Source organism: Bradyrhizobium sp. Kon69, from assembly GCF_055807515.1.
Map to the genome: position 1 here is coordinate 1 of NZ_JBVVOS010000036.1, position 56,377 is coordinate 56,377.

Consider the following 56,377-nt stretch of genomic DNA (forward strand, 5'->3'; position numbering starts at 1 on the left):
CTCGGCCTGCCCAAGCCCGAGGACGGCAAGATCCCGATGGCGGTCGGCGTCGACCTGCGCGGTGAATCCTATGGCCTCCTGATCGACCAGATCGGCGAAGTGCTGCGGCTTGCCGAGGACGGCATGGAAGAAAACCCCGTCAATCTCGACCCCCGCATGGCCAAGCTCGCCGGCGGCGTCCACCGTCTCGACGGCCAGCTCATGGTCGTCCTCGACGTCGACCGCGTCCTCGAGCTCAAGACCGAAGTGCAAATGGCTGCGTGAGCCCCGAAAACATCGAAGCCGGAGAACCGAAATGAAGACGTGTTTGGTGGTCGATGATTCCAGCGTCGTGCGCAAGATCGCACGCCGGATCCTGGAAGGCCTGGAATTCGAAGTCACGGAGGCCGAGGACGGCTCCAAGGCGCTCGAGGTCTGTCAGCACAAGCTGCCCGACGCTGTGCTGCTGGACTGGAACATGCCGGTGATGGACGGCTTCGAGTTCATGGGCCACATGCGCCGACTGCCCGGCGGCGACCAGCCCAAGGTCGTGTTCTGCACGACCGAAAACAACGTGGCTCATATCGCTCAGGCGCTCAGCGGCGGCGCCAACGAGTACATCATGAAGCCCTTCGATAAAGACATCATCGCCGACAAATTCGCTGAAGTCGGCTTGATCCCGGTCGGACAAGCCATGGTCTGAGTTATCTGGCGGAGTGTTCCGGCCAGAGTGTTCCCAGTACAGCTTCCGAGAGGCCTATCAGTGACCCCGACCGAGTATGAGTATCTGCGTAAGTTCCTAAGGGATCATTCCGGGCTCGATCTGTCCGCAGACAAGCAATATCTGATTGAAAGCCGGCTGTTGCCGCTGGCGCGCAAGGCCGGGATCTCCGGCATCGGCGAGCTCGTGCAGAAGCTGCAAGGCGCTGGCTCGGGCGCGCTCGTCACCAGCGTGGTCGAGGCGATGACCACCAATGAGACCTTCTTCTTTCGCGACAAGGTCCCGTTCGATCATTTCCGTGAGACCATCATGCCGGAGATCATCAAGGCGCGCGCCGGCCGCCGCAGCGTGCGCATCTGGTGCGCCGCCGGCTCGACCGGGCAGGAGCCCTACTCGCTGGCGATGAGCCTGAAGGAGATGGGGGCGGCCCTGACCGGCTGGCGCGTCGAGATCATCGCGACCGACCTGTCGCAGGAGGTGCTCGAGAAGGCCAAGGCCGGCATCTACAGCCAGTTCGAAGTGCAGCGTGGCTTGCCGATCCAGATGCTGATGAAATATTTCAAGCAGACCGGCGAGACCTGGCAGATCAATCCCGAACTGCGGGCGATGATCCAGCACCGGCAGCTCAATCTGCTGCACGATTTCGCTCAGCTCGGCACCTTCGACGTCATCTTCTGCCGCAACGTGCTGATCTATTTCGACCAGGACACCAAGATCAACATCTTCAACCGCCTGGCTCGCCAGATCGAGGGAGACGGCTTCCTGGTGCTGGGCGCCGCCGAAACGGTGGTCGGACTGACCGACACGTTCAAGCCGATTCCGGAGAAGCGCGGTCTCTACAAGCCGAACGACCCGCGTGCCGCGGCCGCCAAGCCGGCTCTTGCCGGCGCCGCGCCGCGCGTAGCGGTCATGGCAGGACGATAGACATGGCCGAGGATGGCAAGGGCGTGGAACGCGTGACGTTCAGTCGCGGCTATGATGTCTGCATCATGGCCATCGACGGCACTTGGCGCCGTGACTGCAAGCTCAACGCGATCTCCGACACCGACGCCATCCTGACGGTGGAAGGCTCGATTCAGGGCCTGAACCTCAAAGAGTTCTTCCTGCTGCTGTCGTCCACCGGCCTTGCCTACCGCCGCTGCGAACTGGTGCGCGTCAACGGCGTCGAAATGGACATCCAATTCCTGCGTGGCAAGAACCGGAAGAAGCGGGCCGCCGGTGGCCGTGACGAGGCGGCGTGATCTTCACCTGGTCTCGTCGCCGTTTTCCGCGAGGTTGGTTCACATTTGCTGAAACAACCGACTGAATTTGCCGTCGCGGCTTTACGTCGCCTCAGCGCGAACCGTGTATCCATTGCCGGTCTCAATCTCAGGATACCGCAATGCCCAGAAGCTCATTCTCACCTCTCCCGTCAAACCTGCCCGACGGCGCCGAGCGGCGTGCACTTCAGCTTCTGGTGGTCGATGACGACGCCACGCAGCGCAGCCTGATCACGGTCGCGGCCAAGCAGGCCGGCCACGAAGTCACCGTGGCGCCGTCCGTGGCCGAAGCGATCGAAAAGCTCCGCGCCGCGCGCTTCGACTGCGTGACACTCGATCTCGTGCTGGAGGATGGCGACGGTGTCGACGTGCTGGGCGAGATGGCGAAGGCGAAATTTGGCGGCGCCGTGATCGTCATCAGCGGCATGGACGGCAAGCGCCGCAGCGCCGCCCGCAGCTTCGCCCGTTCCGTCGGGATCGAGCTCCAGAGCCTGCCCAAGCCGCTGGATCTCGCCGCGTTGCGCATCAGCCTCGCCAATCTTGGCAAGACCGCGATGGGCCTGCCGGCGATCCACACCTGGGGTGGTGTCGCCACCGACGCGATCGTGGAGCGGCACCGCGCCTGAGCCGCCATGCGATGAAGGAATGCGGTCGCCGCGTCGCAGCGATCGCCATCTACACCGTACTGCCGGCCTCCGACAGGCGTTCCAGGGCGTGGCCAAGGCCGGCCCGGCAGGCGTCGAGCGCGGCGATCACCGTGGATACCGCGGTGTGACATCGTCGAGCACGAAGACGTCGGCGGAACCTTCCGGATCGCTCCCGTGTTCTTGATCCATGGCTGTGGCGGTCCGGCGCATGCTGGTCTCGATCTGCGAGATCAGCATGCGAAGGTCAGCCGCAATCAGCTCACGGCTCTCGACCTCGGGCATTGCCACGAGAGGCGGCATAGCGGCCAAATTAGCATGGATATTCTCCGTCCCCTGCAATTAGGCGCCTCGCCGCTACTTGTGCGTTAAGTCCATGTCCCGTACAAATACGGTGGGCCGAATCCGCGCCGAACGCCATAACGGTTGGGGCGGACGCGAGTCCTTCATGCCAACCGGATGTGTGGCACATGGCCGAACAAAGCTCTCGCGGTGAAATCTTCGTGGTCGACGACGACGCTGCCGTTCGCGACACCTTGTCGATGGTGTTGAAGGCGGCGGGCTATGAGGTGATCTGTTTTGCGGACGGTGCAGCATTGCTCTCCGTCGCGCGAAGCCGCACACCTGCAGCGGTCCTGCTCGACGTGCACATTCCCGGAAAATCGGGCCTCGATATTCTCAATGAGCTGCACGGCGAGGACTATCCGGCACCGATCTTCATGATCTCCGGACAGGGCGATATCGCGATGGCGGTGGGAGCCATCAAGAGCGGCGCGCTCGACTTCATCGAGAAGCCGTTCCGCGGCAGCGAGATCGTCGGCCGGCTCGACGAGGCGATCGGTGCCTATGCACGCAGGCAGTCGGAGAACGCGGCGCCGAAGTTCGGCTCGCTGCATTTCCCCGGGCGCGAGCCGTTGACGCGCAGGGAGCGGGAGGTGCTCGAGCAGTTTGCCGCCGGCGCCTCCAACAAGGAGGCCGGCCGCACGCTCGGCATCAGCCCGCGCACCATCGAGGACCATCGCGCCAACATCATGAAGAAGCTCGGTGCGCGCAATGCCGCCGATCTGATCCGGATCGTAATGACCGCGGCCCAGCGCGCGTCGTAAATTCCGTGGGTGACATTTCGTAGCCCGGATGAGCGAAGCGACATCCGGGACTTGGCTCGGAGTGTTCCCGGGTATCGCTTCGCTCACCCGGGCTACGGGTTCTCACCCAGCCCGATGCGCTATCAACTGCTCAGCGCCTTGCGGATGGTCCGGGCCAGATCCGATTTGCGATAGGGCTTCGCCAGCAGCAGAACGCCCGAATCCAGCCGGCCGTGATGGATGATCGCGTTCTCGGTATAGCCGGACGTGTAGAGCACCCGGAGATCGGGACGCGTTCTCTGCAGTTCGTCGGCGAGCTGCCGTCCGTTCATCTTGCCGGGCATGATGACGTCGGTGAACAGGAGGTCGAACGGCTTTCCGGCGGCGACGATTGCGAGCGCCTCCGCGGCGTTCGCAGCCTGCAAGGTGACGTAACCGAGCGAATGCAGCTGCGCCAGCACGTAGTCGCGCACCAGCCGGTCGTCCTCGACCACGAGGATCGTCTCGTGTCCGCCCTCAATGCTCGCCGGCGTCACGCTGTCGCCGACCAACGTCGGCGTCTTGCCGGGCGGCAGATACATCTTGATCGTGGTGCCGTGGTCTTCCTCGCTGTAGATCTTGATATGGCCCGCGGACTGCTTGATGAAGCCGTAGACCATCGAAAGCCCGAGTCCGGTGCCCTTGCCCGGTCCCTTCGACGTGAAGAAGGGGTCGAACACCCTGGCCAGCATGTTGGCGGGAATTCCGCTGCCGGTGTCGCTCACGGCAATCATCACGTAGTGACCCGGCGGGACGTCGTTGACGCTGGCATAGACCTCGTCGAGATAGGCCGCACCCGTCTCCACGATCAGCTTGCCGCCACCGGGCATGGCATCGCGGGCATTGAGCGCGAGGTTGAGGATCGCGGTGGTGAGCTGGCTGGGATCGACGATCGCGACGCAGTTCTCGTCCTCAAACACCGATTCGATGTGGATCTGCTCGCCCAGCGTCGGCCGCAACAGTTTCGCGGTGTCGATGATCAGCGCGTTGACGTCGATTTCGCGCGGCTGGAGCGGCTGCTTGCGCGCAAACGCCAGCAGGTGCTGCGTCAGCTCGGCGCCACGCCCGGCGGCCTCGTCGATCATCTTCGTGATCGCGGCGAGCTCCGGCTCCTTGGCCACCGCGTCGGCCAGGATCTCGATCGTCCCGGTGATGACGGTGAGGATGTTGTTGAAGTCGTGCGCCACGCCGCCGGTGAGCTGGCCGACCGCCTCCATCTTCTCGGCCTGGCGGATGCGCTCGTCGGCCGCGATCTTGTCGGTCAGGTCGCGGTAAAACGAGTTGAAGAGAACGCCTTCGCGTCTCCGGAGCGCCGTGACGCTGAGCTCGGCCCTGAATTCCTTGCCGTCGCGCCGCCGTACCAAAAGTTCGCGCCGTGGATTGGCCAGCGATTGCTGCTCGGACTCGAGAAAGAGCTTCAGTCTGGCCCTGACGCTTTCGCGCTCACTGGGGGCGACGAAAAGCTCGATCGCATTCTTGCCGATTGCTTCCTCACGCGTCCATCCGAAGAGCTTCTCGGCTTGCGAGTTCCAACTCAGGATGGCACCGGCCTGGTCGGTCTGGGTGAAAGCGTCGAGCGAGGTCTCGACGATGTTGCGCGCAAGCTGTTCGCTCTCCCGCAAGGACTCCTGTGCAAGCCTCGCCTCCGTCATGTCGCGGCCGACAAAGAAGTAGCGCTGGGCATGGTCGGACCAGCTGCCGAGCCAGGAGAGCCACACCTCGCGACCGTCCTTGTGGAAGCAGCGGGTGTCGGCAAGCTTCAGCCGCTCGCCGCGCCTGAGCGCGCGCATCTCGTCGCGCGACTGGTCGAGATGGCCGGGATGAATGAAATCGGCGCCGCTGCGGCCGATCATCTGTTCCGGCCGGTAGCCGATAATGGCCTCGCTGCTCGGACTGATCTGCGCGATGTGGCCGCGCGCGTCCATCACCATGATCAGATCCTGAGAGGTCTCGAAGATCTGCCGCCGTTCCTCGAGCTGCTGCTGCAGCGCCCGCTCGGCCCGCCGCGCCTCGGTCAGACTGCGCGCGGTGCCGGAGGCGCCGATGATCTCGCCCGACGGGCCCCTGATCGGCGACAGGCTGAGTGAGATTTCGACCGGCGCGCCATCCTTGCGCAGGCGCACCGTCTCGAAGCGTTCGATCGCTTCACCTCGGGCGAGCCGCTGCAAATAGTCCTTGCCTTGCTCGCGTCGGTCGGGCGGGACGATGATCGAGGTGGATTTCCCGATCGCCTCATCCGCCGAATAGCCGTAGAGGCGTTCGGCGGCGGCATTCCAGCCGGTGATGACGGCGTCGAGCGATTGCATCACGATCGCGTCGTCGGAGGATTCGACGGCGGCGCTGAACAAGCGCTCGCGCGCTTCATGATGGCTTCGCGCGGCCTCGGTGCGGCGATGCTCCTCGATCTCGCGTTCAAGAGCGGCTGTCTTCGCTCTCGTTTCTTCGACCATCTGGGCAAATGCCCGCGCCAGCACGCCTGTCTCTCCGCTCGCATCGACGGGAATATCGGCGCGCCGTCCGCTGCCGATCGCCTCCACCGCTGCGGTCAAACGCCCGATCGGCCGCGTCAATGAGCGCGCCAGCAGCACCGCGAGCAAGGCTGCGGCAAGGACGGCAAGCAGCCCCACCAGCGAGGAGGTTTTTTGAATGGCCGCCGGAACGCGGCTGAACACGGATGCGGGGGCCGTCTCGATGATAGCCAACCACTCCTTGCCGGCCAGCAGCGCCGGTGCGATCGCCGCTCCGCTCGGCCGGCCAGACCGGTCGCTCGTAAGCTGCGTGGATCCTTGCGGCTGGCCGGCCCGGGCTGCAAAGAAAGGAAAGTCCGGGCGCCAATCGTTGGCGTTGCCATGCAACGTACCGAATTCCCGCGCGCGATCCGGATGAACCAGATAGTCGCCACGCGAATTCACGACATAGATGTCTCCTCCTGCGCTCGCGGTCGAACGAACGCGGTCGAGCGCGGGACGCATGTCGATATTGGCGATGATGATGCCGAACGGCTTGCTATCGGGCGTGAACAGCGGCGTCGCGACGCGCAACGTCGGAATGTGAGGGTCCGTGGTTCCTCCCTGCCGGGTGGCGAGATCGATGGGCGAAACATAGATGTCGCCCGGCGCCAGTCGAATCGTCTCCTGGAAGTAGGTTCGTTCGCTCTTGCGTTCGAGTTCGCCGTTGGGAACAATCCGTGCTGCTCCGTTCGGGCCGGCGCGATCGACGCGGACCAGTTCGCGCTGGTCGTCGTCAAGGCCGATGATTCGAAATTGCCCGTAGCTCGGTTTCGCGTCGATCTCGGCTGCGAACCGCGTTGCGATACGCTCGCGCCAGGTTTGCTCCGAAACGCCGTCGACTGCATCGATGCCTCCACCGATATGGGCGCGGATCAGGCCATTGATGGCAGCGGCGGAGCGATAACCGAGCAGATCGCCACGGGCGCCGGCAACGTAGGATTCAAGATGGGTGGCCAGCAGGCTCGACTGGGCTTCAATCCGTTCCAGGACCCGCGGAATGACGGCCTGGGTGATATTGCGATAGCCGAGCCAGCCGACTGCGGCCACGGTGACCGCCACCAGCAGGATCATCGCGATTGCGAGCCGCGTAGCGAGGGTCATGGCGAAATTTGCACCGCGTCCTGAATGGCGCCCGTGTTCGGTTGGAACAGAATGAAGGTTCTTGTCATCGGCGGCCGGTGCTGACATCCGGATTCCTCACCGATGCCGTCCGAGCCGCGTCCAGGCAGCCGGCGACCGCGGCGAGCAGCGCGTCGGCCCGGAACGGCTTCTGCAGGCTCGCCACCGCGCCAAGCTTGGTCGCCATCTTGAGAAAGTCGGGCTCCGCATGGGCATCCGGCGCGAACGAACGGCCGGAAATGACGACGATCGGAATGGCCGGCTGCAGCGCCCGGATGTGACGCATCGTCTCCAGGCCGTCCATGCCGGGCATGAAGATGTCGAGAAACAGCAGGTCGAACTCGCCGGCTTCGAACAGCGCAAGTCCCTTGTGGCCGTCTCCGGCGACGGTGACGTGATGACCGGCCCTCTCCAGGAGCAGCCGGATCGTCATCTGCACGGCCGGGTCGTCATCCACGATCAGGATGTTGGCCACGTCTGGTATCCTCCCGGGCCGGATGGGGTTTCCCAGCGACCGCAAATCAAACCATCAACTCTGAAATTGTTGCGCGGATTGCATCCGGCCTGCAAGCACTTCGCCATCGATCCGACGATTGCTCGCGAAAGGCGAATCGGTTGCGTCAACTTATGCACGTTGACGTGCACAAGTGCTCGCGACGACCGCGCGCCATAGGCTTAGTCGGTCAAATATTCCGGATGGTAGCTCCGGATCGTATCGAGCTCGCTCAGCGTGCCCGACAGGTGCTTGCGCAAATGCTGTTGCGCAGCATCGGCGTCGTCGGCTTCGATCGCGCGCGTGATCAGCTTGTGGTGGCGCACAATGTTCTGGGCCTTGCCGGGTGAGGGCAGATGCAGCCGGCGCAGCCGGTCGATATGTCCGCTGCGGCTGCGCACCAGCGTCCAGAGTTCCTGCTTGCCGGCCGCGGCATAAAGCTGCGCGTGAAAATCATTGTCGCCGGCGATGAAGCTCTCGAAGTCTCCGGCCTTGGCGAATTGCTGCTGGAGCGCGATCGTATGGTCGAGGCGTATGACCAGAGCGTCGTCATGTTGCTCCGCGAGCAGCCGGACGATTTCGAGCTCCAGTGCCTGGCGCAGGAAATGAGCCTGCTCGGCCCGACCGACGTCGACCCGGCTGACGACGGTGGCGTGCTGCGGAAACACGTCGACCAGACCTTCTTCCTCCAGCCGCATCAGGGCGTCGCGGATCGGCGTCGAGCTGACGCCGAATTGTGCGGCGAGATCCGTGCGCGACAGCGGCGAGCCCGGCGGCAGCTCGAGCGCGAGAATGGCGTTGCGCATGCGCTCGAACACTTGCGGTGCGGCCTGCCGAGCCCGGTCGAGCCGCGTACCGGGGCGGGCAGCGCCGCGGGATGCGGGTTGGGCTGTTTCCATGCGAAGGGCTCCGGCCGGCCTTGCCTTTGATACACTAATGCATTAGTGCATCAGTAAGATCGCTCGTCAATGGCGACCGGAGGAAACGAACAACAATGATCAAGCAATTGCAGTGTGGCCTCACGGCCATCGCCCTGATCGCCGCCACGGCGCTGACGGTTTCGTCCGCGAACGCGCAGCAAAAATCCGAGATCTCGCTGTCGCGCCAGCCCGGCATTTTCTACATGCCGAGCCACATCATGGAAAAGCAGAAGCTGATCGAGAAGCACGCAGCCCAGCTCGGGGTGGCCGGTGTCACGACCAAATGGGTCACCTTCTCCGGCGGCGGTGCGCAGACCGATGCGCTGCTCGCGGGCGGCGTCGACATCCTCAACACCGGCACCGGCAATCTTTTGTTGCTGTGGGACCGCACCCGCGGCGGCGTCAAGGGCATCGTCGCGACCTCGGCGCAGCCGATGACGCTGATCAGCCGCGACGCCAACATCAAGTCGATCAGGGATTTCGGCCCCGGCGACAAGATCGCCGTGCCGACGGTGAGAGTCTCGACCCAGGCGATCGTGCTCCAGATCGCCGCCGCCGAGGCTTTTGGTGCCGACCAATGGTCGAAGCTGGACGTTAACACGGTGCAACTCGGCCATCCCGACGCCTATGCGGCGCTGTCCAATTCCAAGCACGAGGTGCACACCCATTTCTCGATCCCGCCGTTCACCTTCCTCGAGCTGAAGAACGTGCCCGGTGCGCATGTCGTGCTGTCGTCGCCTGACGTGATGGGCGGCCCGCTCAGCCAGGCGCAGTTCTTCACCACCACGAAGTTCGCCGATGCCAACCCGAAAATCATCCAGGCCGTGCGCGATGCGACCAAGGAAGCGCAGGATCTGATCCGCAGCGACACCAGACAGGCGGTCGAGATCTACAAGGAGATCACCGGCGACAAGACCTCGGTGGAAGAGCTGCTCGATCTGCTCAAGGAGCCCGGCATGATGGAGTGGAATCTCGAACCGCAGGGCACGATGAAATTCGCCGCGCATCTGTTCAAGACCGGTACCCTGAAGACCCAGCCCAAGGCCTGGACCGATTACTATCTCCCCGTCGCCCACGACCTGAAGGGCAACTGATGGCGCTGCTCGACGTCAGCTCCGTGACGCTGCGCTACAAGACCTCCAGCGCCGTCGTCACCGCCACGGAAAGGGTGAGCTTCGCCGTCGACAGGTCCGATCGCTTCGTGCTGCTCGGGCCGTCCGGCTGCGGCAAGTCGACCCTGCTCAAGGCCGTCGGCGGCTACATGGCGCCGAGCGAAGGCCGCATGACCATCAACGACCGCGAGATTCACGGACCCGGCGCCGATCGCATGATGATCTTCCAGGAGTTCGACCAGCTGCTGCCCTGGAAGAGCGTGCTGGCCAACGTGATGTTTCCGCTCCTGACCGCGCGAAAATTGTCGCGCAAGGACGCCGAAGCGCGGGCGCGGGCCTATATCGAGAAGGTCGGCCTGACCCGCGTGGTCGATGCCTATCCGCACACGCTCTCCGGCGGCATGAAGCAGCGCGTCGCGATCGCGCGCGGCATGGCGATGGAGCCCGACATCCTGTTGATGGACGAGCCGTTCGCCGCGCTCGACGCGCTGACGCGCCGGACCTGCCAGGACGAGCTGCTCCAGCTCTGGAGCGAGACCAAATTCACCGTGCTGTTCGTGACCCACTCGATTGCGGAAGCGATCCGCATCGGCAACCGTATCCTGCTGCTGTCGCCGCATCCCGGCCGCGTCAAGGCCGAGGTGGTCGACGTCGACAAGGTCTCCAATGGCGATGGCAGTGCCGGCCGGCTCGAGAAGGAGATTCACGATCTCCTGTTCGCCTCCGAAGCCACGGCGCATTGAGGGAGCCTCTCATGGGCGAAGCCAGAATCCTGCCGCGTGAGGCGCCGGTCGCCGGCAGCGCAGCCGAAGTCGAGCGCAAGCTGAGCGTGCTCGAGCTGTTGTGGAACGATGGTTTTGTCCGCAAGACCGTCATCATCCTGTTCCTTGCGGCGGTCTGGGAGGCCTACGGCCTGACCCTCGACAATCCCCTGCTATTTCCGACGCTGCACGACACGATCCTCACGCTCTACGATCGCGTCAAGGACGGCACGATTCCCCTGCGGGCCTGGGCTTCGCTGAAAGTGCTGTTTATGGGCTATTCGGCCGGCATCGCGCTCGCCGCGATCTTCACCGTGCTCGCGATCTCGACGCGGATCGGCACCGATTTCCTCGAGACTGTCACGGCGATGTTCAATCCGCTGCCGGCGATCGCGCTGTTGCCGCTCGCTTTGATCTGGTTCGGTCTCGGTAACGGCAGTCTGGTGTTTGTGCTGATCCATTCGGTGCTGTGGCCAGTCGCGCTCAACACCCATTCTGGCTTCAAGAGCGTGTCCAACACGCTGCGCATGGTCGGTCGCAATTACGGCCTGCGCGGATTGCCTTACGTGGCGAAAATCCTCATCCCCGCGGCGTTCGGCTCGATCCTGACCGGCCTCAAGATCGGCTGGGCCTTTGCCTGGCGCACGCTGATCGCCGCCGAGCTGGTGTTCGGCGTATCGTCCGGGCAGGGCGGGCTCGGCTGGTTCATCTTCGAAAACCGCAACCTGCTCGACATACCTGCGGTCTTCGCCGGCCTCTTGACGGTGATCATCATCGGGCTTTTTGTCGAGAACCTGATCTTCCGCGCCATCGAGCGGAACACCGTGCAGAAATGGGGCACCCAATCATGACCAAGAAGAAACTAACGCCCGACCAGCTCCGTAGCGCGCGCTGGTTCGCACCGGACGATCTCCGCTCATTCGGCCACCGCTCCCGCACCATGCAGATGGGCTACGCGCCGGAGGAGTGGAAGGACCGCCCGATGATCGCGATCCTCAACACCTGGTCGGACGCGCAGCCATGCCACATGCACTTCAAGTCGCGCGTCGACGACGTCAAGCGCGGCATCCTGATGGCCGGCGGCCTGCCGCTGGAGCTGCCGGCGCTGTCGCTGTCGGAATCGCTGCTGAAACCGACCACGATGCTCTATCGCAATCTGCTGGCGATGGACGCCGAGGAGCTGCTGCGCAGCCATCCCGTCGACGGCGTGGTGCTGATGGGCGGCTGCGACAAGACCACGCCGGCGCTGCTGCTGGGTGCGACCTCGATGAACATCCCGGCGATCTATCTGCCGGCAGGTCCGATGCTGCGCGGCAATTGGAAGGGCAAGACGCTCGGCTCGGGTTCGGACGGCTGGAAATACTGGGACGAGCGCCGCGCCGGAAAGATCTCCGACAAGGACTGGCTCGACATCGAAGCCGGCATTGCACGCAGCTACGGCACCTGCATGACCATGGGCACGGCTTCCACCATGACCGCCATTGCGGAGGCGATCGGCATGACGCTGCCGGGCGCCTCCTCGATTCCCGCCGCCGACGCCAACCATATCCGCATGGCCTCCGAATGCGGCCGCCGCATCGTCGAGATGGTTTGGGAAGATCTGACGCCGAAGACGATCCAGACCCGCAAGGCGTTCGAGAACGCGATCGCAGTGGCGATGGCGATGGGCTGTTCGACCAATGCGATCATCCATCTGATCGCGCAGGCTCGCCGCGCCGGTCTCGACATCGGCCTCGACGATTTCGAGATTGCGAGCCGCAAGGTGCCCGTCATCGCCAATGTGCGGCCGAGCGGCGATGCCTATCTGATGGAGGACTTCTTTTATGCCGGCGGCTTGCCGGCATTGATGGGCCAGATCAAGCCGCATCTGCATCTCGACTGCATCACCGTCACCGGCAAGACCGTGGGCGAGAACATCGATGGCGCCGAGGTTCACAATGACGACGTGATCCGCTCGATCGACAATCCCATCTACAAGGAAGGCGCGCTCGCCGTGCTCAAGGGCAATCTCGCGCCCGACGGCTGCGTCATAAAACCCTCCGCCTGTGCGCCGCGCTTCCTCAAGCACACTGGGCCTGCGCTGGTGTTCGACGACTATCCGTCGATGAAGAAGGCGGTCGACGATCCCGATCTCGACGTCACCGAAGACCACATTCTCATCTTGCGCAATGCGGGGCCGCAGGGCGGACCGGGCATGCCGGAATGGGGCATGCTGCCGATCCCGACCAAGCTCGTGAAGCAGGGCGTCCGCGACATGGTACGGATCTCCGATGCGCGCATGAGCGGCACCAGCTACGGCGCCTGCATTTTGCACGTCGCTCCTGAGTCTTATGTCGGCGGACCGCTGGCGTTGGTGCGGAACGGCGACCGCATCACACTCGATGTCGCCGCGCGCACCATCAATCTCGATGTGTCGGAGGCCGAGCTCGACAAGCGCCGCGCCGCCTGGAAGCAGCCCGAGCGCCGCTTCGAGCGGGGCTATGGCTGGATGTTCACCAAGCACATCAAGCAGGCCAATGACGGCTGCGACTTCGACTTCCTCGAGACCGATTTCGGCGCGCCGATCGGCGAGCCCTCGATTTACTAGAAAGCGTGACATGACCAAACTTACCGAAGCCACCCGCAACAAGCTCAAATCCGTCTCCACCGCCACCGTCGCCACCGCGTTGTTCAAGCGCGGCCTGCGCATCCAGATGATCCAGGATGTGCACCCGCTCGGCGCCAACCAGCCGACCATGGTCGGCGAGGCCTTCACCCTGCGTTACATGCCGGCGCGCGAGGATCTCAACACCATCGAGGTTTTCAAAGATCGCTCGCATCCGCAGCGCAAGGCGGTCGAGGATTGCCCGCCAGGCAGCGTGCTGGTGATGGACAGCCGCAAGGACGCTCGCGCGGCTTCCGCCGGCGCGATCCTGGTCACGCGCTTGATGAAGCGCGGCGTCGCCGGGGTCGTCACCGACGGCGGTTTCCGCGACTCGGCCGAGATCGCCAAGCTGGGCATCCCTGCCTACCACCACCGCCCGAGCGCACCGACCAATCTGACGCTGCATCACGCCATCGAGATCAACGTTCCCATTGGCTGCGGTGACGCGCCGGTGTTTCCAGGCGACGTCATTCTCGGCGACAGCGACGGCGTGATCGTGATCCCCGCGCATCTCGCCGAGGAGATCGCCAACGAGACCTTCGAGATGACCGCGTTCGAGGACTTCGTCACCGAGGAAGTCAACAAGGGCCGCGGCATTTTCGGTCTTTATCCGGCGACGGACCCGCAGACGCTCACCGACTTCGCCGCATGGCGGAAGGCGAACGGAAGGTAAAGGCCGACAACTCGTCCCACAATTTCCGCCGTCGTCCTGGCGAGAGCCAGGACCCATTACCCCAGGGAGTAATTTGGCGAAGACTCGGACTCGTCGTGTTTTCGCGCGGTACGGACACCGAGCTTCGTCGGATAGATCACGCGGTATGGGTCCTGGCTTTCGCCAGGACGACGATGGAGAGGCATATGAGCGCCTACACCCCGGCCTCCGCCATCCCCGCCGCCCACAGCGCGAACGCATACACGATCGCGACTTCATCGAGCCGGTTGAAGCGTCCCGAGGCGCCGCCGTGGCCGGCGCCCATGTTGGTGCGGAGCAGGACCGGGCCGCCGCCACTCATGGTCGCGCGCAGGCGCGCGATCCATTTGGCGGGCTCCCAGTAGGTGACGCGCGGATCGGTCAGGCCGCCCATCGCCAGGATCGCCGGATAGTCTTTCGCCGCGACGTTGTCGTAGGGCGAATACGACAGGATGGTGCGGAAATCCTTTTCGCTCTCGATCGGGTTGCCCCATTCCGGCCATTCCGGCGGCGTCAGCGGCAGCGTGTCGTCGAGCATGGTGTTGAGCACGTCGACGAACGGCACTTCGGCGACAATGCCGGCGAACAATTCGCCGGCGCGGTTGGCGACCGCGCCCATCAGCATGCCGCCGGCCGAGCCGCCATGGCCGACGATGCGCTTCGCACTGGTGTACTTCGCATTGATCAGTGCGCGGGCGCTGGCAGAGAAGTCGTCGAACGAATTCGTCTTCTTCTCGCGCTTGCCGTCGAGATACCAGCCCCAGCCCTTGTCGGCGCCGCCGCGGATATGGGCGATGGCATAGACGAAGCCGCGATCGACCAGCGACAGCCGGTTGGCGCTGAACGAAGCCGGCATCGCCATGCCGTAGGAGCCGTAGCCGTAGAGCAGCAGCGGCGCCGCGCCGTCGAGCGTGAGCCCGCGGCGATGGAGGATCGACACCGGCACCTCGGCGCCGTCCTGCGCCTTTGCCATGATGCGCGTCGTGACGTAGTCGGCCGCATCGTGGCCGGACGGGATCTCCTGCCGCTTGCGCAGGGTGCGCGTGCGCTTGACCATGTCGTAATCGTAGACTTCCGACGGCGTCGTCATCGACGAATAGGCGAAGCGTAAATTCGTCGTCTCGAACTCGTAGGAGCCCATCGTGTCCAGCGAATAGGCCGCTTCGTCGAACGCGATGGCGTGCTCCTCCTTGGTCGCGAGGTCGCGGATCACGATCGACGGCAGCGCATTGGCGCGTTCCAGCCGCACCATGTGGCCGGCATAAAGATCGAGGTCGATGATGTAGATGCCGGGACGATACGGGATCAAATCGCGCCAGTTCTTGCGCTCGGGTGAGCTGAGAGGTGCGGTGACGATCTTGAAGTCGATGGCGTCATCGGCGTTGGTGAGGATGAAGAGTTCGTCGCCACGGTCGGCGAGCGAGTATTGCACGCCATCCTCGCGTGCCGCGACGAGGCGCGGCGGCGCGTCGGGATGGGCGAGGTCGATCAACCGCTGCTCGGAGGTCTCGTGGTCGCCGCCCGCGATGACGCAGAAGCGGCCGCTGGTGCTCTCCTGCAGATGGGTGAACCAGCCTGAATCCTGCTCTTCGTAGACCAGCGTGTCGTCGGCCTGCCCGGTACCGAGCTTGTGCCGCCACACCTGCATCGGGCGGTGATTGTCGTCGAGCTTCACGTAGAAGAACGACGTCGCATCCTTGCTCCAGACCACGCCGCCGTCAGTCTCCTCGACGACGTCGTCAAGGTCCTTGCCGGTCGACCAGTCGCGCACGCGGATGGAGAAATACTCCGAGCCCTTGGTGTCGGCGCTCCAGGCCTGCAGCCTGTGGTCATTCGAGTGCCGGCTGCCGCCGAATTTGAAGTATTCATGGTCCTTGGCGAGCGCATCGCCGTCGAGCACGATGTGGCCCTCGCCGCCGTCGCGCGGCATGCGGCCGAACAGCTCGTGCTGACCGCCTTCGCGGAATTTTCGGAAATAGGCGAAGGGACCATCCGGCGACGGAACGCTGGAATCGTCCTCCTTGATCCGCCCCCGCATCTCGCGCACCAGCGTCTTCTGCAGCGCAGCGGTATGGCCGAGCAGGCTCTCGGTGTAGCTATTTTCTGTGTCGAGATATTTGCGGATGTCGGGATCGAGCACCGCGGGGTCGCGCAGCACGTCCTGCCATTTCTCGTCCTTCAGCCAGGCATAGTCGTCGGTCACGGTGATCCCGTGCCGCGTAAAGGAATGCGGCCGGCGCGGGGCGACGGGGGGCTGGGAAGGTGTTTTGGCTTGTGTCACTCGATCCTCATCATGTCACGTTCGCGCGCGGCTTCTTCTTCACCTCTCCCCGCTTGCGGGGAGAGGTCGGATTGCATCGAAGATGCAATCGGGGTGAGGGGGGCTCTCCGCGAGTCTCGCTGTCACCGTCCTCGTGGAGACTCCCCCTCACCCCAACCCTCTCCCCGCAGGCGGGGAGGGGGAGAAGATGCGTCCTGCCTTATATCGTCCCGATTCCACCAATTGCCAGCGCCACTGCGCCAAGGACCGCGCCAGAATAGCGCCAGTCGCCGGGTTGTTGATCGGTCCCTTCTATGCTTTAGGCTTCCTAATCCCCGCCGCCGGTCCAGCCTGATGCTGTTCAATTCCTACCCGTTCATCCTGCTGTTCCTGCCCGCCGCGCTGGCGGGCTATTTCTGGCTCGGGGGGCGCAGCAATCTGGCGCCGGTGATCTGGCTGGCGGTGGCCTCGCTCGCCTTCTATGCCATCGGCAATTGGCAGTTCGTGGCCCTGTTGCTGATATCGATCGCCTTCAACTATGGCATAGGCCACCTCCTCATCGTGGCGAAGCTTGCTCCGTCGCAACGAAAGGCCGCACTTGCCCTCGGGGTCGTCGGCGATCTCTTCGTGCTCGGCGTCTTCAAATATGCCGGCTTCGTCGCCGAGAACGTCAATGCGCTGGCCGGCACGCATTTTGCGGTCCACATCCTGCTGCCGGTCGGCATCTCCTTCTACACCTTCACGCAGATCGCGTTCCTGGTCGATGCCTGGCGCGGGCAGGTCGCGGCCTACGCGCTGCCGCACTACGCGCTGTTCGTGACCTACTTTCCGCATCTGATCGCGGGACCGATCCTCCACCACAAGGACATGATCCCGCAATTCGAACAGGAGGAAACCAAGCAGCCGCACGCGCATCTGATCCTGTGCGGAATCATCATCTTCGCAATCGGCCTGTTCAAGAAAACGTGCCTCGCCGACGGCATCCAGCCGCTGGTCGCGCTCGCCTTCGATGCGCGCGCGCCGAGTTTTGATCAGGCCTGGCTTGGCGCTCTCGCCTACACATTCCAGCTCTATTTCGACTTCTCCGGCTATTCCGACATGGCGATCGGAATATCGCTGATGTTCGGCATCTTCCTGCCGGTCAATTTCAACTCGCCCTACAAGGCCACCAGCATCGTCGAGTTTTGGCGGCGCTGGCACATGACGCTGTCGCACTTCCTGCGCGACTATCTCTACATCCCGCTCGGCGGCAACCGTCGCGGCCGCGTGCTGCGCTACGTCAACTTGCTGCTGACGATGCTGCTCGGCGGGCTCTGGCATGGCGCAGCCTGGACGTTTGTCATTTGGGGCGCGCTGCATGGCGCCTATCTCTGTATCAATCACGCTCTCAACGCGCTGGTGCCGAATCTTCCAAAATTGCTCGCGTGCCCAGCTCGCGTCGCCGGGGCCGTGCTGACATTCCTCGCCGTCGTTGTCGCCTGGGTCTTCTTCCGTGCCGAACGGGTCGATTGGGCCATGCGGATTCTGAATGCGATGGCCGATCCTGGGAACATCGTGTTCGGCCGCGAAGAGATTGCGGCCTCGGTGATGGTCGCAATTTATGCCGCGCTGGTGTGGCTGGCGCCGAACACGCAAGGCATCATGGGGTACGACCACGCCAATCGCAGGGTCGGCGACGGCCTGATGGCCGGACGGATGCGGCCGCTGGTGCTTTATGGTGCGTCGCTGGTGCTTGCGTTCGGGATCTTGGGCATCCAGAGCCACAGCGAATTCATCTATTTTCGGTTCTGATGCGGGGCGTGTTCACACATCCAGGGCGTCTTCTCCTCGCGAGCATCGCGTGCGTGCTGGGCGCGGCTGCGCTCACCTATGTCATCGATCCCCTGCAGCTGTTTCGCCCCTCGCGCCTCGTCGCGCCGTTCTATTCCGATGACACGCGGGTGCAGAATGCCGGGCTGATCCGCAGCCAGCCGTTCGACGCCGCCTTCATGGGTACCTCGCTCGCGATCCATTTTCGCCAGAGCGACATCGACCATGCGCTTGGCGTGCACTCGCTCAAGCTGGCGATGACCGGGTCTAATTCGCGCCAGCAGGGGTTTGTGCTCGAGCGGGCCATCGACCGCGGCGCAAGGCGCGTGATCTGGGCGATGGACGATTTTATCTTTGTCGATGCGGCCGACATCGAGACCGATCCTTATCTCTCTGCCGATCTCTATCGCGGGACGGCCAAGGGGATCGCGTCCTACCTGTTCAGCGCAGCGATGGCGAAGGAATCCCTGTTTGCGCTGCTGCGGTCGGTTCCGCCGCTGCGGCAGCCGCTGACCCGGGCCGCGCCTTATCTGCCCGTCAAGTTTGCGCTTGAAGACGTCGACGACATCTATGCGTTGCCGCGCGATATCGACGTCGCGCGCGCCTACAATGCGAAAAGGACGCTCGCGGCCTTCACCTATATCACCGATCCCGTGCGCAGCCGCTTTCTCGGCGAAGGCTATCGTTACGACGCGATGGTGCGGCATTTCGAGCGTGACGCCGTCGGCCTGATCGCGCGCCATCCGGACGTGACCTTCGACATCTACTTCCCGCCCTATTCGATCCTGCAATTCGTCGCGATGCGCGACGCGTCGCCTGCGACGCTGAAGACCGTCACCGACCTCACCGCCGTCATGGCGCAGCGCCTGACGCAGCTTCCCAATGTGCGTCTGTACGATTTCCGGGCGATCAAGGACGTGACGCACAACCTCGACAATTACGGTGACGTCATCCACCATTCGCCGGTCGTCGATGCGAAGGTGCTGTCGTGGTTGGCGCACGGGCAGTATCGGGTGGATCCGAAGGCGCCGCTTGTGTCATTGGACGCGTTGAAGGCGCAGGTCGAGGCGTATCGGATCGCGCCGCTGCCGTAGCCCGCATGAGCGAAGCGACATGCGGGGCCTCACGCAAGAATCCCGGGTGTCGCTTCGCTCACCCGGGCTACAAGATTGCTCCCAGAAGGGGAGAAGAAAAAAGACGGCTACGCCGCCACCTCTTCGCCGAGATACGCAACCGCTGCCTCGAGCCCGCCTTTGCCGTGCGGGATCTTCAGCGCGTTCAGCCCGACCTCGATCACCCCCAACGTGCCGAGCAGCATCGGGGCGTTGACGTGGCCCATATGGGCGATGCGGAAGGCTTGTCCCGAGAGATCGCCGATGCCGGTGCCGAGCACCACGCCGCACTTCTCCTTGCAATAGCGTTGCAGGATTGCCGGATCGTGGCCGTTGCTCATGGTCACCGTGGTCACGGTGTTGGAGCGTTCGCTGGCTTCCGCGACGTTGAAGCCGAGCACCTGGCCTTCGGACCACGCGCCGACGGCGCGGCGTGCGGCTTCGCCGAGCAGGCTGTGGCGGCGGAAGGCGTTCTCCAGCCCTTCCTCGTGCAGCAGGTCGATCGCCTGGCGCAGCGCGAACAGCAGATGCACCGGCGCGGTGCCGGCATATTTGCGATAATGCTCGCTGCCCTCGCGCTCGCTCCAGCTCCAATAGGGCGTGCTCATATTGGCCGTCTTCTGGACCTCGAGCGCACGCGCGTTGGCCGCGACGAAGCCGAGCCCGGGCGGCGTCATCAGGCCCTTTTGCGAGCCCGACATCGCAACGTCGATGCCCCATTTGTCCATCTCGAACGGCATGCAGCCGAGCGAGGCGACAGTGTCGACCATGTACAGCGCCGGATGGCCGCTCGCCTTGATCGCTTTGCCGATCGCCTCGATGTCGTTCTGCACGCCAGACGCCGTGTCGACCTGGACGACGACGACGGCCTTGATCGTATGCTCCTTGTCGCGGCGCAGGCGCTCCTCGACCTCGTGCGGTCGCACCGCGCGGCGCCAGTCGCCCTTGAGCACCTCGACCTCGGCGCCCATCAGCGCTGCGGCATGGCCCCAGCCGATCGCGAACCGTCCGCTTTCGAGCACCAGCACCTTGTCGCCGCGCGACAGCACGTTGCTCAATGCTGCTTCCCAGGCGCCGTGACCGTTGGCGATGTAGATGTAGGACTTGCCCTTGGTCGCAAACAGTTTCGAGATGTCGCTGAGCAGGCTCTCGGTCAGATCGGTCATCTGTTTGGAGTAGATGTCGATCGCCGGACGATGCATCGCCCGCAGCACCTCGTCGGGCATATTGGTGGGCCCGGGGATGGCCAGAAATTCCCGGCCCGCGCGAACGGTCATTGCTGTTGGTCCTTGTTGCCTGAGAACAGGATGGTGGGTCGCTGATTCACACTTTTACGCGGCGCTGCGGTGCAAGAAAAGGCCGGAAAACGCAGGTCTGAATTGGGTTATCTCTTAGTCTCGCGGCAGCCCGCATCTTCGGCTTCCTCCACCGAGCAGAACCAGCGCGTGCCCTTGCTGATCTTCATCTTGATCTGCGCATACCAGCGGCTGGTCGGCCGGTGATAGATGCATTCGCCGGCGGAGTTGACGTTGCCCTTGATGGTGCAGTCCGGCGAGGGCGCGACCGGGCCCGAGGCCGAAGCGAGCAGGATCGCATGCGCGCCGTCGGGCGGCTTGGTGGCGCCGAGGATGGTGGTCTTCTTGTTGCGGACGCGCCAGTCCCAGGGCGCGATGAAGGCGCCCTGCCACATGCCAGCCTTGGCCTCCCGCGCGGCCTTCTCGTCCGCCTCATAGTCGTGCGACATGCGGGTGTAGGCCAGCGCCCAACCTGTGCGCACCAGCCATTTCTGGATGTCCTCGCCGCCGACATCGCAGCGCGCCACGGTGCGGCCGCGCCGGTCGATCGACCTCGCGTGGCAGATCCAGTTCTTGCCGTCGGCGTATTTGGCGAGCTCGTCGCGGGCCGCGATGCCGCAGGTCCAGCGCTCGCCCTTGTTGTTGAGGCAGAGCTGGTCGACCGCGGGCGCGTCGATGCCGCCGAGCCTGATCCGCGTGTTGCCGATCATCACGGCGTCGCCGGCGCGAACCTTTGCGGTGCCGGTGATGTCGGCGGCCTCAGCCGGCGACGGCAAACCGGGCAAGGAGAAGCCAAGCAATGACAGCGCAATCAGGAATTTTCGCAACATGCCGGTCCGCGTGTGATGAAAACTGCGATAGACCTCGCAATTGTGGTCGGCTTTTGTCCGCCCGGCCAGCATATGCCTGGCAGTTGGGCTTTCAACTTACTGTCATCTTTCGTCTCCACGACGCAGAAGTGGTGGGTTACGCCGAGCGGACTGCGCTTCGCGCAGCCGCAGGGCTAAGCCACCCGACGAAACCTATCCCCGCGCCATCGCCCGCTTGGCCACCGCGAGCCCCATCAGCACGAACGCCGACGTGACCTCCGGACCGCCGACCAGAATCCGCGTCGGCGTCTTCATCTTGTTCCATTCATAGGCACGGAACGGGCCGCGGCGACCGCCTTCGCCGAGGCTCGCGACGATCACGTTCAGCGCCGGCGCAAAGGCGCGTGGATCGGCGCCGAGATGGCCGAGCGCGATCAGCGCGAGTGCTGCGTCGAACACGTTCATCTCGGCGGCCATCAGCTCGCCCTTGACGTAGGACAGCACGCGGTGGCGGATAAAATCGAAATCGCCGTCGGGATCGATGATCGCCTGCGCCGCCAGCGGCAGCGCCAGGAAGGCGGCGTAGCAGCGGCCGAAATAGGCGCTGTAGAGCTCCGGCAGATAATAGATGTGCGAGCGCGGATTGGCGAAGGCGCCGCTCGCCGCCAGGCGCTTCTGGAAGCCGATGATGCGATGAACGGTGGCAAGCCGCGCCGGTGTCTCCAAGACTTTCCAGCGCGCGAGGTTGCGGAAGCTGACCTCGAGAATGTCGAGATTGAGCGTCGGATCGAGATCGTTGCCATAGGGCCGCTCGCCCTTGAGGTTGTCGATCCAGGTCGCAACCCCGCCCTCGTAGTCGATATTGTCGTTGATCGGCACGGTCACGCGCGGCTCGTTGACGCCGGCGCGCACCTGATAGCCTGCATAGAAATCCAGCAGCGGCTGGTCGAGGATCGGATCGGTGCAGCCGGCCTGTGTCGCCGCGGAGATCGAGCACGCCGTGGTGTCGCAATCCGGCACGTAGACGCCGAAACCGAGGTCCTGCTTGATCTGGGCGAAGTAGCGGGAGAAGCGCGGATGCGGCGCGGGCGCGAGCGCAGTGATGACGTTGAATCGCGCGCCGTCGAGGCCCTCGACGTCTTCGCGGCTGATGTTGACGCAGAAATCGACCATGTCCGCGACCGCGCGCTCCGCCGCCATCTTGTCGGCGGACGAGGCGAGACCGGTCTCGACGTAGCTCAACAACGCCTCGATGAAGAACGCGTCGTAATAGGCCGAGCGGTGACGGATCTGCACCGGCTCCCACATCGGTTCGGCAACCCCTCGCCAGGGCGGATTGACGACGGCGCGCGCCGGCGATCGCGCGATGAAGACGCGGGCGAGGTTGAACAGCAGCGAGGAGTTCTTGTAGCCGCGCGCGTTGAGACCCGTGAGCGCCATGGTCAGCTCGCGGCCGCGGAAATCGGGATCGCCGATCAGGTTGAACGCGGCGTAGGTCGGCAGAAAGCCATTTTTGCGGTACGAGCCCAGCAGATGCTCCGCGCAGTCGCGGATCACGCCGTCGATCTGCGATGGTTGCGGCATGGCGCCGGTGAACATGGCCGGCGGCGGCTTGGGATGGTCCAGCGCGATGCTGTCGACGAGATCGGCAACGGGCTGGCCGACCACCGCCCAATCGGGCTCGGCCTCGTCGCGGGCGCGCACCAGCGCCTCGCGCAGCCGGGCCAGTTTGCCTTCGTCGCGCAGCTCGGGCAGTCCGGCCCGGCGGAGCAGCACCCGCAATGCGGGATTGCCGAGCGCGGTTTTGTAGAACTTGGCCAGATGCGGATCGCCGCTGGCCGCAACAGACAAGACGGGATCGCAGACGTCGTAAAGCGAGGGGCCATCCTTCCGCGCCGTCAGCGCCCGGCAGGCGGCGCCGGCAAAATATTGAAAGCTCATGAAATAACCTGGTCGCGGGAATTGGCCGGGGGGCCGGCCGGCACGCTCCCAGCCGCGTGCCACCCCCTGCAAGTCGTTGAAAAAGCTACCCGGATTCGCAGGAAATACAAATGTGACGGCAGTCACAGAAAAAGCCGGCACGAAGCCTGCATAATCAGGCTCCGGAAGGCTACAGGGACGCAAAAAAATCACACTTTTGGCGGTGCAAATTAGTTCGTACTTCCAGTGACTTAGCTCAAATTTTCGGCGATCTATTGCGGGGGAGGCGATATCCGGTTAAGGCTTTGTTTGGTGCGGCGCCGCAAATTGCGCGCAATTCGGGGGCACACCCCCGGCCAATCCCTCAAACCCAAAGACGCTATCGCGCTACTCAAACAGTGTGCGCGTGCTTGGCTGGTCTTTGGCACTGACAGGAATGACGCGAGATGAATGTAACGCAGCTCGACATTTCCCGACGCACGATCGCGGTGGCCGCAGCCCTCATCGGCACGGTCTCGCTCGTGATCGGCGCCCATGCTGCTCTCAATATGCGGGCGCTCGATGCCGCCAAGGCCGTCTCGACCGACCAGGTCACCGGCTCGATCGGCCAGGCCTCGCGTCTTGCCCTCGTCATCGGCAATGGACACTACCCCGACGCCAGCGCGCCGCTGACGCAGTCGATCAACGACGCCCGCGCGCTGTCCTCCTCGCTGCGCAAGAACGGTTTTGACGTCGACATGGTGGAAGACGCGACCAAGGACGACATGGTTCGTGCCGTCAATCGCCTGAAGTCCCGGATCAAGCGCGACACCGTCGTCATGCTGTTCTTCGGCGGCTACGGCGTGCAGGCCGGCCGCGAGAGCTACATGCTGCCGGTCGATGCCGTGATCTGGAAGGAAAGCGATGTCCGCCGTCACGGCGTCTCCATCGAGGGCGTGCTCGACATGATGAAGGAGCAGGGCGCCAAGGCCAAGCTCGTCGTGGTCGACGCCTCCCGCCGCAATCCCTATGAGCGCCGCTTCCGCTCCTACAGCCACGGCCTCGCGCCGATCAGCGCGACCGACAATGCGCTGATCCTCTCCTCGGCTTCGCCCGGCAAGGTCGTCGACGACGGCAAGGGCGAGCACAGCGTGCTGGTCAGCGAGTTCCTCAACAACCTCAATGCGCAGGGCAGCGCCGAGAGCGTCTTCAACAAGACCCGCCTTGCCATCTCCCGCGCCAGCGAAGGCGACCAGGTCCCGACCGTCTCCTCCTCGCTGCTCGAGGACGTCCATTTCGGCGAAGCCGGCGGCTAGTTTTTCTTAGCGCTGGTAGGGTGGATTAGCGAAGCGTAATCCACCACTTCTCTCGTCAGCATGGAAAGCAAAGAGGTGGATTACGCCTTCGGCTAATCCACCCTACGATTGACGTGCTCAGCGCACATCTGCCTCTCCATCGTCATTGCGAGCGTAGCGAAGCAATCCAGAATCTTCCCGCGGAAAGATCCTGGATTGCTTCGTCGCTTTGCTCCTCGCAATGACGGTGGCGAGATCTACTTCGCCGCTTCCGCGGCCATCACGGTCCGCACCGGATCGCCTTCGCGCAGCAGCGCGCCGGCGCGGGCGACGACGATATCGCCTTCGTTGAGGCCGTCGCGGATCTCGATATTGCCGCCCGACATCAGTCCGACCTCGACCCGCTTGGTCTCGACGCGGTTGCGGCGGATCACCTGCACGACGGTGCCGGCGGAGGAATACTGCACCGATGTCAGCGGCACCGCGACGTTGCAGCTCTGGCCCGACTTGATCAGCGCGCGGCCGCTCGCATTCAGCAACAGCCGCTTCTGCGAGGAAATGCCGATATAGACCATGCCCTGCTGGATGTTCGGCTCGACCGTCGGGCCGATGCGGCGCACCTTGCCGTCGATGTCGCCGGCGCCGGCGATGCGCACCGTCGCCACCTGATTGACTGCGAGCTTGCGCATATCGCTGGTCGCGACCAGGGCGACGAGATCGTACTCGCTGCGCGCCACGATCGTGAACAGCGCCTCGCCCTTGGCGGAGGCGAGATTGCCGATCTGCGCGGTCGACGTCGCGATCACGCCTGCGACGGGGGCGGTGACCTGAAGCGTGCCGCCCTCGGGCAGTGCCAGCCGCGCCAGCACCTGGCCGGCGGTGGTGGTGTCGCCGGCTTCCGCCAGCACCTCCGTCACCTTCAGGCCGGGCCGCTCCGGCCGCACCGAGCTTGCCTCGCGCGCGATAATCGTGCCGGTGCCCTCGACGATGTCGGAGAAACAGGATTTTGCGACCTTCAGCACCGTGACCGCCGGCCCCTTGGGCGCGTCGTCATCGGCGGCGGCAGCGGGCTGGGCCGACAGCACCAGCAGTCCGGCGAGCGCAACGAGATGTCTGGAAACAGAACGCGCAGGCAATGAACGCATGGGTCATTCCGGTTGGGGCCTTGACGGCCTCATCGTTAGCAGAAGCGATCGCTGCGGACCATGGGCCGGCCGAATGAGAATGCCGCAGCAGCACGGGCGGCGCGATGCCGCCCGTTGATTTAGTCGCCGCAGAAGCAAAGAGGTTCGTCGGCGGCCGCCGCCCAATCAACTCGTCATGCCCGGGTTTGTCCCGGGCATCCACGTTCTTTGTGCCGCGGAGCTGGACGTGGATGGCCGGGACAAGCCCGGCCATGACGACGAGGAGGTATCAGCTCCCCCTCACTGCAGGCTCAAGAACTCCACCCAGTTCGGCTTCTTGCCGGTGGCGTAGGATTTCAGCTTGGCGAGTGCCCCGCTGCTCTGGTCGATGGCATAGACCGTCATGCTGTCGGAGAGCTCTCCGACCGCGGCAAGGTAGCGCCCGCCGGGATCGATATGGAAGCCGCGCGGCTGCTTCTCGGTCGGCACGCTGCCGATCGTCGTCAGCTTGCCTGTTGTTGCATCGACCTTGTAGGCGGTGAGCGTGCTGGTGGTACGCTCGGAGGCGTAGAGGAAACGGCCGTCGGGGGTGATGTGGATGTCGGCGGCCCAGGGCTTTCCGGTAAATCCTTCGGGCAGCGCGCTGGTGCGCTGGATCTCGTCCCATGCGCCGCCCTTGGCCTCATAGGCGAACGCCGCGACGTCGCCGTTCAGCTCGTGGAGGAGATAGACGAACTTGCCGTTGGGGTGGAATGCGAAATGCCGCGGCCCCGATTTCTCCGGCACCTTGTGAGCCGGCGGATCGCTCGGCGTGAGCGTGCCGGTCGTGGCATCGAACGCGAAGGCCAGGATCTGGTCGGAGCCGAGATTGGTCGCGAACGCGAAGCGGTTGTCGGGCGAGGGCAGGAAGGCGTGCGCGTTCAGCCCGGTCGGGATCACCTGCTTCGGCTCGCCTGCGACGCCGTTGGCAAGCAGCGGATTCAGCGCGACCTTGTTGCCGCCATAGGAGGCGCTGAACAGGAATTTGCCGCTACGGTCGATGGCGATATTGGCCATGCTGTCGGCGAGCGGGCCGTTGCCGAGATGGCTGAGCTGGCCCGTCTTGGGATCGATCGCAAAGCTCACCGCGAGAAACGGCTGCGAGCGGACACCGGCGATCAGCACGCGATGATCGGGCGTGATCGCGAGCGGCGTCGAGGATCCCGGCTTTTCGACGCCGGTGAAGGCGGCCGTCTGCACGGGCGTCATCTCGCCGTTCTCGGCCATCTTGAAGACGCTGATGTCGTTGCTGTCGGCGTTGCCGACATAGGCGAAGGTCTCGGCCATGCCGGCGCGGACTCCAGAAATGAGAGTGAGGAAAGCAAGCGTGGTGGCGATCGCGGCGCGGGGTACGCCGGATCTGATGCGTCGGGTCGATCTCACCATGGGGGTCCTCCTGGATGCCGGTGCGGCATTTGTCGTTTTGCCGGCGAGGATAGCGGCAGCCGCCCCGCCGCACCAAACTCCAATTGGGATCGATCGATGCCGAAATGGTATCGGTGGGAGACCTACCGTATCGCCGCTGTGCGGGAGGGCGGATGGAGCCCGGGCGGGGTGTGGGGCGGCCCGAGCACGGTCCACACGGTGACCGCGAGCAGCGCGCAGGTCAGGATCGTCCAGGCGACGAGTCGTTTCCGCATCAGGCCGAATCCGTCAGTCACATGAATGAGAATGCTCCCGGGGGCGGGCCTGGCGATCATGCGCTGCAAATCGCGGCGATCCTATGAACTCGTTCACAGGCGAACCGAACCAATGCCGCGCGAGCGCATTGAACCGGCATGCCCCGTGAAAACGATCTTGAAGGTAAGCCCGACATGGGCGGCAAGCATGGCGGTCAGGCCGGCCAGCCCAAGCCGCCGCCGCGCCCGCGTCAGGGCGAGCGCGACGAGGACGTCGTGGCAAAGCGCCACACCGGCCAAACCGATCCCGACTCCGCGCCGACCAAATCAAAATAGCACCTCGGCCGCGCCGCATTGGCACCGGGAACGGCAGCCTCGCCTTGCCGTTACCCTGATCCCGCGGGCGGTGCAGATCGAAACGGAGGCTGGCACGTGTTTTGGATTTATTGGGACACCGCCTGGTCGCTCATCATCAGCGGCATCATGTTCGCGACCATCGTCGCGCATCCCGATGCCGAGTTCGTCGAGATCCACGCGGCCAAGCAGGTCAAGTGAGCCCGCGCCGGCCGGTTCAGCGGCGCATCATCGTATGCTGGGCCGAGCCGGGACATCAGAATTCAAAATCTCAAATCATGCTGCCCGGCATGAAGCAGCGGATCTTGGCGCGGCCGTTGACGTAATACGGCCAGACCATGGTGCGGCCGGCGCGGTTCGGCTCTGTGATCACGGTGTCGTCGGGCACCTCGATCCAGTCGCCCAGGAGTCGCACGCGATAATGTCCGTTGCTCGTGTCCCAGTCGACATCGTCCAGCGCGGTGCCGTCGGCGTCGGCGCAGCAGGGACCGCCGCCCTTGCTGTGCAGGCTCTCGAACCAGCCCTTGAGGGGAGAGTTCGCGTAGCGACCGTCGTCGCGGGCCTGCACGGATGGGCCGATCATGGCAGCAACCGCTACGAGAGTGACCATCCTGAATGCCGCGATCGCCATATCGCCTCGCTCGATCTCGCGCACGCACGAGCGCAGACGAGGAGCCGCCTGCGCGGCACGTGACGCAATGCTGGCTGGCGCCGCGGACCGGTTCCAGCCGTCTCAGCGGGGCGATAACCGCGAGGGTCGATGTTTGATCCTATTTTGGAGGGCGCGGACCTATCGAGTCCGCGCCCTGCTTCAGCTCTAACCCTGCAAGCGGTCAGTAGTCCCAGAACACCGGCACCCAACGGAAGGCGTCGCCGTCGGCAGCGACCCGGCCCACGGACGGGAACGGCAAGTGCGTCGCCACCAGCATCTCGCCGGTCTCGGCAAGCTGTCGCAACAGACGAACGCGAACGCGCGCGGCCTCCTCGGGGTCGTGTTCGAAACCGTTAAACCAGTCGGGTTGCTCGAACCCGACGGCAAACACGGCATCGCCGGCGAATGTCAGCGCGTCGTCGCCGGCCGCCATGCGAACCACGCTGTGTCCGGGGGTGTGACCGCCGGTGCGACGGGCGATGACGCCTGGCGCAATCTCTTGCTCGTCATCGAACAGCCGCAGCTGACTGCCGTACTCCTTCAGGAACTGCTTGGCGGTCGATCGCAGCGCGTCCGGAAACCCTTCCGGCATGGCGGTGCGGGAGAAATCAGGCTTTTCCCAGAATTTGACCTCGGCGGCCGCGACGTGGATCCGCAGGTCCTTGCGCAGCTGCTGCTTCACGCCGTCGACCAGCAGCCCGCCAATGTGGTCCATGTGCAGATGGGTCAGCACCAGATCGGTTACCGCCGAAAGATCGATGCCGGCGGCCGCCAGTCGCCTGATCAACTGCCCGGCGCGCGGCAAGTTCAAGTTCGGGTCCGAGCCCAGCCCGGCGTCGATGAGGATGGTCTTGCCGCCGCTGCGGACCATGACGGCGTTCAGCGCCCAGTCGAAAGCATCCTGCGGCAGGAACATGTCGTGCAACCAGGTCGCCCGCACCGCCGGGTCGGCGTTGTGCGCGAGCATCTTGGTCGGGAGCGGCAGCACGCCGTCGCTGACCACCAGCACGTCGATCTCGCCGATCTTCAGCGCGTAGCGCGACGGAACGAGCTCTTCGGGTCCCGATGACACGGGATATGAGGTGTTGTGCAGATTCATGTTGGTCTCCTGTTTCAAAGATAGAGGCTTCCGGCTGGTGGTTGAGCAGGCCGCGCCGCCGGGGGAGAGCGCAGCCCGTGATCGCTTGCTGCGCTAGACGTCGGTCACCCGTTCCGGATCGGCCGACGCGAGCGCCAGGGCGCGCTCCGCCTTCGGCGGATAGATCCAGACGGTGTTGATCTCACGCTTGGTCTTCTTGGCGATTTCGCCGACCAGCTCGACCTTGCGCTCCCATCCGCGTGTGAACAGCGCACCGGCTTCGCCGAGGTCGAGGCAAGTGACATAGGCCTTCTGGTGGTAGGGCCTGGTCGGAACGCCGAGCAATTCGGCCGCGGCATTGTTGCCGGCAAAGGCGCCCATCCGCGTGGCGTGCTGGCACGACATCAGCGCGTAATTGCCCTCGTCGTCGCAGGCGGCGCGTGCTGCGTCGCCGGCCGCGAAGACACCCTGAACGCCTGGCACCTGCAAGCAGCGGTCGACCAGCAACCGGCCGAAATTGTCGCGCTCGGCGGGAATCTGCCCGGTCAGCGGCGCTGCTCGCATGCCCGCCGCCCAGATCACCGTCTCGGTTTCGATGTGCTCACCGCTGGACAAGGTGACGCCGGTCGCGTCGAGCGCGGCGACGCCGGCACCGAGCCGTGTCTCGACGCCAATCTTGCGCAAGGCTTCCTCGATGACGGGGCGGGCGCCGGCACCCATGTCGGGTGCGATCGCAGTGTTGCGATCGACGATGACGACGCGAGTCCTGGCATTGGGGCCCAGGATTTCGCGCAGCCGCGCCGGCATTTCGGTGGCCGCTTCGATCCCGGTGAAGCCGCCGCCGGCGACGACGACGGTGTCCCGTCCGTTCACGGCGGGCCGCTTCGCGAGACCGTGCAGATGCTTGTCGAGCGCAACGGCATCGTCGAGCGAATCGACGCTGAAGCCGTGCTCGGTGAGGCCCGGAATGTTCGGACGGAATAGCCGGCTGCCGGTGGTCACGACCAGGCGGTCGTAGGACAGCGTCTTTCGCGCGCCCTTCGCGGGCGTGATCTGCACCGTTCGGGCCTCGGTGTTGATCGTCTCGGCGCTGCCCTGGATGTAGTCGACGTCGATCGCCTCGAGGACCTCGAGCAGCGGGGCCGTCAGGGTTTCCGGCTTCGGCTCGTAGAGCCGCGGACGGACCACCAGCGTCGGCTCCGGTGAGACGAGCGCGATCTGCAGATCTTGCGGCGAGACGCCCCGGATGTCGCGCAGTCGCGCTGCGGAAAGGGCGGCGTACATGCCGGCGAAGCCGGCGCCGATGATGACGAGTCGCATGGATTTTCTCCTTGGTTGCTGTTCGAAAGACCGCGCGCGACCGCGCTGCTGCGTTGAGGGCAGCGTCCGGCGTCGGCGCGTGGGGTGGGTTGGATCGCTGGCTTAGGGCCCGATGCAGCGTGCCATCACCGATCTCGGCGGCTGGCCGTAGCCCAAGACGACGGGCTGAAGCTCATTTCGACTCCAGTCCTGATAGGGAAGGCCGGGGCCATTTCGGATCATGATGGAAACAGGCGGCTGTGCCGGGTGCATAGTGTAAGCCGGAATTTCCACTTCCTCGCCCGTCGCCGACGTGAAGCGAACGGCCAGCGAGAGTCCGTACAAGGTCGCGGTTGCGAGACTCCGGCGGCGTGATGAGATCAACCGTCGGCTGACGAAGTTTTTCCAGGTCATCTTTGGTCTCCCTCGATTGGTCTGGACATGGAGATGATGTAGCCGACCCGATTTGCCGTTGCCCCAGCGCGATTGCCGTCGCTGTCGAGAGATTGCTGCTAACGCATGCGCCTGCGCCAATCGCTCGGCGTCTCGCCCGTCAGCTTCTTGAATGCCGCGGCGAAGGCGGTCTGCGAGGAATAACCAAGCGCCGCGGCGACCGAGACGATCGATTCGTCGCTCTCCCGCAGCATGTTCATGGCCTGCTCGAGCCGGTGCTGGCGCAGCCAGGCATGCGGCGACAGCCCGGTGCTCTCCTTGAAGGACCGGCAGAAATGAAAGCGCGACAGACCCGCATCGGACGCCAGCGCATCGAGCGAGACGTCCGCTTCGCTGTCGGAGCGTAATCGTTCGATCGCACGGAGCAGGACCTTCGGCGCCAGTCCGCCCATGGTCGGCTGGAACGTGGTCGGCGATCCCGCATGCGCAGCCAAAAGGCGCGTGGCCAGAAGATCCGTGAGCTGATGCCGGAACAGCGTATCAAGGACGCCATGGCTCTCCAGCGAATCCGCCGCGCTCAGGAGCAGTCGGGACGTGATCGTGTCGGGATGCGCCGTTCGCTCGATCAATTCGGCGGGCCCGGCGGTCCCGGCCTCGCCGGCGATGCGCTGCAGCGTCGCGTCGGGAAGGTAAAGCTGCACGACGTCGACGGGCTTCGGAATGTCCCATCGGGAGCTCGACCCTTCCGGAACGATGTTCACGACCCCCGGACGAAACGTGCCGATCGCGATCGATTTTCCCGAGCGCCGCTCCATGCGCTGCATCACGCCTTTGTGCGCCATGATTACGTGATGGCGCATGGGCTCGACGACGTCGTGCAGCGGATCATGCTTCCAGTGCGCGATACCGGCACCGGAGGAGTCCAGCGCCATGCGAAACGGCTGGGTCCTGAGCACGCGCGCCATCTCCCCGTCGGCGGCGCGCCGCTCGAACGTTGAGCGGTCGTCAGGCTGTGCGTCGGGTGCGGGCGGCAAGCCCCTGTGCGAGGGATTGCGCATGAGTGCCGTGTTCCCGGTCATGATGTGGCTCCTGCTGATCAACTCGGGCTTTCGATCAGTCGTCCGCATTTGTACGGAACGGCGCGTGTTCTATGCGCCGCGGTTGCGGTGCGTATTTCCTGAACCCGGCATGCTTTGTCCGATCCTGCTCCAAGCCGGCCCGCGCTTTCGCGAACGCACGGTGAGCGGGCGGGGAGGAGAAGTGCTTGTGAGAAAAGGGCGCAGGCCGCCACACGGCCGCCACATCGATGTCGCGATCGGGCACGCTCGTGGCGTGGAACGGTTGGATTTCAAGGCGGACAAGCCTCGTCCGGAAATCCTCCAAAAGGAGGGGACCGGATGACCCGGGCGCTGCTAGGCCGCGGCCGCCTGTGCCGACAACAGCTGCTTCAGTTTCGCCGCCGGCACGGCCGGGCTGAACAGCCAGCCCTGCATCTGGCTGCATCCGAGCTGGAGCAGCACTTTGCGCTGGGCTTCGGTCTCGACGCCTTCCGCGGTCGTCACCATGTGGCGGGCGGCGGCCATGTGCACCACCGCCTGCACGATCGGCGAGGAATCCTCGGGTTCGCCGATGTCGCAGATGAAGCTGCGGTCGATCTTGATCTTGTCGAACGGAAAGCGATGCAAATAGCTCAGCGACGAATAGCCGGTGCCGAAATCGTCGAGCGCGATGCGCACGCCGAGCTCGCGCAGCTGCTGCAGGATCGTCAGCGCCTCCTGGTCGTCGCGGATCAGGACAGTCTCGGTGATCTCGAGCTCGAGCCGTCCGGGGGCGAGACCCGACTCGGCGAGGGCGGCGGCGACCTTCAGCGCCAATGTCCGCGAGCGGAACTGTACCGGTGAGACGTTGACCGCGATGTGGATATCGCCGGGCCAGGAGGCGGCCTCGGTGCAGGCCTGCCTCAGCACCCATTCGCCGATCTCGCCGATCAATCCGGTCTCTTCCGCAACCGGGATGAAGTCGGCGGGCGAGACCATGCCGCGCTCCGGATGGTGCCAGCGCAGCAGCGCTTCGCAGCCGGTGACGACGTTGGCCGCGAGATCGACCAGCGGCTGGTAGTGCACCTCGAATTCGCCGCGGGCCAGCGCCTGGCGCAGATCGAACTCGAGCTGGCGGCGCAGCCGCGCCTTGGCGTCGTATTCGGGCGCGAAGACACGGAAGGTGCGGCGGCCCTCGGATTTCGCCGCATACATCGCGAGGTCCGCGCGCTTGAGCAGATCGTCGGGATTGTCGCCGTGGTCGGGCGCGATCGCGATGCCGATGCTGGCATCGGTCGGGATTTCCTGGCCATTGTAGTTTACGGGCGCGCGCAGCGCCTTGAGGATCTGCTCAGCCAGCGCCGTCAGCTCGGCCACATCGCGGGTGCCGGCCTTGACGATGGCGAATTCGTCTCCGCCCAGCCGCGCGACCATGTCGTTGCCGCTGACGCAGGCGCGCAGGCGGTTTGCGACCTGGCGCAGCAACTCGTCGCCGACCTCGTGTCCGAGCGAATCGTTGACGCCCTTGAACTCGTCGACGTCGATATAGAGGATCGCGAACGGCTTGCCCTGGGCAAGCTCCGCGACGCGCCGCTCCAGATGGCCGCGCATCAGCACGCGGTTGGGCAGGTCGGTCAGCGCGTCGTAATGCGCCATATGCGCGATGCGCTCGTCGGCGCGGATGCGCTCGGTGACGTCGTCATGGGTCGCGAGCCAGCCGCCGGCGGCACCGGGCTGGTTCTTGATCTCGATCAGGCGGCCATCCGAGGTCTCGACGATCGTGCTCTGCGTCTGCCCGGCATTGCCCAAAATGTCGTCGCAATAGGCATCGACGTCGCCATGGAACGAACCGGTGTCGTGGCGATGCTGGATCACCTCGCGGAAATACGCGCCGGGCTTCACCACGTCTGCCGACAGTCCGTACATCTCGATGTAGCGCCGGTTGCAGACGATCAGCCGCTCGTCCTGATCGAACATCAGGAGACCCTGCGTCATCGTGTTCATCGCGGTGTCGAGCTGGTGCTTCTCCACGGCGAGCCGACGGGTCATCTGGCGGAAGATCAAATAGAGCGTGAGCACGAGCAGGCCGATCGAGAGCACGGCGACGGCCACGAAGAATTTGGTTTGGGTGTGCCATGACGCCAGCGTCGCATCCAGCGACTTGGTCGCGACCACCACCAGCGGCTCGCCGGCCAGGAGGCGTGCAGCGACGATGCGATCCTTGCCGTCGATCGGGCTTGCGAGCTGGGTCGTGACGAAGGTGCGCTCGAACACGGCCATCTGCTCGGGCGTGCCGTTGCGGAAATTCTGCCCGATCATCGCGTCCACATGCGGAATGCGCGCGAGCAACTGGCCGTTCTGGTGGTGCATCGCGATCGAGGAGTCCTCGCCGAGCCCGCTCGAGGCGAAGAAGGATTCGAGCTGGTCGGGTGCGATCGCGCGCGAGACCAGCCCAAGGAATTCGCCGTGAGGACCGGAGACGCGGCGGGCGAACACGATCGCCGGTCCGCTGCCCAACCGTCCGGGCACCACCTCGACCTCCTCCTGCGAGGCCGGATCGTTCTTGAGGCGATCGAAATAGCCGCGGTCGGAGACCGAAACATCGGCGACCGGCCAGCGCCGCGACGAGTTGATCAGCACGCCCTTGGCATCGAACAAATTGGCACCGGCGACGTCGGACCAGCCGCTGGCCTTGGCGCGCAGCACTTCGTGCACAGCGAGCGTGCCCATCTCGCTGCGGAAGACATCGGCGGATTCGATGCCGTGGCTTTCGAGCTCGGCGATGATGCTCTTCTGCAGCACCGCGAAGTCCTCGAACTCGCGGTCGAAATGGCGGGCGAGCAAGCGGACCGCGCTCTCTAAGCTGTCGCGGCCGCTTTCGATCGCATTCTGCCGGAAGCGGTCGACGGTGAGCGCGGTGCCGATCGCCATTGCGGCCATCAGCACGAAGCCGCCTGCGATCAGCCATGTCAGCGGCGCGCCGCGCCAACGGCGCAGCAACGCGCGCATGCGCGCGCTCCATCGGATCGATGTGCCCATGCAGCCCTCCCGTGGGATGCAAGATGCGGCAAAACCGACAAGACCGCGTTACCAGTAAGGGTTAGGAAAACATGAATCGGAGCGTAATCAGAGGGTTGGTTCCCTCGCTTGTCTGAAGTCGCGGTGGGCATGGTTCCCTCAGCGTCGGATCTCCCATCTCAACGCTTCCGCATTGGTCCTGGCGAACATCGCCGGCACGTCGAAGGTCCCGGTCTTGAGATCATAGCGGCAGCGCCAGTCGGCCAGGCCCTTCACGGCGACGTTCTTCGGGTGCTTGTCCATTTCGCCCGACAGCGAGATCACGAGGTAACGGTTGTCCGGCCAGTGCACGCCAAGGCCGCGATAGGCCTCTTCGGTGCCTTTCACGAGATTGGCCGAGATGTGGTAGTCGAGCTTCATCTTCCCGGTGTCCGGGCGGCTGTGGAAATAGGCCCAGGCCAAGTCGCTGAACGAGGCCTTCGTCGCGCTGACGAAGGCGCCTTTCTCGACATGGTAGAGATAGAGGTCCTGCTCGCCGGAGCCGGTCTTCTGCATTCGCACCAGCCATTGCGAGTCGGGCGTGAAGCGGAAGCCGCCGCCGTAACCCTGCTCGGGCCTGAGCTCCGTCATCTGTTCGCCACGCCTCGCCCAGGCCTGCCATTTGACGTCGAAATCCCCGCCGTCTTTCATGTACTGCTCGATCCCAGTGGCGCCGTCGGGAGAGGTGAAGGCGAGATCGGCATTGTCGGTGAGGATGTAATCCGGCGGCGGGCCGGACGCGGCGAGCCCTGGAGTTGCGGCCATTGTCAGGGCAAGCACCAGCCCAACAAACAATTGTGCGGGACGGCAAAATGCGTTCACGGTGAAAATTCCTCGAGAAAATGCCGCGATGCGGCCTCGATCATTTGACGCCGGCGGGGGTGCGCCGGTTCATCCCCGGCGCCGGCTCATCATCCTATCGACCGTCTTGCTGCCGTGGCCAAAACGGCGCAACTTGCCGGCTCGATTGATTTGCCAGGTTCTTCCTGATCAAGGTTCATTTCCGATGGTGACCGCGACCAAGGCCTTCATTGCATTCTGTCTGCTCGCGGTGGGCGGCACCGTGCTGGTGATCGGCCCCACCGAGCTGCGTCGCCTGCTGCCGATGGGGGCGAAGACCGACATCGCCGCCAAGCCGGAACCCAAGGTCGAGCAGAAGGTCGAGGCCAAAGTCGAACCCAAGCCGGAACTCAAGCCGGAAGAGCCCAAGCTCGCTGCGGTCGCGCCGCCGGCGCCAGCTGCATCTCCGGCGCCGGCCCCCGAGCCGAAGGCGGGTGCATTGGCTGAAACCCAGAAGCAGGTCACGGCCGCGCTTGCCGATCTTGCACCGGTCAAGCCGCCGCCGGCGGTTGCCGATAGCGGCCCCCGTTTCGACGTCGCGCGCGTCGACGATCACGGCGAGGCGGCGGTGATCGCGGGCCAGGCGACGCCGGGCGCCAAGGTCGAGCTGCTGCGCGACGGCAAGCCGCTCGACAGTGTGGTGGCGGATGCCTCGGGCCAATTCGTGATGACGCCGCCGCAGCTTCCCGCCGGTTCCTATGAGCTGACCCTGCGGGCGAAATCGCCTGACGGCACCATCACGCAATCCGGCCGCAGCATGCCGGTGGTGATCGCCGAAGCCGCGCCGCCGCCCGCGCGCCCTGCACCGGTCGCGAGGCAAGAGACGAAGCAGGAAGCGAAGGCCGAGAAGCCCGACGACAAGTCGGATGTGGTGGCATCGGTGTCGGACAGACCTGCGGCCCGGCCCCGGGTGATGGGCGCACCGAAACCAAAGGGCGGGTCGGGGGTCATGGCGCGGGCGCCCGCGGCCACGACCGTCGCATCGGCCTCGCCGGCGGACGCCATCAGCGGTGCACCGGCGGAAACAGGCGGCAGCCGGGTGATCTCCCGCGGCGACAGCCTGTGGGCGCTCAGCCGGCTCGCTTACGGCGACGGCGCCCGCTTTGCGGTGATCTACAACGCCAACCGCGCCAAGATCCACAATCCCAATCTGATCTATCCCGGCCAAACCTTCGTGCTGCCGCAAAAGGCGGAGTAACACCGCATCGGCTCTGCCGGTGCGCGTTGCGACGCTTTGCCCTGTGCGCTTCCGGAACATTTGGTTCCCTCGCGCGTCATGGTGATGCGACGCGATGCGCGCTTGGCGCCGGAGGAGGGCCAAGGTGGACAGGTCAGTGGTCATGTCGAGATCACGCTTGGGGCTCAGGCCAAGGCTGGGGCTGGTGCTATCAGGCGCAACCCTCGTGATTCTGGCGGTGCTGTTGCCAGGTCGCGCCGAGGCGCAGTTCGGCTTCCGCGGCGGTCCGCTCGGTGTCGCGCGCTTTGCCGTCGGCCACATGATCGGCATGTCACGCTTGCGCCATGCCCGCATGGCGGTGCGGGGCAGCCGATACCGCTCCGCAGCGTTGAGGTCGCAAGATCCTCGCGGCGCAGAGCGCGGCCAGCCTGCCAATCCCTACGTCCTCCGTGCGGCGATGACGGCGCAAGCTGCGCTGGCGGGCTGGCGCGGCGGCCGCCGTCCGCAGGGCTGGTGGCGCCACCCCGACGGCAGCTACGGCTGGGTCGGCCCGGTGTTCTGGCCGTTCGCGCATGACGATCTCACCACCGCGATCATCCTCGGCGATACGACCAGCCTCTCGCTGTATGGCTATGGCGACATCTATGCCGCGATCTTCGCGCCCTATGCGGCCACGGAGCTTGCCGCCTACACCACGCCGCAAGGGCGGCGCGGACGGCGAGTCCCGACCGCGGAGACGGTCTGCGATGCCAGCGACACCGGCGGCCTGCCGGTCGATCGCATCGCCGCTATCGTGCAGCCGAATGAATTGCAGCGCACAGCGCTCGACGAACTCGCCACCGCGTGGGCATCCGCGCGCGACACCATCCGCGCCGCCTGTCCGACGCAGGTCCCCGCAACGGCCATCGAGCGCCTCGGCCTGATGCGCGAGCGCATCGAGGCCATGATCAAGGCGACGGACGCCGTCGCACCTGCGCTGGCAAAATTCGCCGATCTCCTCGACGACGACCAGAAGGCCAGGCTCGATGGCCTGGCCAAGGACCGCCGCGCCGCACTTGCAGCGATCCAGCGAAAGAATCCCCAGGCGGCATCGGCCTGCCAGGCGGACAGCGATCCCCGCTACGACGAGAAGCTGCAGCGCCAATACGAGCAGCTCGTGCAGCAGCAATGGCCCGCGGCCGAGATCGCCTCCACCCTCAAGCTCGACGACACCGCCCGCGTCCGCCTCGACGTGCTCCAGGACACCACGCTGCGCACCATGGAAACGCTCAGCGCCTGTCCGTCACAGGCCGCAGCGACACCACAAGCACGCCTCACGGCCGTGAAGGCGCGGCTGGAGACGATGCTGCAGGCGGTGAACGGCGTCACTGACGCGCTCGACGATTTCGAGGCCGACTTAAGCGACGAGCAGAAGGCGGGGTTCGAGGCGATGGGGCCGAAGCGCGGGGTGTGATCACCCGCAGGCCCACTCGAACTTCATGTCCTTGAAGTCGAGCTGCGCGTTGCCGCTGCCGAAATTGTAGCCGCCGAAATATTCCTCGAACTCGATGTAGAACGGGCTCATCTCCGGCACCGCCTGGCAGGGCCGCATGGTGCCGCCGAGGTGGTTGTGGGCGTGGTCCTTGCCCCAGTCGTGCGAGCGGAAATTCTCGGTGCTCGGGACGCCGTCGACAAAGTAGTAGTAGGACTGATAGTCGCTCGGCGGGTTGCGCGGGAAGTGCGGGTCCTGCGGGGCCTTGCCGGCGTTGGGATCAGCCGCGCGCGGCATCAAGGCGATCGCGAGATTCTCCGCCAGATCGCCCCGCGGAGGGCCGGCGAACATCTTCTGCGCGAAGGGCGGGGCGGATTCGAAGAAAGCGCTGGCGCCGCCGACATCGAGCCAGCGCGGCCGCTCCGTCGTCGCAAGCGCAAGCGGTGCCGGCGGCATAGCGAACGGGCCCTCGTACTCGCTCTTCGTCAACAGCAGCGCGGCATATTCGTAATCAAGGATGTCGGTCATACGCGAGAGCCGCGGATGCGAGGGGCGCGCCAGCACCGCGTCGCGCATCTCGGGATCGTCAGGCGCCCCGCCGTCGTTGTGATCGGGCGCCGTGGCAAAGAACGACACCGCGACGATGTCCTCGCCATGCACGCGATAATCCTCCGGCAGCTTCAAGGTGAAGCCGTGCATCAGCGGAAACCCGGTGACGGGATCAAGCGGCCATTGTTCGCTGCTGATGCCCGGCGGCAGGCCGTAGACCCAGCCATGATCACGCGCGCGATCAGCGGGCCGATCCAGCATCTGCAAATCATACGCACGCGAAGGCAAGGCAAGCGCCACAGGTCAGCTCCATCCGAACTTTCGCCCCGACGCTGAGGCGATCGTTAGTCGCAACGAGGGGGGATGTGGTTCGTGGGGATGCTACCATCCTGCCGGTGTTTTGCCCGACGAGTCAAACCGCCTCCAGCCAATTCCGTGCCCGCGTAAGTCATTGATCTTGCAGGCCCCGGCTACTGTGCATGGGGTTGTTTTCGCACTTTTTTGTTTGGACTACCCGCGCCGCCTTGCCGCGGCGGCATCCACCACGTTCTCGACCTCCTCGCGCCACGACAAGATCTCCATCGCAAGCACGGGGTGGTTGAAGCCCTTGAGCACGAGATCGTCGAGCGCGCGGGCTTCGACCCAGGGCTCGACCATGCCGTAGACGCGGCGGCTGACGACGACCTGGCCGGCCTTGGCTTCGTCGCAGAGGCGGGAGGAGAGATTGGTGACGCTGCCGATCGCGGCATATTCGAGCCGCTGCTCGAAGCCGATCTGGCCGAGCGTGGCGTAGCCCATCGCGACGCCGACACCGAAGCCGAGCGAGTGGCCGCGGTTCTTCCATTTCTCGGTCAATTGGCCAATCACATCGCGCATCTCGACCGCCATCTTCACCGCGCGCTTGGTGTGGTCGGCAAATTGAATGGGCGCGTTGAACAGGATCATCACGCCATCGCCGGCAAAGCGGTCCAGCGTGCCTTCATAGCGGTGGATCAGCTCGCCGAGCGCGGCGTGATATTCGCGCAGCACGTTCATCGCCTCTTCCGGCTCGGTCGCCTCCGTGAACGAAGTGAAGCCGCGCAAATCGCAGAACACGACGGTGACCTCGCGGCGGTGGCTGTCGAGCAGCGCATCGTGGCCGTCGGACGAGGCGATCAGTTGCGCCACTTGCGGGGCGAGGAAACGCTCGAGCCGCTTGATGCGGCCGATCTCGCCGAGTTGTTTCTCGACCCGCTCTTCCAGCGAGCGATTCCAGTTGCGCAGCTGCTCGGTCTGCTCCTGGAGCTTGGCGGCCTGCTGCTGCACGGTTTCGTGGGCCGCCGCGAGCTCGCGGCCCTTGTGGTCGACCTCGGTGAACAGCCGCGCATTGCGCATCGCCAGCACGGCCTGGTTCGCAAAGGTACGCATCAGGCCGATGATGCTGGCGGCGAACTCGCCGCTGGCACGGCGCAGCACCACCAGCGAGCCGAGCGTGCCCTGCTGGTCCACCAGCGGCACCACCAGCACCGAATGGAAGCCGGCCGCGATCGCGACGTCGCGCAGCGGCTGCCCGGAGGCCTGGTCGAGATCGGCGATCGCGATCGGTTCGCCGCTCCCGGCCGCATCGCTCAGGATATCCTGGCCTTCGTCGATCGTGACATGGGCGCCGTCGGCGGATTTGTCGATGCCGTTGGCTTCGACCAGATTGAAGCGGCGCACCTCGGCATCATAGCCGTAGATCAGCACGGCGTCGGCATGGGTGATCTCGATCGCGCGCGCGGCGATCGTCGGCAGCACGGCGTTGAGATCGAGCGAGGCCGCGACCGCGCGGCCGACCTCTTCCAGCACCTTGAGCTCGTTGATCGACTGCGCGAGATCGCGGGTGCGCTCCTCGACCTTGGTCTCCAGATCCGAATAGGTTTCCTGGATCTGGTCGGCCATGCGGTTGAACTGGCCGGCGAGATCTTCCAGCTCGTCCGCGGTGTGCACCTCGATGCGATGGCTGAAATCACCCTCGCCGAGCTTGTGCGCGCCGTCGCGTAGCGCCGTGATCGGGATGATCATGCGGCGCGCCAGAAGCGTGCCGGCGAGGATCGCGACCAGCAGGCCCATGCCGATCAAAAGCGCAATGCGCACCAGCTGGTCGCGGATCGGCATCAAGGCCTGCGTGGTCGGCTGCTCGAACATCACGCTCCAGCCGAGCTTCGGCACGGTGCTCGCCGCGCTCATCACCGCATGGCCGTTGAAGTCGGTGCCCGAACTGTCGGGCGCGTGGCCCGGTGCGACCGCAGCCGCGACCTGCGGCAGCTTCGACAAATCCTTGCCGATCTCGGGGCCCTTCGACGACGTCGCCAGCACGCGGCCGCGCGGATCGACCACATAGGCGAAGGCCGCCTTGCCGACCTGGGCGTCGGAGAGGTACTCGGAGAGAAAGCTGAGATCGAGCTCGGCCACGGTGACGCCGGCGTTGAACCCGGAATGCGCCACCGAGATCGACATGAACGGCGTCCGGTCGGAGAACCAGGCCGGTGCGTAGCTGACGCCGCGGGCGACGGTGTCGGTGAAGCGCATGTCGCGGGAGAGGTCGGCGTTGCTGCCGGTCGTGGTCGACTGGCGCGAGACGCGCAGCACCTCGCGCCCGTCGCCGTTGAGCTGGAACAGCTGAGTGACGACCGAGACCTGCTGCAAGAGCTGGGCGTAGTCGGCGCGACGCTTCTCGAGCGTGTCCCGGCTGGCCGTCGTCACCCAGCTGATCTGGCGCTCGAGCTCGGAGATCGACTGCTCGATCCGCCGCGCGGCGGCCTGCGCCTTGTCCTCGAGACCGTCAGTCAGCTGTGTCTTGGTGGCGCGGTAGGAGATCCAGCTCTCCATCGCGCCGTTGACGGCGAGCACGAACACGACGAGGCCGACGAGAGAGACGACGTATTTGGCGAACAGACCCTCGCGCAGAAACCGTGTCTTGTCGTTCGCTCCTGCCATCCCGATCCTCTCGCGCCGCCATCGGCGCCGGCGCTACGGGCCGCACGGACCCTGCGAGCCTTCTAGCACAATTTGGTCCAACGGACTGTGAAGGGACTGGTCGGGGCCGCCTGACCGGCCGGTGTGGTTACCCGCTGTGGGCGTCGGGGCAGGCGGAAGGATGGTGAATTGTCGCAGTCTCATCCGTTTGGGGGAAGCCGCGGCCGGGCCAGCCGATGTAAGAGGGTGTCCTTGGCAAAGGAGGGCTGGGAGCCCAGCGCTTTGGTCCTGCAATCATCGATTAAAAAGCTGCCGCAGCACGTCGTTCATCGGCTGGCTGTCCTGCTGCGCCGCCGGCGGGTCCTCCAGGCCGGGGGACGCCGGCGAAGCTTGCGGCATCAGTGTGGATGGCGCTGCAGGCAGGCTGCGGCTGCGGCCGGTGGCAGTGCCTGTACCGGTGGCAGTCCCAGTGCCGTTTCCCGCGCCACCGGAAAGTCCCTGCTGGATCAGATTGCCGAGCGCCTCGCCCAGGGGGCCGCCGAGCAAATTGTTCTGTCCGGGCTGCTGGGTTTGCGGATTGGCATTGCCGGCCGCATTGCCGCCACCCGGCGCGGTGGCTCCCCCGAGGCCAAGGCTTCCCAGAATATTGCCGAGCCCGGCCCCATCAGCGCCGAACAACCCCTTGCCCATCTCGCGCAGCTTGGCATAGGCGGCGTCCGGATTGTCCAGCATGCCGGCCATGTCGGGATAGATTCGCGGCTGCGACCATGTGCCCTGGATCATCACGGGAATGCCGAAGCCGACCGGCTCGGCGGCGCGGCCCTGGCCTTCGGTCGTCATCACCAGCTTCGGCTCGACGCGAAAGCCCATCATCTTGGTGTCGAGCGCGATCGTGCCGGCGCCGGTCACGCGGACCAGCGGTCCGGTCAGGTTGAGATCGGTGGTCACCGCCTGGCCCTTGTCGATCCGGAACGACGCCGAGAGCTGCGACAGATCCGTGCTCTGCTCCCGACCGTTGTCCTGGTTTGCCTGCCAGCCGGACAACGTGCCCGAGGTCAGCGAGCGGATCATCTGCGCGACGTTGATGCCGCGAATGGCGCCGTCCTGGAAATTGACGAAGGCCGTGCCTTGCATATTCGCCATCAGCGCGCGCTGGCTGGTGCCGGCGCTGCGCAGCGCGAGCTTGGCCTGCAGCTTGCCGTCGATCCGGTCGAATTCGGCGAGGCCCTGCAGCAGCGGCAGCGCGCGCACGCCGGCGAGGTCGGAATGCATGGCAAAGCTCGGCGCGCCGCTGGTCGCATCCAGGATCAATTCGCCCGAGACCTGGCCGCCATAGGCGCCGAGATTGGCGGTGCCGGCCTTCAGCACGCCACCGGCGAGTTTTGCATCGACCGCCAGCGGCGCGAGGCGTGCCTCGCCGATCACCGCCTCATGCGCGGAGATCCTGATTTGCGCATCGACATAGTTGAGCCCGGACACGTCGATCGGCGCATCGCTCCAGGGTTGCCCGGACGCGCCTTCCGGCGATTTCGCCAGCGGGATCGCGAGCCGCTGGAAGTCGAGATCGACCTTGACCAGAGGCTTGCTCGCGATATCGACCGAGGCCCAGCCGTTGAACGCGCCATCGCCGAGCGTGCCGCTTACGCCATTGATCATCACGACATCGCCGCTCAGCCGCATCTCGGCATGACCCGCGAGCCGGGACTTCAACACGTCCGGCATGTCGATGGCGAAATCTACCGGAATGGTCGGCCGGTCGGCCGGCGGCGCCGGCGTGGTCGCCTTGATGTCGAACTTGGTCGGATGCTCGCCGACCCGTGCGGTGCCGGTGATGCTGATCTTGCGGTCGCGGCCGACGATCGCATCGGCATTGATGGCGCTGATGCGGCTCTCGACGCGATCGCGCACCCGCGCGAATGCGATCTCGCCATCGGTGACCTTGATGCGTTCGATGGCGGCGCCGTCGGTATCGAGCGCGACCGGCTTCGACGTGCCGCCGGCATTCGGCAGGCGCTCACGCAGCAGCGGCTGGTAGAGCACGGGATGGGTGACGACGAGCTCGCTGATCTTCGGCCGGCCCGACCAGACGCTCGCGAGCGACATGTCGGCCTGCACGCTGTCGATGGCCAGGCGGGTGATGCCGCTGCGGTCCTTGGGGTCGGCAAGCGTGAGGTCGTTCAGCGTCACGTTCAGCGTCGGCCACAAACTGATTCTGATGGTGCCGTCGATCGACAGGCGATAGCCGGTCGCGCTCTCGACCCGCGAGGCAATCGTCGACGTCAGGAAGCCCGAGGGGATCCCGACCACCAGCAGGAGTGCGATCACGATGACGATCGCGGCCACCGCCGCGCCGGCGAATTTCACGGCTCTCATGTCGATTTTCCAGCGGCGAGCGATCGGCGTCGAATCCGGCACATGACCGTCATTTCCACCCGTCCTTTGCGCCTGAGTTTATCCCGGGACGGGAAGCGGCTCCAAGCACGTAAAAATAGTCTGGGGGTGCTGCAAAGTTATGTGACTTATGGCACACTTCCCCGGCGCGGTTTTACGCGATCCTGATGTTGATGGTTCCAAGCGATTTGCCAACGAAATTCACAAGGATATTGAAATGAGCAAGCAGGCCGAATTTGCGGTCATCCTCAAGATGAATGCGATGTTCGCCGATCTCGGCGCAGACGAACTCCAGCGGCTGGCGAATCTCTGCCACACCCAGCATCTGGGGAATGGCGAGGTGCTGTTCCAGAAGGGCGACGCGGGCGATGCGCTGTTCGGCGTGCGCCGTGGCCAAGTCCGTATCGAGACCGGCGCCTCCGACGGCAGCCGCCTGACGCTGAACTTCATGGGGCCGGGCGACCTGTTCGGCGAGGTTGCGGTGCTGGACGGCCAGAGCCGCACTGCGGACGCGACCGCGGGCGAAGCCAGCGAGCTGTTCGTGCTGCGGCGCGAAGACTTTCTCGCTTTCCTCGAACGCGAGCCGAAGGTCGGGATCAAGATCATCGCGCTGCTGTGCCAGCGCATCCGCTGGCAGAGCGAGCGCATGGAAGAGTCCATGCTCCAGCCGCTGCCGGTTCGCCTCGCGCGGCGCCTCTGCGCGCTCGCCGCCGATTTCGGCTCGGAGGTGCACATCTCGCAGGAGCAACTCGGCGTCTTCGTCGGCGCCGCCCGCGAGAGCGTCAACCGCCAGCTTCAGGCCTGGCGCAAGGAAGCGATCCTCGATCTCCAGCGCGGCCGCATCCTGCTGCGGAACATGACCAAGCTGACGGCGATCGCGCGGAACGAGTAGGGGCGTCAGGTCCGTGCTTCACGGCCATGCCAGATTCTCGTAATGAGAATATCGCGTGTCTCGGGAACGATGACATATCGCACGATGTAACCTGACGAGCCGAAGCGGACGATGATTTGGCGGATGACGGCATCCTCAGTCGGTTTGCCCAGCGCCGGCAATTCCGGCAGACGATCGATTGCCTTCCAGATCGAGGCCAAGGCGCGTTTCGTGGCGCCAGGATTAACAGTGTCGAGGAATGTTCGCAGCCGCTCGATGTCTTCGACAGCGGTTGGCGAAAGGTGGATCATTTCACCTTGCGCGGCTGGGGACGGGGCAGCTCGTCTGCCGAATCCCAGCTTGCCACCCACGCTTTGACGTCGTCGAGTGGCACAGCTAGACCGGTGCGATTGAAATCATCGTAGCGACTGCGGTCCTCTGCGAGGTCTGGACCAGAAACGTCGATCACTGAATCGAGCAATGCGACGGCCTCTGCGAGAACCGTTGCTACGTCCTTTCCCCGCTCGGACGCGATCTCCCGGAGACGGGCATCGGTGTCGGCGTCGATCTCAAGCGTTCGGCTTACGAGGTTCATTCCCGAAAGATAGCACTTCACTTAGCGATGTCGAGCCCGAGATCCGGAGGCAATAGCTACTCCGCTGCAGGGTGCACGATGTTCTTCGGCCCCGGCATGGCGTCGGCCGGCGCCGCTTCATGATGACCGGCGCCCTCCGCATCTTCGCTGTGCACGACCAGTCGCTTGGCGAAGCGCCAGATCAGGGCGCCGAGATCGTCCATCACCATGAACATCGCGGGCACGAACACCAGTGACAGGATGGTCGAGAAGATCAGGCCGCCGATCACCGCGAGCGCCATCGGCGAGCGGAACTCGCCGCCCGCACCGACCGCGAGCGCGCTTGGCATCATGCCCGCGGCCATCGCGATCGTGGTCATCACGATCGGGCGTGCGCGTTTCATGCCCGCGTCGATCATGGCTTCTTCGCGCGGTGTGCCGGCGTGAATGGACTCGATGGCGAATTCCACCAGCATGATCGCGTTCTTGGTGACGATGCCCATCAGCATCAGGATGCCGATCCACACCGGCGTCGTGAGCTGCTTGCCGGTGACCAGCAGGGCCGCGATCGCGCCGCCGATCGAGAGCGGCAACGAGAACAGAATGGTGATCGGCTGCAGGAAGGTGCCGAACAGCAGCACCAGCACGGCGTAGACCATCATCAGACCCGCCGTGATCGCGGTGGCAAAGCCTTCGGACAGTTCGTTCAGGCTTTCGGCATCGCCGGAGGGGGAGACCTTCACGCCCTTCGGCCGGCTCTTCATGACCGGTAGGTCGTAGATCTTCTTGGTGGCGTCGCCGAGCGCGGCGGAGCCGACGAGATCGGCCGCGACGGTCGCCTGTCGCTCGCGATCGTAGCGGTTGATGCTGGTCGGACCCTGGTCGAGCTTGACGTCGGCGATGACGGAGAGCGGCACCCCGCCCTTCTCGCCGTGCTCGCCGAGCGGCACGCGCAACTGTTCGAGCGTCTTCAGATTGCCGCGCGCGGCATCCTCGAGCTGCACGCGGATCGGCACCAGACGGTCGCCGACGTCGAACTTGGCGAGCGCGGGGCCGACGTCGCCGATGGTGGCCACGCGGATGGTCTGCGACAGGCTTTCGGTCGACACGCCGAGCCGTGCGGCGAGATCGGCGCGCGGTTCGACGCGCAGCTCGGGCCGCTCCAGCGTGGTTTCCGAGATCACGTTGGAGATGGTGGGAATCCGCTTCATCTGCGTCGCGAGTTCGCTGGCGACGTTGTTGACGATGTTGGCGTCCGCGCCGGTCACGACCAGCGAGATGGCGCGCAGGCCGTTCTCGTCGAGGAACCAGAAGCGGATGTCCGGAATGTTCTCCAGCTCCTGGCTGATCGAGAATTCGAGCTCGCGCTGGGTGATGTCGCGGCTGTCCTTGGGCGTGTAGTTGATGATCAAGGCGGCGCGCCGGACTTCCTGGGTCCCCGGTGGAACGCGGCCGCCGTCGACGAAGATGCTCTTCACCTCGGGCCGCTTGCGCAGGCGCGCGACGATGTCCTCGGTGACCTTTTCGGTGTAGGCGAGTTGCGTGCCCGGCGGCAGCTCGAGCGCCACCAGCGAGCGCGAGCTGTCCTGCGCCGGCAGGAAACCCTGCGGCAGCAGCGTGATGCTCCAGATCGAGGCGGCGAAGACGCCGAAGCCGGCCAGCACCGTGATGAAATAGTGCTTCACCGACCAAGCCACGAGCCTGTGATAGGACCGCAGCACGCGGCCGGGCGGTGGCTCCTGGTGATTGCCATGTTTGAGGAAGTAGGCGGCGAGCACCGGCGTGACGAAGCGCGCCGCGAGCAGCGAGAAGAACACCTGTACCGAGACGGTGATGCCGAACTGCTTGAAGAACTGTCCGGCGATGCCCGACATGAAACTCGCGGGTGCGAAGATCGCGATGATCGTCAGTGAGATCGCGATCACCGCGAGGCCGATCTCGTCGGCGGCTTCCAGGGCGGCACGATAGGGCGATTTGCCCATGTTCATGTGCCTGACGATGTTCTCGATCTCGACGATGGCGTCGTCGACCAGAATACCCGTCGACAGCGTGATGGCGAGGAAGCTGACGAGGTTGAGCGAGAAGCCGAGCAGGTCCATCGCCCAGAATGCCGGGAAGATCGACAACGGCAGCGAGATCGCGGCGATGATGGTGGCGCGCAGGTCGCGCAGGAACAACAGCACGATGACGACCGCGAGGATGGCGCCTTCGAACAGGGTCGAGATCGCCGCGTGGTAATTGCCATTGGTATATTCGACCGAGGTGTCGATCACCTTGAGGTCGACGTCGGGATAGGTGGCCTTGAGCGTGTCGATGCGCTTCTGCACGGCCTCGGCGACCTTCACGTCGCTGGCCCCCTTTGAGCGCTTGATGCCGAGCGCGACGATCGGCTCGCCGTTGAAGCGGGCGAAGGTGCGGCGGTCTGCGATGGTGTCGGTCACGGTGCCGAGATCGTCGAGCCGGACCTCGCCGCCGCCGAACAGCGGAATCATGGTGCCGGCGAGGTCGCTCAGCGTCTTGGCGCCGGCGAGGGTGCGGATCGCCTGGTCGTTCTTCCCGATCTCGGCGCGGCCGCCGGCGACGTCGACATTGGTGCCGCGCAGGCTCTGGCTGACATTGACGGCCGTCAGCCCCATCGACTGCAGGCGGTCGGGATCGAGCGAGACCAGGATCTCGCGCTCCACACCGCCGATGCGCTCGACCTGCGCGACGCCGCGCACGCCCTGCAGCGCGCGCTTGACCACGTCGTCGACGAAATAGGAGAGCTGCTCCGGCGTCTTGCCGGGCGAGATCGCGGCGTAGGTGACGATCGGCAGGCCGATGACGTCGACGCGCTGGATCAGGGGCTCGGTGACGTTCTGCGGCAGGTTGGAGCGCACGCGCGTCACCGCGTCCTTGACGTCGTTGAGCGCGCGGTCGGTGTTGGTTTCCAGGGCGAACTGGATCGTCGTCACCGACAGGCCGTCGGTGATCTGCGAGGTGATGTGCCTGACGCCTTCGACACCGGAGACGGCGTCTTCAACCGTCTTGGTGACCTGGGATTCGAGCTCGGCGGGTGCCGCGCCGAACTGCGATACCGCGACCGAGATCACGGGAATGTCGGCCGAGGGTAGCCGCGTCACCGCAAGCTTGGTGAAGGACACCCAGCCGAGGATCAGGAGGATGATGGAAAATACGACCGACGGCAGCGGATTGCGGATCGACCATGCCGAGATATTGAGAGCCATCAGCGTACCCGCGTGCGATCGAGTTCATCAGCGAACATGGTCTTGATCTGGTCGCCGTCATGCAGCGAAGAGCCGGCGTCGGCGACGACGATCTCGCCGACGTTGAGGCCTTCCAGGATTTCCGTCGCGCTGTCCGACGACAGCCCGACCCGTACCTTGCGCGTCTCGACAATGTTGCCTTTGACGACCTGCACGGTGAGATGGTCGATCGCGGTCTTCGGAACCGCGACGCCGCAGCTTCGCTTGGCGTCGATCGAGGCGCGGGCGAACACGCCGACTTTCAGCGAGGGATTGTTGGTGACGCTGATGCGCACGCGGCCGAGCTGGGTGGCGCGATCGATTTCGGGCGCGACCAGCCTGACCCGCCCGATCAGATCGGGCGCGTCGTCGCGGCTGATGCGCACCGTCGCGCCGGAGCTGAGCTTGGCCATGTGCACCGCCGGGACCTGCGCATCCAGCTCGATCTCGTTGTTGACGGCGATACGGAACATCGGGCCGGCCTGCGGCGATGCCGGCGCGCCGACGATGGTGCGGACCTCGGTGACGAGGCCGGGAGCAGAGGCCTTCAGCGAAACCGGTCCTTGCGGGCCGGGCCGCGGCGGCTGGCCCGGGATCTGGGGCGGTGCGGTCAGACGCGCCAGCTCCTGATTGTCGGTAACGAGGGTGCCCTCGGTGACGAAGAGGTCGGTGACCCTGGATCCCTCCTGGTCGGCGACGACCACGGCTTCGCGGCGCGGCACGAAGAAGCCGGTCACCCGGACCAGGTCGGAGAAGCAGGCATTGGTCGACTTCGTCACGATGACCAGCGCCTCGCTCGGCGTTTCCTTAGGCTCGGCGCGATGCCGGTGCTCGAACAGATAATAGCCGACGCCGAGTGCGACGACGAAGACCACTGTTCCGGCCGGCTTGAGATATTGGGAGAGGTTCATCGCCGGATCGTCCTGGCCTGGCTCACGGCCATCCGCGCGCGGCCCATGGAGAGCGTTTCCCTGAAATGAAGCAGCGTCCCGCAAGGCTGCGGGACGCGCGCTGGAAGCAAGACTTTACACCACATCACGACTTGTCACTTCAAAGGATTACGTCGTGCTCACTTCGATGCGGTGGTCCTGTTTTCCATGTTGACGACCTGCACGCGACGATTGACCTCGGCCATCGGCTGGGCCGGGTCCTTCAGCTTGCTCTTGCCGTAGCCGACGGTGACGAGGTCGGTCGCGGAGATGCTGTACTTGTCGACCAAATAGCGCTTGATCGAATCCGCGCGGCGCTCCGACAGATCCTGGTTATAGCTCTCGCCGCCGGCGGCGTCAGTGTGGCCGGCGACCACAAAGGTCGAGCCCTTCAGGTCGGGGCTGGTCAGCGCACGGCCGAGCGCCTGGACCGAGGCAAGCGACTTTGCGCTGATATTGGCCGAGTTGTAGTCGAACGTGATTTCCAAATCGATGTTCGGCTTGTCCTTGGCCGCCGACGCGATTTCTTCACGCTCGACCGACGAAAGGGAGCGTGTCGAGCGGCCGCGCACGGACTGGATCAGCTTGGACTCAGCCGCACTCGGTGCGGGATCGGCCTGCGGAGCGACCGAGAGGCCGCGGGTCAGCGGCTTTTTCGGCGGCGGCGCCAGCGCGCGGAGGACCTCGTCCTCGGTGACGTTCTTGCTGTTGCCGTCGTCGCCCGCGAAGGCCAGCGGGATCGTCAGCGACAGCGCGGCGCCGACGGTGATGATGGACAGGATTGCGGTAAGTCCCTTTGCAGCCAATCTCATAGCCAGTCCCTCCTGCGCAGCCAGCTGGCGCGGTTCGAAAATCCTGCAGTAAGCCGCCCCGAAAAGGCGGGCGGCGGCATCCGTTCAATTAGTCTTCGCCGGGCCGTCGCGGGTTCGAGGCACATCGGCCCCGATTCAAAAAAATATCAACGCACTCCGTAGCTTGCGAATTCCTGAACAATGTTCGGGTCCATCGCCTTGGCATTGGCGATGTCGAGCGCACCTTCCTGCGCCGAGCCGTTGCGCTGCTTGGCGATCCCGCGTCCGAACAGCGAGGAGGTCAGGCGCGGATTGATCCTCAGGGCGGCCTCGAAATCGGCGATGGCGTTCTTCACCGCCCCCGATTTCAGATTGACGAGCCCCCGGCTGTCCAGCGCGTCGACGAAGTTCGGCCGCAGCCGCAGGGCCTCGTTGCAATCCTTCAGCGCCCCCTGGAGGTCGCCGACGACGGTGCGGGTCCAGCAGCGGTTGTTCAGCGCCTCGACGTCCTTCGGGTTGATCCGGAGCGTCTCATCAAAATCCTTGATGGCCAGGCTGTAGGCGCCCTTGCTGGCATAGACCTGACCTCGCCGGTAAAGCGCGTTCACGTCGTCCGGATTGGCCGCGATCTTGGCGGTTAGCCCCTTGATGGTGGGATCCTCGGCTAGGACGGCCGCACTCGGCCCGCTTTCCATGCTCGGAGCGGTGACGGGATCGGCCGGTAGCACAGGCGGTGGTGGCGGCGGCGGTGCCGGTGGCAAGGCAGCCTCGACCTGCGGCTTCGGTAACGGAGCGGGCGCGGCCACCGTGTCGGCCGGTTTCGGCAGCACAGGTGGCGGTGGCGCGGGCGGGGCCGGCGGCGGGTTGTTGGCGACGACCGGCGGCGGCGCGGGTGGCGGGGTCGTTGTCGGGCGCGACCCGCCGGCCCCTGGAATGAACGAGAAATCCTCGGCCAGTGACGAGGAGATCCACGGCACCTGCTCGCCCCTGGAGGCACGGGTGACGCCCATCTTGGTGCGGTTCAGCGTCTCCTCGGCCATCAGGTCGGGGACGCGGATTTCCTTGAGGAGTTCCTGGACGAACAGGCTGTGGTCGCCGCCGGCGTCCGAGACCACCGAGGCCAGCGCCGCCGAATACATCACCAGCGTGCCGTTCGGCGCGATGACGGGGGTCAGGCCGGCCGAGAAGCTGCGGAACCGGCGCTCGAACGGGTTGCGCCTGGAGGCGTCGACCAGCGCGATCTTGACGCCGGCGCCGCGGGTGTTGAGCTCGCCGAGCACGGTTTCGAGGCTGATGCCGTCGCGGCGCACGTCAGATTCGGTCCAGATCTGCGCATCGATCGGCAGCAAATAGCTCTGCCGCGCGGACTGGATGCCGAAGCCGCTGAAGAACACCAGTGCCACCGACCCCGGCTTGATCTTGCCGTAGAGCTTGTCGAAAGCACGGCGCATGCCGTCACCGGTCAGGTTCTCACCGGTCTCGACGGAAAAGCCGTCGCGCTTGAGCTCGTCGGCGACATCGCGCGCGTCGTTGAGCGGTTCCTTCAGGGGAGCGTCGGCGTCCGGGTATTTGGCGTTGCCGATGACCAGCGCAAAGCGATCGCCGGCCGCAAGTGACGGAGCGGTCGGGATGAGCGACACGAGCAAGGACAGAACGAAAAGCAGGCGAATTTTCATAATTAGCGCGATCCAGCCAAAAAGGCGCCGTTTCCAGCTTGCGCCGCGGCGACCTTAACTTACGCAATGTGCATTATCAAACCGGGGAAGGGGGGCGTCAACCGCTTGCGGATTCGGCGCGATCGCGACAATTGACCGCGACGCATGGGCATGTTGCGGGGGAATAAACGGGCGGTCACGATTGCACGCGATGCATTCTGGTTGTCATTGCGGCTGCACGTTAGCGCAGCCATGGCGACAACAATGTGATTGGTCTCACATTGCGGAGGGGCCTCCTTCGCAACCTCAGGTGTTTGACCTTTGCGGTGGACGATGGCTTGTTGCGATCAATCGCCCCTGAAGGTGCATCCACAAAAGAGCAAGATCAAAACCATGGGAAACGCCTACGAAATCTACGCCCTGCGCTACGCGACGATGTCGCCGCGCACGCCCCAAATGAACTTCCTCGCGCCCGACCCGCATGACAGCGCGGCGCAGGACCTCGACTATTTCGTCTGGCTGATCCGCGGCAACGGCCGCGACATCCTGGTCGATACCGGGTTCAATGCCGAGGAGGCGGGCTTGCGGGCCCGCAAGCTGACACTCAACCCGGTCGACGCGCTGGAGCGCTTTGGTGTCGCGGCGTCGAGCATTCGCGACATCATCGTGACGCATCTGCATTACGACCATGCCGGCAATCTCGACCGCTTCCCGAACGCGCGCTTCCATATCCAGGAGCGCGAGATGGCCTACGCGACGGGACGCTGCATGTGCAACGGACTGCTGCGACATCCGTTCTCGGTCGAGCACGTCACCCAGATGGTCCGCCATGTCTATGGCGAGCGCGTCAATTTCTATTCCGGCGACGGCGAGGTCGCGCCCGGCGTCACCGTGCACCGCGTCGGCGGCCATTCCGACGGCTTGCAGGTGGTGAGGGTCGAGACCGTCCGCGGACCGGTGGTGCTGGCGTCCGATGCCGCGCATTACTACGCCAATCTCCAGCGCAGGAGCCCATTCCCGATCGTCTACAATGTCGGCGACATGGCGGTTGGCTGGGAGACGATCGAGCGTCTCGCCGGCCATCCTGACCGGTTCATTCCCGGCCACGACCCGATCGTGACGGAAATCTATCCGCGCGCCAGCGACCAGGTCGATGTCTGGGCGCTGCATCTGCCGCCGTCGCGGTCGTTTGCAAAGTGATCAATACGCCTGCTTGGCGTCGGCCTCCTCGCTGGTCTGAATCAAATCGAGGCTCTGTTCGATCTTGCCGAGCAGTGTCGACAGCTGTTTGCGCTCCTGCGCGGAGAGGCAGGCGAGAATCTCGTCTTCCCGCCGCAGCAATTGCGGAAACAGCTCCTCATAGAGCGTGCGGCCTTTCCTCGTCAGTCGCAGGCGGAATTCGCGGCGATCGGCTTCGTTCTCGACGCGCTCGATCAATCCTTGTTGCAGCAACATGGTCACCGCGCGGCTGATGGTGGATTTGTGCGTGCGGGTGCACTGCGCGACGTACTGCGCGCTGCAGGCATCGTTGCGGAAGCCGAGCGTCGCGATCACGCGCCAGGCCGGGATGTCGAGGCCGTGACGTTCCTGATATTCGACCGAAAGCGCGGCGCTGACCTCCGCCGCGAGCCGGTTGAGGCGGAACGGCACGAACTTGAACAGGTCGAGGCGTGTTTGTGGCCGCGCTGGGGCCTCATTGGCCTCACGTGTCTTCAGCGCGATGTCGCTGGATGTCCTCGCCAAGGAGAGCGCTCCGAATTCCAGTTGACGGCCGGCCGGCTCCGGTCCAAAATAGTTGCACGTGAGACTATCTAGCAGATCAGGCCTCTCCTGACCAGAGCCGAGGTTAGCGCATGGCGAAGGCCAATACGCATCAGGCCAAAACCCAGTTCGGCTATCGCCGCCACCCCGATCAGGATCGTCTCGGGCAGAGCGCGGCCGAGCATCCCGTGGTGATCGTCGGCGCGGGCCCGGTCGGGCTATCGCTGGCGATCGACCTTGCCCAGCGTGGCCAGCACGTCATCCTTCTGGATGATGCCGACCGCATTGGCGAGGGCTCTCGCGCGATCTGCTTCTCGAAACGTTCGCTGGAATATTGGGACCGGCTCGGCGTCGGCGACCGTATGGTCGACAAGGGCGTGGTCTGGAGCGTCGGCCGCATCTTCCACGGCGAGCAGCAGCTCTACCAGTTCAATCTGCTGCCGGACGACGGTCACAAGCGACCGGCCTTCATCAATCTCCAGCAATATTACGCCGAAGCCTATCTGGTCGACCGCATCAGCGAGCTGCCCGAGATCAATCTGCGCTGGCGCAACAAGGTGACGGCGCTGGAGCGCCGCAACGATTCCGTCGCGCTGACGATCGAGACGCCGGAGGGCGCCTATCGCCTGCACGCGCAATATGTCGTCGCCTGCGACGGCGCGCGCTCGTCGCTGCGGCAGATGGTGGGCGCCGACTTCGCGGGACAGGTGTTCGAGGACCAGTTCCTGATCGCCGACGTCAAGATGACCGCGGAGTTCCCGACCGAGCGCTGGTTTTGGTTCGATCCGCCGTTTCATGCCGGACGTTCGGCGCTGTTGCACCGACAGCCTGACGATGTCTGGCGCATCGACCTTCAGCTCAATCGCTATGCCGACCCCATCGTCGAGAAGAAGCCCGAGAACGTGCGGCCGCGGATTGCGCGCATGCTCGGCCACGACAAGTTCGAATTCGAGTGGATCTCGCTCTACAAATTCCAGTGCCGGCGGATGGATCGCTTCGTCCATGGCCGCGTGATCTTTGCAGGCGATTCCGCGCACCAGGTCTCGCCCTTCGGCGCGCGCGGCGCCAATTCGGGACTCGAGGACGCCGAGAACCTCTCCTGGAAGCTCGACCGCGTGCTGCGCGGCGCCTCACCCGCGAGCCTGCTCGAGAGCTACCATGTCGAGCGCAGTGGGGCGGCCGACGAGAACATCCGTGAATCCACCTGCTCGACCGACTTCATGGCGCCGAACTCGCATCAGGAAGCGCGGCTGCGCAAGGCGGTGCTGTCGCTGGCCAAGGAAACGGAGTTCGGCAAGCGCATGGTCAATGGCGGGCGGCTCTCGGTGCCGTGCAGCTATGACTCGCCGCTGTCGTCGCCCGATGCGGAGGCGTGGAGCGCTGGCCCGCTCCCGGGTTGCTCGATGCTCGATGCTCCCGTTACGACCCGCGCGGGCGAGCAAGCCTATTTGACGGATGCGTTCCGCAAGGGTGGAACGGACTTCACCTTGCTGTCGTTCAGCAATGGCGCGGCGATCGAGGTGCCTGTTGGTGTGAAGGACATCTGCATCGGCGGTGAGGACGGGCTCGCAGATCCGGCGGGGCTCACCGCAAAGCGCTATGACGCGGAGCCCGGCTCAGCCTACCTGCTCAGGCCGGACGGCTATGTCGCGGCGCGCTTCCGCCACCCCACGCGCGCGGGCGTCGCGGCAGCGCTGTCGCGGGCCCAGGGTTTGAATCAAGAACTGGCTTGAATTGAGGATTCGCATGCCGCTCTCCACCAGCTCGAACTTCGCGCGGCCCGACGACGCCTTTCGCGCCATCGTGGAGGCGCATCGTGGCTTCACCGACGAGCAAAGCGCGGACTTCGACGCGGCGCTGGTGCTGATCCTTGCCAACCATATCGGCGATATCGACGTATTGCGGGAAGCGATCCTGCTCGCCAAGCGGCGCATGATCGACGGCCAGCAGCAACAACAGCAACAGCAATAATGTCCAAAGGAATAAACTGATGGCGAAGAACTTCGCATCCACCGGCGATCTTTCCGAGAAGAAGATCACCTTCTCCGAGATCGGCACCGATCTCTACGCCTTCACGG

Annotated in this window: 51 protein-coding genes and 1 pseudogene (1 of these 52 cut by a window edge); 24 read left to right on the top strand and 28 right to left on the bottom strand. The window is 64.9% G+C overall.

What is annotated here, in order from left to right; translation table 11 throughout:
* The 5 genes from AC0L3U_RS33920 to AC0L3U_RS33940 all read left to right on the top strand — a co-directional run.
* A partial coding sequence (locus tag AC0L3U_RS33920; protein WP_473364648.1) for a chemotaxis protein CheW occupies positions 1-264 on the top strand: 264 nt, incomplete at its 5' end.
* 31 nt (positions 265-295) lie between these two features.
* Entirely contained in the window at positions 296-682 is a 387-nt protein-coding gene (locus AC0L3U_RS33925) for a response regulator (RefSeq protein WP_007598955.1), read from the top strand.
* A 60-nt stretch (positions 683-742) separates the two neighbouring features.
* The gene (locus AC0L3U_RS33930) at positions 743-1,624 is read left to right on the top strand and encodes a CheR family methyltransferase (RefSeq protein ID WP_473294940.1); all 882 of its coding nucleotides are present in this window, start codon (positions 743-745) and stop codon (positions 1,622-1,624) included.
* A 2-nt stretch (positions 1,625-1,626) separates the two neighbouring features.
* Positions 1,627-1,941, top strand: a complete 315-nt coding sequence (locus AC0L3U_RS33935) for a PilZ domain-containing protein (RefSeq protein ID WP_456766748.1) — start codon at positions 1,627-1,629, stop codon at positions 1,939-1,941.
* A gap of 140 nt (positions 1,942-2,081) precedes the next feature.
* Positions 2,082-2,585: a response regulator gene (locus tag AC0L3U_RS33940; protein WP_473294941.1), complete on the top strand. Its 504-nt coding sequence runs from the start codon at positions 2,082-2,084 to the stop codon at positions 2,583-2,585.
* A gap of 49 nt (positions 2,586-2,634) precedes the next feature.
* On the opposite strand, the pseudogene AC0L3U_RS33945 reads toward AC0L3U_RS33940, so the two are convergent.
* Positions 2,635-2,888: pseudogene (locus AC0L3U_RS33945) on the bottom strand (hypothetical protein).
* Between the two features lie 185 nt (positions 2,889-3,073).
* Between AC0L3U_RS33945 and AC0L3U_RS33950 the strand changes: the two are divergent.
* On the top strand, positions 3,074-3,709 hold the full coding sequence (locus tag AC0L3U_RS33950; protein ID WP_007604420.1) for a response regulator transcription factor: 636 nt from the start codon (positions 3,074-3,076) through the stop codon (positions 3,707-3,709).
* A 122-nt stretch (positions 3,710-3,831) separates the two neighbouring features.
* Here the strand turns inward: AC0L3U_RS33950 and AC0L3U_RS33955 are convergent, their stop codons facing one another.
* The 3 genes from AC0L3U_RS33955 to AC0L3U_RS33965 all read right to left on the bottom strand — a co-directional run bounded on the left by AC0L3U_RS33955 (position 3,832) and on the right by AC0L3U_RS33965 (position 8,748).
* The gene (locus AC0L3U_RS33955) at positions 3,832-7,425 is read right to left on the bottom strand and encodes a PAS domain S-box protein (protein ID WP_473364649.1); all 3,594 of its coding nucleotides are present in this window, start codon (positions 7,423-7,425) and stop codon (positions 3,832-3,834) included.
* On the bottom strand, positions 7,403-7,831 hold the full coding sequence (locus tag AC0L3U_RS33960; protein WP_473364650.1) for a response regulator: 429 nt from the start codon (positions 7,829-7,831) through the stop codon (positions 7,403-7,405). Before AC0L3U_RS33960 ends, AC0L3U_RS33955 begins: the two co-directional genes overlap by 23 nt.
* Before the next feature lie 200 nt (positions 7,832-8,031).
* A complete protein-coding gene (locus AC0L3U_RS33965) occupies positions 8,032-8,748 on the bottom strand; it encodes a GntR family transcriptional regulator (RefSeq protein ID WP_473364651.1) in 717 nt (238 codons plus the stop codon).
* A 95-nt stretch (positions 8,749-8,843) separates the two neighbouring features.
* Here AC0L3U_RS33965 and AC0L3U_RS33970 point away from each other — a divergent pair, with 95 nt between their 5' ends.
* From AC0L3U_RS33970 to AC0L3U_RS33990, 5 genes are read left to right on the top strand one after another with little or no spacing between them, the layout of a single operon-like run.
* Positions 8,844-9,863 (top strand): ABC transporter substrate-binding protein, encoded by a 1,020-nt coding sequence (locus tag AC0L3U_RS33970; protein ID WP_473364652.1) that lies wholly within the window; start codon positions 8,844-8,846, stop codon positions 9,861-9,863.
* Positions 9,863-10,624 (top strand): ABC transporter ATP-binding protein, encoded by a 762-nt coding sequence (locus tag AC0L3U_RS33975; RefSeq protein WP_473364653.1) that lies wholly within the window; start codon positions 9,863-9,865, stop codon positions 10,622-10,624. The genes AC0L3U_RS33970 and AC0L3U_RS33975 overlap by 1 nt, the downstream gene beginning before the upstream one ends.
* 11 nt (positions 10,625-10,635) lie before the next feature.
* On the top strand, positions 10,636-11,493 hold the full coding sequence (locus AC0L3U_RS33980; protein ID WP_473364654.1) for an ABC transporter permease: 858 nt from the start codon (positions 10,636-10,638) through the stop codon (positions 11,491-11,493).
* Positions 11,490-13,229 (top strand): L-arabinonate dehydratase, encoded by a 1,740-nt coding sequence (gene araD / locus AC0L3U_RS33985; protein WP_247284746.1) that lies wholly within the window; start codon positions 11,490-11,492, stop codon positions 13,227-13,229. The genes AC0L3U_RS33980 and araD overlap by 4 nt, the downstream gene beginning before the upstream one ends.
* 10 nt (positions 13,230-13,239) lie before the next feature.
* A complete protein-coding gene (locus tag AC0L3U_RS33990) occupies positions 13,240-13,959 on the top strand; it encodes a ribonuclease activity regulator RraA (protein ID WP_473364655.1) in 720 nt (239 codons plus the stop codon).
* A 193-nt stretch (positions 13,960-14,152) separates the two neighbouring features.
* On the opposite strand, the gene AC0L3U_RS33995 is transcribed toward AC0L3U_RS33990, so the two are convergent.
* Positions 14,153-16,258, bottom strand: a complete 2,106-nt coding sequence (locus tag AC0L3U_RS33995; protein ID WP_473364656.1) for a S9 family peptidase — start codon at positions 16,256-16,258, stop codon at positions 14,153-14,155.
* Positions 16,259-16,591: 333 nt separating this feature from the next.
* On the opposite strand from AC0L3U_RS33995, the gene AC0L3U_RS34000 reads away from it, so the two are divergent.
* Both AC0L3U_RS34000 and AC0L3U_RS34005 read left to right on the top strand, forming a co-directional pair.
* Positions 16,592-18,028: an MBOAT family O-acyltransferase gene (locus AC0L3U_RS34000; RefSeq protein WP_473364657.1), complete on the top strand. Its 1,437-nt coding sequence runs from the start codon at positions 16,592-16,594 to the stop codon at positions 18,026-18,028.
* A complete protein-coding gene (locus AC0L3U_RS34005; protein WP_473364658.1) occupies positions 18,028-19,140 on the top strand; it encodes a hypothetical protein in 1,113 nt (370 codons plus the stop codon). The genes AC0L3U_RS34000 and AC0L3U_RS34005 overlap by 1 nt, the downstream gene beginning before the upstream one ends.
* A gap of 107 nt (positions 19,141-19,247) precedes the next feature.
* On the opposite strand, the gene AC0L3U_RS34010 is transcribed toward AC0L3U_RS34005, so the two are convergent.
* From AC0L3U_RS34010 to AC0L3U_RS34020, 3 genes are all read right to left on the bottom strand, one after another.
* Positions 19,248-20,435, bottom strand: a complete 1,188-nt coding sequence (locus tag AC0L3U_RS34010; RefSeq protein WP_473294953.1) for a pyridoxal-phosphate-dependent aminotransferase family protein — start codon at positions 20,433-20,435, stop codon at positions 19,248-19,250.
* A 107-nt stretch (positions 20,436-20,542) separates the two neighbouring features.
* The gene (locus AC0L3U_RS34015; protein WP_473364659.1) at positions 20,543-21,283 is read right to left on the bottom strand and encodes a thermonuclease family protein; all 741 of its coding nucleotides are present in this window, start codon (positions 21,281-21,283) and stop codon (positions 20,543-20,545) included.
* A gap of 192 nt (positions 21,284-21,475) precedes the next feature.
* Entirely contained in the window at positions 21,476-23,203 is a 1,728-nt protein-coding gene (locus tag AC0L3U_RS34020; protein ID WP_473364660.1) for a hypothetical protein, read from the bottom strand.
* A 425-nt stretch (positions 23,204-23,628) separates the two neighbouring features.
* Here AC0L3U_RS34020 and AC0L3U_RS34025 point away from each other — a divergent pair, with 425 nt between their 5' ends.
* Positions 23,629-24,477, top strand: a complete 849-nt coding sequence (locus tag AC0L3U_RS34025; RefSeq protein WP_027515065.1) for a caspase family protein — start codon at positions 23,629-23,631, stop codon at positions 24,475-24,477.
* A 236-nt stretch (positions 24,478-24,713) separates the two neighbouring features.
* On the opposite strand, the gene AC0L3U_RS34030 is transcribed toward AC0L3U_RS34025, so the two are convergent.
* The 3 genes from AC0L3U_RS34030 to AC0L3U_RS34040 all read right to left on the bottom strand — a co-directional run bounded on the left by AC0L3U_RS34030 (position 24,714) and on the right by AC0L3U_RS34040 (position 27,259).
* Positions 24,714-25,601 carry an efflux RND transporter periplasmic adaptor subunit gene (locus tag AC0L3U_RS34030; RefSeq protein WP_473364661.1) on the bottom strand — a complete coding sequence of 296 codons (888 nt, stop codon included), beginning with the start codon at positions 25,599-25,601 and terminating at the stop codon, positions 24,714-24,716.
* Between the two features lie 279 nt (positions 25,602-25,880).
* Positions 25,881-27,005, bottom strand: coding sequence for a lactonase family protein (locus AC0L3U_RS34035; protein ID WP_473364662.1), 1,125 nt, complete (start codon positions 27,003-27,005; stop codon positions 25,881-25,883).
* A gap of 122 nt (positions 27,006-27,127) precedes the next feature.
* Positions 27,128-27,259 (bottom strand): hypothetical protein, encoded by a 132-nt coding sequence (locus tag AC0L3U_RS34040; protein ID WP_473364663.1) that lies wholly within the window; start codon positions 27,257-27,259, stop codon positions 27,128-27,130.
* Positions 27,260-27,397: 138 nt separating this feature from the next.
* On the opposite strand from AC0L3U_RS34040, the gene AC0L3U_RS34045 reads away from it, so the two are divergent.
* The gene (locus tag AC0L3U_RS34045; RefSeq protein ID WP_473364664.1) at positions 27,398-27,574 is read left to right on the top strand and encodes a hypothetical protein; all 177 of its coding nucleotides are present in this window, start codon (positions 27,398-27,400) and stop codon (positions 27,572-27,574) included.
* Between the two features lie 96 nt (positions 27,575-27,670).
* Positions 27,671-27,793 carry a hypothetical protein gene (locus tag AC0L3U_RS34050; RefSeq protein ID WP_256379023.1) on the top strand — a complete coding sequence of 41 codons (123 nt, stop codon included), beginning with the start codon at positions 27,671-27,673 and terminating at the stop codon, positions 27,791-27,793.
* A 70-nt stretch (positions 27,794-27,863) separates the two neighbouring features.
* Here the strand turns inward: AC0L3U_RS34050 and AC0L3U_RS34055 are convergent, their stop codons facing one another.
* The 5 genes from AC0L3U_RS34055 to AC0L3U_RS34075 all read right to left on the bottom strand — a co-directional run bounded on the left by AC0L3U_RS34055 (position 27,864) and on the right by AC0L3U_RS34075 (position 32,093).
* Positions 27,864-28,223 (bottom strand): hypothetical protein, encoded by a 360-nt coding sequence (locus tag AC0L3U_RS34055; protein ID WP_456766731.1) that lies wholly within the window; start codon positions 28,221-28,223, stop codon positions 27,864-27,866.
* A gap of 202 nt (positions 28,224-28,425) precedes the next feature.
* Positions 28,426-29,343 carry an MBL fold metallo-hydrolase gene (locus tag AC0L3U_RS34060; RefSeq protein ID WP_473364665.1) on the bottom strand — a complete coding sequence of 306 codons (918 nt, stop codon included), beginning with the start codon at positions 29,341-29,343 and terminating at the stop codon, positions 28,426-28,428.
* A gap of 93 nt (positions 29,344-29,436) precedes the next feature.
* On the bottom strand, positions 29,437-30,642 hold the full coding sequence (locus tag AC0L3U_RS34065) for an NAD(P)/FAD-dependent oxidoreductase (protein ID WP_473364666.1): 1,206 nt from the start codon (positions 30,640-30,642) through the stop codon (positions 29,437-29,439).
* A 102-nt stretch (positions 30,643-30,744) separates the two neighbouring features.
* On the bottom strand, positions 30,745-31,035 hold the full coding sequence (locus AC0L3U_RS34070) for a hypothetical protein (RefSeq protein ID WP_473364667.1): 291 nt from the start codon (positions 31,033-31,035) through the stop codon (positions 30,745-30,747).
* Between the two features lie 98 nt (positions 31,036-31,133).
* Positions 31,134-32,093 carry a helix-turn-helix domain-containing protein gene (locus tag AC0L3U_RS34075; protein WP_473364668.1) on the bottom strand — a complete coding sequence of 320 codons (960 nt, stop codon included), beginning with the start codon at positions 32,091-32,093 and terminating at the stop codon, positions 31,134-31,136.
* Here AC0L3U_RS34075 and AC0L3U_RS34080 point away from each other — a divergent pair.
* The gene (locus AC0L3U_RS34080; RefSeq protein ID WP_473364669.1) at positions 32,071-32,415 is read left to right on the top strand and encodes a hypothetical protein; all 345 of its coding nucleotides are present in this window, start codon (positions 32,071-32,073) and stop codon (positions 32,413-32,415) included. The two genes, AC0L3U_RS34075 and AC0L3U_RS34080, sit on opposite strands and share 23 nt — an antisense overlap.
* Before the next feature lie 11 nt (positions 32,416-32,426).
* Here the strand turns inward: AC0L3U_RS34080 and AC0L3U_RS34085 are convergent, their stop codons facing one another.
* Complete coding sequence (locus AC0L3U_RS34085) at positions 32,427-35,090, bottom strand: bifunctional diguanylate cyclase/phosphodiesterase (RefSeq protein ID WP_473364670.1); 2,664 nt, start codon at positions 35,088-35,090, stop codon at positions 32,427-32,429.
* Positions 35,091-35,228: 138 nt separating this feature from the next.
* Positions 35,229-35,930, bottom strand: coding sequence for a hypothetical protein (locus tag AC0L3U_RS34090; protein WP_473364671.1), 702 nt, complete (start codon positions 35,928-35,930; stop codon positions 35,229-35,231).
* 184 nt (positions 35,931-36,114) lie between these two features.
* Between AC0L3U_RS34090 and AC0L3U_RS34095 the strand changes: the two genes are divergently transcribed.
* Complete coding sequence (locus AC0L3U_RS34095; RefSeq protein ID WP_473364672.1) at positions 36,115-37,146, top strand: LysM peptidoglycan-binding domain-containing protein; 1,032 nt, start codon at positions 36,115-36,117, stop codon at positions 37,144-37,146.
* 142 nt (positions 37,147-37,288) lie between these two features.
* Positions 37,289-38,578, top strand: a complete 1,290-nt coding sequence (locus tag AC0L3U_RS34100; RefSeq protein ID WP_473364673.1) for a Spy/CpxP family protein refolding chaperone — start codon at positions 37,289-37,291, stop codon at positions 38,576-38,578.
* On the opposite strand, the gene AC0L3U_RS34105 is transcribed toward AC0L3U_RS34100, so the two are convergent.
* From AC0L3U_RS34105 to AC0L3U_RS34115, 3 genes are all read right to left on the bottom strand, one after another.
* Complete coding sequence (locus AC0L3U_RS34105) at positions 38,579-39,406, bottom strand: hypothetical protein (protein ID WP_473364674.1); 828 nt, start codon at positions 39,404-39,406, stop codon at positions 38,579-38,581.
* Between the two features lie 249 nt (positions 39,407-39,655).
* Positions 39,656-42,103: an adenylate/guanylate cyclase domain-containing protein gene (locus AC0L3U_RS34110; RefSeq protein ID WP_473364675.1), complete on the bottom strand. Its 2,448-nt coding sequence runs from the start codon at positions 42,101-42,103 to the stop codon at positions 39,656-39,658.
* A 273-nt stretch (positions 42,104-42,376) separates the two neighbouring features.
* Positions 42,377-44,455 carry an AsmA family protein gene (locus tag AC0L3U_RS34115; protein ID WP_473364676.1) on the bottom strand — a complete coding sequence of 693 codons (2,079 nt, stop codon included), beginning with the start codon at positions 44,453-44,455 and terminating at the stop codon, positions 42,377-42,379.
* 235 nt (positions 44,456-44,690) lie between these two features.
* Between AC0L3U_RS34115 and AC0L3U_RS34120 the strand changes: the two genes are divergently transcribed.
* Positions 44,691-45,365: a Crp/Fnr family transcriptional regulator gene (locus AC0L3U_RS34120; protein WP_007599026.1), complete on the top strand. Its 675-nt coding sequence runs from the start codon at positions 44,691-44,693 to the stop codon at positions 45,363-45,365.
* A gap of 5 nt (positions 45,366-45,370) precedes the next feature.
* On the opposite strand, the gene AC0L3U_RS34125 is transcribed toward AC0L3U_RS34120, so the two are convergent.
* The 6 genes from AC0L3U_RS34125 to AC0L3U_RS34150 all read right to left on the bottom strand — a co-directional run bounded on the left by AC0L3U_RS34125 (position 45,371) and on the right by AC0L3U_RS34150 (position 52,559).
* The gene (locus tag AC0L3U_RS34125; protein WP_473364677.1) at positions 45,371-45,655 is read right to left on the bottom strand and encodes a type II toxin-antitoxin system RelE/ParE family toxin; all 285 of its coding nucleotides are present in this window, start codon (positions 45,653-45,655) and stop codon (positions 45,371-45,373) included.
* A complete protein-coding gene (locus AC0L3U_RS34130; protein WP_473364678.1) occupies positions 45,652-45,960 on the bottom strand; it encodes a hypothetical protein in 309 nt (102 codons plus the stop codon). Before AC0L3U_RS34130 ends, AC0L3U_RS34125 begins: the two co-directional genes overlap by 4 nt.
* A 35-nt stretch (positions 45,961-45,995) precedes the next feature.
* Entirely contained in the window at positions 45,996-49,145 is a 3,150-nt protein-coding gene (locus tag AC0L3U_RS34135; protein ID WP_473364679.1) for an efflux RND transporter permease subunit, read from the bottom strand.
* Entirely contained in the window at positions 49,145-50,074 is a 930-nt protein-coding gene (locus tag AC0L3U_RS34140) for an efflux RND transporter periplasmic adaptor subunit (protein ID WP_456766715.1), read from the bottom strand. Before AC0L3U_RS34140 ends, AC0L3U_RS34135 begins: the two co-directional genes overlap by 1 nt.
* Before the next feature lie 158 nt (positions 50,075-50,232).
* Positions 50,233-50,904, bottom strand: coding sequence for an OmpA family protein (locus AC0L3U_RS34145; protein WP_473364680.1), 672 nt, complete (start codon positions 50,902-50,904; stop codon positions 50,233-50,235).
* 146 nt (positions 50,905-51,050) lie between these two features.
* Positions 51,051-52,559: a caspase family protein gene (locus AC0L3U_RS34150; protein WP_473364681.1), complete on the bottom strand. Its 1,509-nt coding sequence runs from the start codon at positions 52,557-52,559 to the stop codon at positions 51,051-51,053.
* 372 nt (positions 52,560-52,931) lie between these two features.
* Between AC0L3U_RS34150 and AC0L3U_RS34155 the strand changes: the two genes are divergently transcribed.
* A complete protein-coding gene (locus tag AC0L3U_RS34155) occupies positions 52,932-53,738 on the top strand; it encodes an N-acyl homoserine lactonase family protein (protein ID WP_473364682.1) in 807 nt (268 codons plus the stop codon).
* On the opposite strand, the gene AC0L3U_RS34160 is transcribed toward AC0L3U_RS34155, so the two are convergent.
* A complete protein-coding gene (locus tag AC0L3U_RS34160; RefSeq protein WP_473364683.1) occupies positions 53,739-54,281 on the bottom strand; it encodes a MarR family winged helix-turn-helix transcriptional regulator in 543 nt (180 codons plus the stop codon).
* Positions 54,282-54,391: 110 nt separating this feature from the next.
* Here AC0L3U_RS34160 and AC0L3U_RS34165 point away from each other — a divergent pair, with 110 nt between their 5' ends.
* The 3 genes in view from AC0L3U_RS34165 to AC0L3U_RS34175 are tightly spaced (at most 19 nt apart) and all read left to right on the top strand, a layout consistent with a single transcriptional unit that may run on beyond the window.
* Positions 54,392-56,032 (top strand): FAD-dependent oxidoreductase, encoded by a 1,641-nt coding sequence (locus AC0L3U_RS34165; protein ID WP_473364684.1) that lies wholly within the window; start codon positions 54,392-54,394, stop codon positions 56,030-56,032.
* A gap of 13 nt (positions 56,033-56,045) precedes the next feature.
* A complete protein-coding gene (locus AC0L3U_RS34170) occupies positions 56,046-56,270 on the top strand; it encodes a DUF2783 domain-containing protein (protein ID WP_204512819.1) in 225 nt (74 codons plus the stop codon).
* A gap of 19 nt (positions 56,271-56,289) precedes the next feature.
* Positions 56,290-56,377 carry the start of an MBL fold metallo-hydrolase gene (locus tag AC0L3U_RS34175; RefSeq protein WP_473364685.1) on the top strand. 875 nt of this gene lie beyond the right edge of the window, so 88 of the gene's 963 nt are visible here — the first part of the coding sequence; its start codon is at positions 56,290-56,292; its stop codon lies beyond the right edge, outside the window.

Excerpts from the sequence above, each read along its gene's own strand:
- AC0L3U_RS33925 (WP_007598955.1), top strand. The coding sequence starts at position 296 with ATGAAGACGTGTTTGGTGGTCGATGATTCCAGCGTCGTGCGCAAGATC.
- AC0L3U_RS33935 (WP_456766748.1), top strand. The coding sequence starts at position 1,627 with ATGGCCGAGGATGGCAAGGGCGTGGAACGCGTGACGTTCAGTCGCGGC.
- AC0L3U_RS33940 (WP_473294941.1), top strand. The coding sequence starts at position 2,082 with ATGCCCAGAAGCTCATTCTCACCTCTCCCGTCAAACCTGCCCGACGGC.
- AC0L3U_RS33950 (WP_007604420.1), top strand. The coding sequence starts at position 3,074 with ATGGCCGAACAAAGCTCTCGCGGTGAAATCTTCGTGGTCGACGACGAC.
- AC0L3U_RS33955 (WP_473364649.1), bottom strand. The coding sequence starts at position 7,425 with ATGTCAGCACCGGCCGCCGATGACAAGAACCTTCATTCTGTTCCAACC.
- AC0L3U_RS33965 (WP_473364651.1), bottom strand. The coding sequence starts at position 8,748 with ATGGAAACAGCCCAACCCGCATCCCGCGGCGCTGCCCGCCCCGGTACG.
- AC0L3U_RS33970 (WP_473364652.1), top strand. The coding sequence starts at position 8,844 with ATGATCAAGCAATTGCAGTGTGGCCTCACGGCCATCGCCCTGATCGCC.
- AC0L3U_RS33975 (WP_473364653.1), top strand. The coding sequence starts at position 9,863 with ATGGCGCTGCTCGACGTCAGCTCCGTGACGCTGCGCTACAAGACCTCC.
- AC0L3U_RS33980 (WP_473364654.1), top strand. The coding sequence starts at position 10,636 with ATGGGCGAAGCCAGAATCCTGCCGCGTGAGGCGCCGGTCGCCGGCAGC.
- araD (WP_247284746.1), top strand. The coding sequence starts at position 11,490 with ATGACCAAGAAGAAACTAACGCCCGACCAGCTCCGTAGCGCGCGCTGG.
- AC0L3U_RS33990 (WP_473364655.1), top strand. The coding sequence starts at position 13,240 with ATGACCAAACTTACCGAAGCCACCCGCAACAAGCTCAAATCCGTCTCC.
- AC0L3U_RS34000 (WP_473364657.1), top strand. The coding sequence starts at position 16,592 with ATGCTGTTCAATTCCTACCCGTTCATCCTGCTGTTCCTGCCCGCCGCG.
- AC0L3U_RS34005 (WP_473364658.1), top strand. The coding sequence starts at position 18,028 with ATGCGGGGCGTGTTCACACATCCAGGGCGTCTTCTCCTCGCGAGCATC.
- AC0L3U_RS34010 (WP_473294953.1), bottom strand. The coding sequence starts at position 20,435 with ATGACCGTTCGCGCGGGCCGGGAATTTCTGGCCATCCCCGGGCCCACC.
- AC0L3U_RS34015 (WP_473364659.1), bottom strand. The coding sequence starts at position 21,283 with ATGTTGCGAAAATTCCTGATTGCGCTGTCATTGCTTGGCTTCTCCTTG.
- AC0L3U_RS34020 (WP_473364660.1), bottom strand. The coding sequence starts at position 23,203 with ATGAGCTTTCAATATTTTGCCGGCGCCGCCTGCCGGGCGCTGACGGCG.
- AC0L3U_RS34025 (WP_027515065.1), top strand. The coding sequence starts at position 23,629 with ATGAATGTAACGCAGCTCGACATTTCCCGACGCACGATCGCGGTGGCC.
- AC0L3U_RS34030 (WP_473364661.1), bottom strand. The coding sequence starts at position 25,601 with ATGCGTTCATTGCCTGCGCGTTCTGTTTCCAGACATCTCGTTGCGCTC.
- AC0L3U_RS34035 (WP_473364662.1), bottom strand. The coding sequence starts at position 27,005 with ATGGTGAGATCGACCCGACGCATCAGATCCGGCGTACCCCGCGCCGCG.
- AC0L3U_RS34040 (WP_473364663.1), bottom strand. The coding sequence starts at position 27,259 with ATGCGGAAACGACTCGTCGCCTGGACGATCCTGACCTGCGCGCTGCTC.
- AC0L3U_RS34045 (WP_473364664.1), top strand. The coding sequence starts at position 27,398 with ATGCCCCGTGAAAACGATCTTGAAGGTAAGCCCGACATGGGCGGCAAG.
- AC0L3U_RS34055 (WP_456766731.1), bottom strand. The coding sequence starts at position 28,223 with ATGGCGATCGCGGCATTCAGGATGGTCACTCTCGTAGCGGTTGCTGCC.
- AC0L3U_RS34060 (WP_473364665.1), bottom strand. The coding sequence starts at position 29,343 with ATGAATCTGCACAACACCTCATATCCCGTGTCATCGGGACCCGAAGAG.
- AC0L3U_RS34065 (WP_473364666.1), bottom strand. The coding sequence starts at position 30,642 with ATGCGACTCGTCATCATCGGCGCCGGCTTCGCCGGCATGTACGCCGCC.
- AC0L3U_RS34070 (WP_473364667.1), bottom strand. The coding sequence starts at position 31,035 with ATGACCTGGAAAAACTTCGTCAGCCGACGGTTGATCTCATCACGCCGC.
- AC0L3U_RS34080 (WP_473364669.1), top strand. The coding sequence starts at position 32,071 with ATGAGTGCCGTGTTCCCGGTCATGATGTGGCTCCTGCTGATCAACTCG.
- AC0L3U_RS34075 (WP_473364668.1), bottom strand. The coding sequence starts at position 32,093 with ATGACCGGGAACACGGCACTCATGCGCAATCCCTCGCACAGGGGCTTG.
- AC0L3U_RS34085 (WP_473364670.1), bottom strand. The coding sequence starts at position 35,090 with ATGGGCACATCGATCCGATGGAGCGCGCGCATGCGCGCGTTGCTGCGC.
- AC0L3U_RS34095 (WP_473364672.1), top strand. The coding sequence starts at position 36,115 with ATGGTGACCGCGACCAAGGCCTTCATTGCATTCTGTCTGCTCGCGGTG.
- AC0L3U_RS34100 (WP_473364673.1), top strand. The coding sequence starts at position 37,289 with ATGTCGAGATCACGCTTGGGGCTCAGGCCAAGGCTGGGGCTGGTGCTA.
- AC0L3U_RS34105 (WP_473364674.1), bottom strand. The coding sequence starts at position 39,406 with ATGCTGGATCGGCCCGCTGATCGCGCGCGTGATCATGGCTGGGTCTAC.
- AC0L3U_RS34110 (WP_473364675.1), bottom strand. The coding sequence starts at position 42,103 with ATGGCAGGAGCGAACGACAAGACACGGTTTCTGCGCGAGGGTCTGTTC.
- AC0L3U_RS34115 (WP_473364676.1), bottom strand. The coding sequence starts at position 44,455 with ATGAGAGCCGTGAAATTCGCCGGCGCGGCGGTGGCCGCGATCGTCATC.
- AC0L3U_RS34120 (WP_007599026.1), top strand. The coding sequence starts at position 44,691 with ATGAGCAAGCAGGCCGAATTTGCGGTCATCCTCAAGATGAATGCGATG.
- AC0L3U_RS34125 (WP_473364677.1), bottom strand. The coding sequence starts at position 45,655 with ATGATCCACCTTTCGCCAACCGCTGTCGAAGACATCGAGCGGCTGCGA.
- AC0L3U_RS34135 (WP_473364679.1), bottom strand. The coding sequence starts at position 49,145 with ATGGCTCTCAATATCTCGGCATGGTCGATCCGCAATCCGCTGCCGTCG.
- AC0L3U_RS34140 (WP_456766715.1), bottom strand. The coding sequence starts at position 50,074 with ATGAACCTCTCCCAATATCTCAAGCCGGCCGGAACAGTGGTCTTCGTC.
- AC0L3U_RS34145 (WP_473364680.1), bottom strand. The coding sequence starts at position 50,904 with ATGAGATTGGCTGCAAAGGGACTTACCGCAATCCTGTCCATCATCACC.
- AC0L3U_RS34150 (WP_473364681.1), bottom strand. The coding sequence starts at position 52,559 with ATGAAAATTCGCCTGCTTTTCGTTCTGTCCTTGCTCGTGTCGCTCATC.
- AC0L3U_RS34155 (WP_473364682.1), top strand. The coding sequence starts at position 52,932 with ATGGGAAACGCCTACGAAATCTACGCCCTGCGCTACGCGACGATGTCG.
- AC0L3U_RS34165 (WP_473364684.1), top strand. The coding sequence starts at position 54,392 with ATGGCGAAGGCCAATACGCATCAGGCCAAAACCCAGTTCGGCTATCGC.
- AC0L3U_RS34170 (WP_204512819.1), top strand. The coding sequence starts at position 56,046 with ATGCCGCTCTCCACCAGCTCGAACTTCGCGCGGCCCGACGACGCCTTT.